The sequence below is a fragment of the Edaphobacter sp. HDX4 genome, assembly GCF_036877565.1.
Taxonomy (GTDB): domain Bacteria; phylum Acidobacteriota; class Terriglobia; order Terriglobales; family Acidobacteriaceae; genus Edaphobacter.
This window is the reverse complement of record NZ_JAEDXW010000016.1, coordinates 57,672-115,342: the sequence shown is the minus strand read 5'-3', so window position 1 is coordinate 115,342 and position 57,671 is coordinate 57,672. Positions and strand designations below refer to the sequence as shown.

45 protein-coding genes and 1 pseudogene (2 of these 46 cut by a window edge) are annotated in these 57,671 nt (G+C 56.4%); 23 read left to right on the top strand and 23 right to left on the bottom strand.

The genetic code is table 11. From position 1 onward, the window contains the following. A protein-coding gene (locus tag JAO29_RS15810; RefSeq protein WP_334269214.1) for a glucoamylase family protein crosses the window boundary here: on the top strand, positions 1-801 show its 3' portion. It extends 477 nt beyond the left edge of the window; only the last 801 of its 1,278 coding nucleotides appear in the window; its start codon lies beyond the left edge, outside the window; its stop codon occupies positions 799-801. A 33-nt stretch (positions 802-834) separates the two neighbouring features. Here the strand turns inward: JAO29_RS15810 and JAO29_RS15805 are convergent, their stop codons facing one another. The 3 genes from JAO29_RS15805 to JAO29_RS15795 form a co-directional block, all read right to left on the bottom strand. Continuing rightward, positions 835-5,223, bottom strand: coding sequence for a glucoamylase family protein (locus JAO29_RS15805; protein WP_334269213.1), 4,389 nt, complete (start codon positions 5,221-5,223; stop codon positions 835-837). Positions 5,224-5,293: 70 nt separating this feature from the next. Next, complete coding sequence (locus JAO29_RS15800; protein ID WP_334269212.1) at positions 5,294-7,120, bottom strand: ABC transporter ATP-binding protein; 1,827 nt, start codon at positions 7,118-7,120, stop codon at positions 5,294-5,296. A gap of 156 nt (positions 7,121-7,276) precedes the next feature. Next, positions 7,277-9,427, bottom strand: coding sequence for an elongation factor G (locus tag JAO29_RS15795; RefSeq protein ID WP_334269211.1), 2,151 nt, complete (start codon positions 9,425-9,427; stop codon positions 7,277-7,279). Positions 9,428-9,889: 462 nt separating this feature from the next. Here JAO29_RS15795 and JAO29_RS15790 point away from each other — a divergent pair, with 462 nt between their 5' ends. Further along, positions 9,890-10,816 (top strand): LysR substrate-binding domain-containing protein, encoded by a 927-nt coding sequence (locus tag JAO29_RS15790; RefSeq protein WP_334269210.1) that lies wholly within the window; start codon positions 9,890-9,892, stop codon positions 10,814-10,816. Positions 10,817-10,909: 93 nt separating this feature from the next. Next, a complete protein-coding gene (locus JAO29_RS15785; RefSeq protein ID WP_334269209.1) occupies positions 10,910-11,842 on the top strand; it encodes a YeiH family protein in 933 nt (310 codons plus the stop codon). Between the two features lie 83 nt (positions 11,843-11,925). Here the strand turns inward: JAO29_RS15785 and JAO29_RS15780 are convergent, their stop codons facing one another. Then, positions 11,926-12,432 carry a MerR family transcriptional regulator gene (locus JAO29_RS15780; RefSeq protein ID WP_334269208.1) on the bottom strand — a complete coding sequence of 169 codons (507 nt, stop codon included), beginning with the start codon at positions 12,430-12,432 and terminating at the stop codon, positions 11,926-11,928. Positions 12,433-12,744: 312 nt separating this feature from the next. On the opposite strand from JAO29_RS15780, the gene JAO29_RS15775 reads away from it, so the two are divergent. The 5 genes from JAO29_RS15775 (at position 12,745) to JAO29_RS15755 (ending at position 16,976) form a co-directional block, all read left to right on the top strand. Further along, positions 12,745-13,314: a hypothetical protein gene (locus tag JAO29_RS15775; protein WP_334269207.1), complete on the top strand. Its 570-nt coding sequence runs from the start codon at positions 12,745-12,747 to the stop codon at positions 13,312-13,314. Between the two features lie 255 nt (positions 13,315-13,569). Continuing rightward, positions 13,570-14,028, top strand: a complete 459-nt coding sequence (locus tag JAO29_RS15770) for a hypothetical protein (protein ID WP_334269206.1) — start codon at positions 13,570-13,572, stop codon at positions 14,026-14,028. A gap of 58 nt (positions 14,029-14,086) precedes the next feature. After that, on the top strand, positions 14,087-14,662 hold the full coding sequence (gene pyrR, locus JAO29_RS15765) for a bifunctional pyr operon transcriptional regulator/uracil phosphoribosyltransferase PyrR (protein ID WP_334269205.1): 576 nt from the start codon (positions 14,087-14,089) through the stop codon (positions 14,660-14,662). Positions 14,663-14,670: 8 nt separating this feature from the next. Further along, positions 14,671-15,675 (top strand): aspartate carbamoyltransferase catalytic subunit, encoded by a 1,005-nt coding sequence (locus JAO29_RS15760; protein ID WP_334269204.1) that lies wholly within the window; start codon positions 14,671-14,673, stop codon positions 15,673-15,675. After that, a complete protein-coding gene (locus JAO29_RS15755) occupies positions 15,672-16,976 on the top strand; it encodes a dihydroorotase (protein WP_334269203.1) in 1,305 nt (434 codons plus the stop codon). Before JAO29_RS15760 ends, JAO29_RS15755 begins: the two co-directional genes overlap by 4 nt. Before the next feature lie 6 nt (positions 16,977-16,982). Here the strand turns inward: JAO29_RS15755 and JAO29_RS15750 are convergent, their stop codons facing one another. After that, complete coding sequence (locus tag JAO29_RS15750) at positions 16,983-17,372, bottom strand: TOBE domain-containing protein (protein WP_334269202.1); 390 nt, start codon at positions 17,370-17,372, stop codon at positions 16,983-16,985. Between the two features lie 166 nt (positions 17,373-17,538). On the opposite strand from JAO29_RS15750, the gene JAO29_RS15745 reads away from it, so the two are divergent. Next, positions 17,539-20,916, top strand: coding sequence for a TonB-dependent receptor (locus JAO29_RS15745; RefSeq protein WP_334269201.1), 3,378 nt, complete (start codon positions 17,539-17,541; stop codon positions 20,914-20,916). 20 nt (positions 20,917-20,936) lie between these two features. Here JAO29_RS15745 and JAO29_RS15740 read toward each other — a convergent pair whose 3' ends face one another. Beyond that, positions 20,937-21,494, bottom strand: a complete 558-nt coding sequence (locus JAO29_RS15740) for a hypothetical protein (protein WP_334269200.1) — start codon at positions 21,492-21,494, stop codon at positions 20,937-20,939. Between the two features lie 289 nt (positions 21,495-21,783). Next, positions 21,784-23,007, bottom strand: coding sequence for a glycine C-acetyltransferase (locus JAO29_RS15735; protein ID WP_334269199.1), 1,224 nt, complete (start codon positions 23,005-23,007; stop codon positions 21,784-21,786). 135 nt (positions 23,008-23,142) lie between these two features. Between JAO29_RS15735 and JAO29_RS15730 the strand changes: the two genes are divergently transcribed. Continuing rightward, positions 23,143-24,084 carry a hypothetical protein gene (locus JAO29_RS15730; RefSeq protein WP_334269198.1) on the top strand — a complete coding sequence of 314 codons (942 nt, stop codon included), beginning with the start codon at positions 23,143-23,145 and terminating at the stop codon, positions 24,082-24,084. Between the two features lie 65 nt (positions 24,085-24,149). On the opposite strand, the gene JAO29_RS15725 is transcribed toward JAO29_RS15730, so the two are convergent. From JAO29_RS15725 to JAO29_RS15705, 5 genes are all read right to left on the bottom strand, one after another. Further along, a complete protein-coding gene (locus JAO29_RS15725) occupies positions 24,150-26,741 on the bottom strand; it encodes a glycoside hydrolase family 31 protein (RefSeq protein WP_334269197.1) in 2,592 nt (863 codons plus the stop codon). 24 nt (positions 26,742-26,765) lie between these two features. Beyond that, positions 26,766-26,981 carry a Fe-S cluster assembly protein IscX gene (gene iscX, locus JAO29_RS15720; protein WP_334269196.1) on the bottom strand — a complete coding sequence of 72 codons (216 nt, stop codon included), beginning with the start codon at positions 26,979-26,981 and terminating at the stop codon, positions 26,766-26,768. 12 nt (positions 26,982-26,993) lie between these two features. Next, positions 26,994-27,425, bottom strand: coding sequence for a 2Fe-2S iron-sulfur cluster-binding protein (locus tag JAO29_RS15715; protein ID WP_334269195.1), 432 nt, complete (start codon positions 27,423-27,425; stop codon positions 26,994-26,996). 2 nt (positions 27,426-27,427) lie between these two features. Beyond that, positions 27,428-29,425 (bottom strand): Fe-S protein assembly chaperone HscA, encoded by a 1,998-nt coding sequence (gene hscA, locus JAO29_RS15710; protein WP_334269194.1) that lies wholly within the window; start codon positions 29,423-29,425, stop codon positions 27,428-27,430. Between the two features lie 187 nt (positions 29,426-29,612). After that, the gene (locus JAO29_RS15705) at positions 29,613-30,308 is read right to left on the bottom strand and encodes a TetR/AcrR family transcriptional regulator (RefSeq protein ID WP_334269193.1); all 696 of its coding nucleotides are present in this window, start codon (positions 30,306-30,308) and stop codon (positions 29,613-29,615) included. Between the two features lie 142 nt (positions 30,309-30,450). Between JAO29_RS15705 and JAO29_RS15700 the strand changes: the two genes are divergently transcribed. The 4 genes and pseudogenes from JAO29_RS15700 to JAO29_RS15690 all read left to right on the top strand — a co-directional run bounded on the left by JAO29_RS15700 (position 30,451) and on the right by JAO29_RS15690 (position 32,244). Beyond that, entirely contained in the window at positions 30,451-30,885 is a 435-nt protein-coding gene (locus tag JAO29_RS15700) for an ester cyclase (protein WP_334269192.1), read from the top strand. A 24-nt stretch (positions 30,886-30,909) separates the two neighbouring features. Then, positions 30,910-31,053 (top strand): annotated as a pseudogene (locus JAO29_RS23575) (NAD(P)H-binding protein); the annotation flags it as partial. Then, a complete protein-coding gene (locus JAO29_RS15695; RefSeq protein WP_334269191.1) occupies positions 30,998-31,540 on the top strand; it encodes an NAD(P)-dependent oxidoreductase in 543 nt (180 codons plus the stop codon). The pseudogene JAO29_RS23575 and the gene JAO29_RS15695, both read left to right, overlap by 56 nt. Positions 31,541-31,761: 221 nt before the next feature. Then, positions 31,762-32,244, top strand: coding sequence for a DinB family protein (locus JAO29_RS15690; protein ID WP_334269190.1), 483 nt, complete (start codon positions 31,762-31,764; stop codon positions 32,242-32,244). Between the two features lie 113 nt (positions 32,245-32,357). Here JAO29_RS15690 and JAO29_RS15685 read toward each other — a convergent pair whose 3' ends face one another. Further along, positions 32,358-32,948: a helix-hairpin-helix domain-containing protein gene (locus JAO29_RS15685; RefSeq protein WP_334269189.1), complete on the bottom strand. Its 591-nt coding sequence runs from the start codon at positions 32,946-32,948 to the stop codon at positions 32,358-32,360. A 421-nt stretch (positions 32,949-33,369) separates the two neighbouring features. Between JAO29_RS15685 and JAO29_RS15680 the strand changes: the two genes are divergently transcribed. The 4 genes from JAO29_RS15680 (at position 33,370) to JAO29_RS15665 (ending at position 38,970) form a co-directional block, all read left to right on the top strand. Beyond that, positions 33,370-34,455 (top strand): LacI family DNA-binding transcriptional regulator, encoded by a 1,086-nt coding sequence (locus JAO29_RS15680; RefSeq protein WP_334269188.1) that lies wholly within the window; start codon positions 33,370-33,372, stop codon positions 34,453-34,455. Between the two features lie 141 nt (positions 34,456-34,596). After that, positions 34,597-36,057, top strand: a complete 1,461-nt coding sequence (locus JAO29_RS15675) for a sugar ABC transporter ATP-binding protein (RefSeq protein ID WP_334269187.1) — start codon at positions 34,597-34,599, stop codon at positions 36,055-36,057. Next, complete coding sequence (locus tag JAO29_RS15670; RefSeq protein WP_334269186.1) at positions 36,054-37,004, top strand: ABC transporter permease; 951 nt, start codon at positions 36,054-36,056, stop codon at positions 37,002-37,004. Before JAO29_RS15675 ends, JAO29_RS15670 begins: the two co-directional genes overlap by 4 nt. Positions 37,005-37,035: 31 nt before the next feature. After that, on the top strand, positions 37,036-38,970 hold the full coding sequence (locus JAO29_RS15665) for an ABC transporter permease/substrate-binding protein (RefSeq protein WP_334269185.1): 1,935 nt from the start codon (positions 37,036-37,038) through the stop codon (positions 38,968-38,970). 6 nt (positions 38,971-38,976) lie between these two features. Here JAO29_RS15665 and JAO29_RS15660 read toward each other — a convergent pair whose 3' ends face one another. From JAO29_RS15660 to JAO29_RS15630, 7 genes are all read right to left on the bottom strand, one after another. Next, positions 38,977-40,047 (bottom strand): aldose 1-epimerase family protein, encoded by a 1,071-nt coding sequence (locus JAO29_RS15660; protein ID WP_334269184.1) that lies wholly within the window; start codon positions 40,045-40,047, stop codon positions 38,977-38,979. A gap of 100 nt (positions 40,048-40,147) precedes the next feature. Then, positions 40,148-41,032 carry a 3-keto-disaccharide hydrolase gene (locus JAO29_RS15655; protein WP_334269183.1) on the bottom strand — a complete coding sequence of 295 codons (885 nt, stop codon included), beginning with the start codon at positions 41,030-41,032 and terminating at the stop codon, positions 40,148-40,150. Positions 41,033-41,064: 32 nt separating this feature from the next. Next, positions 41,065-42,210: a Gfo/Idh/MocA family protein gene (locus JAO29_RS15650; RefSeq protein ID WP_334269182.1), complete on the bottom strand. Its 1,146-nt coding sequence runs from the start codon at positions 42,208-42,210 to the stop codon at positions 41,065-41,067. Positions 42,211-42,214: 4 nt separating this feature from the next. Further along, positions 42,215-43,255 carry a sugar phosphate isomerase/epimerase family protein gene (locus JAO29_RS15645; RefSeq protein WP_334269181.1) on the bottom strand — a complete coding sequence of 347 codons (1,041 nt, stop codon included), beginning with the start codon at positions 43,253-43,255 and terminating at the stop codon, positions 42,215-42,217. 21 nt (positions 43,256-43,276) lie between these two features. Continuing rightward, entirely contained in the window at positions 43,277-44,407 is a 1,131-nt protein-coding gene (locus JAO29_RS15640) for a hypothetical protein (protein ID WP_334269180.1), read from the bottom strand. Positions 44,408-44,566: 159 nt separating this feature from the next. Then, positions 44,567-46,117, bottom strand: coding sequence for a hypothetical protein (locus tag JAO29_RS15635; protein ID WP_334269179.1), 1,551 nt, complete (start codon positions 46,115-46,117; stop codon positions 44,567-44,569). A 35-nt stretch (positions 46,118-46,152) separates the two neighbouring features. Further along, on the bottom strand, positions 46,153-47,748 hold the full coding sequence (locus tag JAO29_RS15630; protein ID WP_334269178.1) for an outer membrane protein assembly factor BamB family protein: 1,596 nt from the start codon (positions 47,746-47,748) through the stop codon (positions 46,153-46,155). Between the two features lie 395 nt (positions 47,749-48,143). On the opposite strand from JAO29_RS15630, the gene JAO29_RS15625 reads away from it, so the two are divergent. The 3 genes from JAO29_RS15625 to JAO29_RS15615 are packed head-to-tail and all read left to right on the top strand — an operon-like array spanning position 48,144 to position 51,062. After that, positions 48,144-49,193, top strand: a complete 1,050-nt coding sequence (locus JAO29_RS15625) for a cytochrome-c peroxidase (RefSeq protein WP_334269177.1) — start codon at positions 48,144-48,146, stop codon at positions 49,191-49,193. 9 nt (positions 49,194-49,202) lie between these two features. After that, positions 49,203-49,988, top strand: a complete 786-nt coding sequence (locus JAO29_RS15620; RefSeq protein ID WP_334269176.1) for a beta-sandwich domain-containing protein — start codon at positions 49,203-49,205, stop codon at positions 49,986-49,988. A 3-nt stretch (positions 49,989-49,991) separates the two neighbouring features. Then, on the top strand, positions 49,992-51,062 hold the full coding sequence (locus tag JAO29_RS15615; RefSeq protein ID WP_334269175.1) for a beta-propeller fold lactonase family protein: 1,071 nt from the start codon (positions 49,992-49,994) through the stop codon (positions 51,060-51,062). A 17-nt stretch (positions 51,063-51,079) separates the two neighbouring features. On the opposite strand, the gene JAO29_RS15610 is transcribed toward JAO29_RS15615, so the two are convergent. Then, positions 51,080-51,856, bottom strand: coding sequence for an anti-sigma factor family protein (locus JAO29_RS15610; RefSeq protein ID WP_334269174.1), 777 nt, complete (start codon positions 51,854-51,856; stop codon positions 51,080-51,082). After that, positions 51,847-52,419 (bottom strand): RNA polymerase sigma factor, encoded by a 573-nt coding sequence (locus JAO29_RS15605; protein WP_334269173.1) that lies wholly within the window; start codon positions 52,417-52,419, stop codon positions 51,847-51,849. Before JAO29_RS15605 ends, JAO29_RS15610 begins: the two co-directional genes overlap by 10 nt. A 197-nt stretch (positions 52,420-52,616) precedes the next feature. Here JAO29_RS15605 and JAO29_RS15600 point away from each other — a divergent pair, with 197 nt between their 5' ends. Continuing rightward, the gene (locus JAO29_RS15600; RefSeq protein WP_334269172.1) at positions 52,617-55,373 is read left to right on the top strand and encodes a TonB-dependent receptor; all 2,757 of its coding nucleotides are present in this window, start codon (positions 52,617-52,619) and stop codon (positions 55,371-55,373) included. Positions 55,374-55,399: 26 nt separating this feature from the next. On the opposite strand, the gene dinB is transcribed toward JAO29_RS15600, so the two are convergent. Continuing rightward, entirely contained in the window at positions 55,400-56,503 is a 1,104-nt protein-coding gene (gene dinB, locus JAO29_RS15595) for a DNA polymerase IV (protein ID WP_334269171.1), read from the bottom strand. A gap of 59 nt (positions 56,504-56,562) precedes the next feature. Here dinB and JAO29_RS15590 point away from each other — a divergent pair, with 59 nt between their 5' ends. Continuing rightward, on the top strand, positions 56,563-57,671 hold the 5' portion of the coding sequence (locus JAO29_RS15590; protein WP_334269170.1) for a DUF763 domain-containing protein. The gene runs 112 nt beyond the window's last position; the window shows 1,109 of its 1,221 coding nt (coding positions 1-1,109); it begins with the start codon at positions 56,563-56,565; its stop codon lies beyond the right edge, outside the window.

The following is a 57,671-nucleotide window of genomic DNA, read 5'->3' as shown; positions in this document are numbered from 1 at the left end:
TGCCGGGCTTACTTCAGAGATCCCAAGATCACGGATCTCGCCACCCAGATCTACAACCGGGTCGACTGGCCCTGGATGCTCAATAATGGGAAAACTTTTGCGCTAGGATGGCTCCCAGCTACAGGATTTCTGACGCCCCGATGGGATCATTATGCAGAGATGATGATGATGTATCTGCTGGCGATTGGCTCTCCCACGCATCCCATTGATCCGTTGTTCTGGAAGAATTTCAGTCGGCCCCGCACCAGATTTGAAAAATTCCGATACATCAGTGGACCAGATCCTCTGTTCATTCACCTGTACTCCCACGCCTGGTTCGACTTCCGGCGCAAAAGAGACTCATATGCGGATTACTTCGTTAACTCGGTAACGGCTGTTCGAGCGCACAAAGCCTTCTGTATGAGTTTGAATCGAGGCTATACGGACGATTACTGGGGGGTCACAGCGTCTGATTGGATGCATGGTTACACCGCCTGGGGAGGCCCTCCACTCATGGGCCCGATCGATGGAACGGTGGTTCCGTGCGCGACCTCGGGATCTATGCCTTTTCTGCCCGAGGACTGCCTGCGCGTACTGCGCTCGTTGAAGGATAAGTTTGGCCAGTATGCGTGGGGAAGATACGGTCCCTGTGACGCATTTCATCCAGACCTTGCCTGGTACGACGCCGATGTGCTCGGAATCGACCAGGGAATCGGTCTACTTATGATGGAAAACTTCCGCTCTGGTTTTGTGTGGGACCACTTCATGGCGAATGGCGAGATGCCACGCGCCATGAAGTTGGCAGGATTCAGAAACTATTAACTAATCGGGCATGCACAGGGATTGCGAAGGACATTAGGCGACCTTGGCATGGCTGTTTGTGCTTGCTGCCTTCTCTTCCGGCTTGGCAACTACTGCCTCATCCAGAGCCTCGCGAGACTCTTTGCTGAGTGGCTTCTCGTGCAGCAACAGCTCCGTTGCACGAACGATCGGAGTAGCGTGGAACCATCGCTGGAAGGCTCCATCGTGCAGCAGATTGGTGATGGCGAGCAGGCTCATACCCTGATGATGTGCCATCCAGGAACGCACGATGCGGGGTTCTCTGCTCTCCGTGTAATCGGCAGCTTCGCAAAAGCCGTAATCTCCAACCCATCCCATCGATGCCATTCGACGGATGTTGGCCACGGCTTCATCGCGCAGGAGCGGAAGTGCAAGAAAACTGGAATACGGAGAGATGACGGGGCCGTCCTCCGCACCATACTTCAGCGCGATTTGAGGAATTCCCCAGGCCTGATATCCGTAGCGGCCTGAATCGTCAGTCTTTGCGAAGCCAGATTCCGAGATGCCCCAAGGTATGTTCCTGACGTGATTTCTCTGAATCCGAACCGCAGATTCCAAAGACTGTGTAATAAGGGTGTTGGCATAGGGACGCATCCACAGAGCGGGCATCATGTACTCGAACATAGTTCCCGTCCACGAGAGCAGGCAGGCTCGGCCCTTTACCAAAACGTGCGAACGATCCAGACGGAACCAGGACTCCTGGTCAATGTCGCCCTTTGCGACTGCGAGGAAGAAAGCCATCCTCGCCTCGGAAGCAAGCAAGTCATAACAAGCGCCGTATAGCTCCCCAGTTACGCCGTCGTAGCCGATGGAGAGCAGCTTCCTGGACTTGACCATCAAAAAGCCATACTCCATCGCCTCTGCATACCGGTTTGCTCTATCCGCAATCGACTCCAGGTCCGCACAAAGCTGGGAGATCCGCTCCCTGGCTGCAGGTAATAACTCCCGAAGTTCGGCAGCCAAACGTTGCACATCTGCACTGCCGGATACCGTCGCAAGCCTTGCCTCGAGATCGTTCGTGTAGCCGCCCGCCTTCGCAAGAGTCAGCGGGTCAGGTGGAGCTACCAATGTCGCTCCTTTGAAAAGACTTTCAAACCGGCTGGACTGCCAGGGAGCATAGCTTTCCACGAACTTCTCCCAACTTAGGCGGCATCGACGTCTCTCTTCTTCCACCCATTCCTGAGCTGCCCCCGCGCTAGACGTGCTGTTTTGTGAGGTCCACTGTTCCGGCAGCAGCGGTTTCTTCAACAGCTCCAGCGCACCGGAATGGAGTGAATAGAATGACGCCGCGAGGTTCCCGCTGTCGACCGCCGAGACAATCTTTGGAGAGATCGCTTGGAGCGTCTCTATGTCGTACCAGTTATAGATATGGCCCCGCTGCTTTTCGAGACGCTCGTAGGTCTCGAACGTACCGAGAGTAGCCTGGGCAAACCATTCCGGCGTGATAAAGCCGAACTCGCAGGCAGCCTGGCGCGCGTTCAACAACATTCCAAGATTTGTTGGAGAGAGCTTCCTTACTTGATGGGTATCTTTCTCCTCCACATTATCGGGAATAAGCCAGTGATTCTCTGGCCCTCCAAATTCGGCGAAGTATCGCCAGATCAAGAGTGCCTGACGCTCCAGGAACTCGCGGTCTGAGGTCTTGAGGGGTCCTTCCACAGCACGAGGAGGGGAGTTAACCCAGGTCGCTACCGCGGGGGCCAGCGCCCACAAGACAAGGACAGGTGCCGCTGCAAAGAGCGCTTCCGGGTGAGCCAGTGCAAGCCCGAGTGCAATCGTGAGAGAGATCAGCGGAGAAAGTTTGAGGTAGGTATCCAGCGAACCTCGCCCTGCGCTGGCCTCCGACTGGGCCGCCGTCTCCCAGTCCAACAAATTGTTCCCGGAGAGGAAGAGTCGCACCAACGAGCGCACGATAGCATCGAGCGATAGAAGCATGTGGTGCGGCAGAAAGATCAGGTTGAGCAGCGTGATAGAGAGCGAAGAGATGAACGTCAGGAGTCCATCGCGAAGGGCTGCAAAACTCCCTTTGAAGATAGCTCTGCTAACGTTGAAGCCAAGCTGTACCAGGCCCGGCAGAAGGACGAGCAGAAGGACGGCGACCGTCCAATAGAGCGCTCCACCCGGTAGAAAGAACCAGCCGAAGACGAACAGGAGAAACACGATCGGCTCAATCAAACTGCGCCGCAGGTTATCCAGGATCTTCCAGCGTGAGATCGTGCTAATGGGATTCAGTACGAGCTTTCCGTATTCATCAGGGACAACATTGAACAGCCAGCGAAGTATCTGCCAGTCACCTCGCACCCACCGATGCTTGCGCTTCATGTGCGCGGAGTAGTGAGACGGATAGTCGTCGATAACCTCGATATCGGAGACCAAGCCTGCGCGCGCATACGCTCCTTCAATTAGATCGTGCGAGAGAAGCGCATTGCGCGGAAAGCGATGATTCAAAACCTGATGGAAAGCGCTGACATCGTAGATGCCCTTTCCCGTGAAGATTCCCTCTCCGAACAGATCCTGGTAGGCGTCTGAAACCGCCCGCGCGTAGACGTCGAATCCTGTCTCCCCTGAGTAAAGCGCTGCCAGTCTCGATCGTGACGCCGACGAGACACTCACACCTACGCGAGGCTGCAGGATGCCGTAGCCCGCCGTCACGATGCGAAGCTTCGGATGAATGATCGCCCGGTTCAGCGGGTGTACGATCGTCCCGATCATTCTCGCGGCCGTCCCGTGAGGGAGCTGCGTATCCGAATCAAGAGTTATCACATAGCGGATGTGTTCCAGCACGCCGAGAGGACCGGCCTTGCGAGGGAAGCTGTCATGCTCTTCTTCTAGAAGCCGGTTCAGATCGAGAAGCTTACCTCGTTTCCGCTCCCACCCCATCCATACGCCCTGTCGTGCATTGAAGGCCCGATGGCGGTGAAGAAGCAAGAACGAGCCCGCCCCCCGTCCCGCATACTTCCTGTTCAGCTGATCGATCGCTCGGGCTGCCATATCGACTAGCGGCCCTTCATCGACCTGAGGAGGACGCGCAGCAGTATCGGGAAGGTCCGTCAGCAGGGCAAAGTGCAGGTTCTCGTCCTGATTGGAGAGATAGCGAGCCTCGAGTTCGTCCAGCAGGTCCTGAACCTGCTGCTCGTTCAACAACAATGTGGGAACGACAACGAGGGTTGCAGCTTCTTGGGGAATGCCTTTGGAGAAATCAAGCTTCGGCAGCGCTTCGGTCTTCATGAGGGTGGTGACAAGACCGTTTACCAGATCGACGGCTCCCTGCGTTGCAGGTAAGAGAGCCAGTAATAGCGCCGCCATCACCGGCCAGAAATCGTGATGCGGAACCAACGGCAGAATGATCGCCGTGATCAGTAGCAGCGCCAGGACGAAAGTTCCCAATATGTAGAACTCTTCGTTGTATGTTCCCACCCATTCCCGCAAACGTTCGGTCGGTGAAGGACGGAAACCGATACGAACCTTGAGCTCACGGATACCATCTGCAACCAGGTAGTAGCCGATGTGCGACTTCCTCTTTGCCATTCGCGGATCTGGAAACTCTGTTCGTTCGGCAGCCTGGGCTAACTCCAGGGCAATTTGAGCAGTCTGAACCTCATTGGTATCGGCATGTCGAGCAAGCTCAGCGACGCGCAGACGGTAAGCTGCACGCGTCTCTTCCTCCATCCGGCCAAACACGCCACCCGGGTCCAATCTAAGAACGGCATCGAATGGCACGAGAGGCTCAAGGATGTCTCTCCACTCAATCTGGTTCATCCGCCGCAAACTGTGAATCGGGGCAGAGAAGGGCGACTGCTCGATGGGCGGCATCTCTCCCGCTGCGAATACAGCATCCGCCAGATTCAAAAGGAACTCGAGCTGTGCGATCTTAAGCGCGTCCGGCAACAGCTCGATCTCCCGTAATTGGAGCGGATGGTGATGCTGCAGTTGTTCTACATAGATAGAAAGCGATCGCGGCGACCAGATTCCGTCCACTGCGGTCAGATAACTGCCTGCGAGGTGGATCACCTGTGGAAGCAGCCCGACTGGCGGTAAATCTGCAACGGGAACGTCCTTGAAAGTAGCGGCGGCTCCCTCTCCGCGCGGGATGACAGACTCGAACATACGCGCACTCTCAACCAGCTCAAGCTTAGGGGTCAGCTCAGTGGTCGATGTGCCCTGTTTCCAGACCGGGACACGCGCTGCCAGCCATTTACGCAGATGTTCGAGATAGCGGACCAGATCTTCCTGGCTCTTTCCCGGAAGCTGTCCTCTCAGCTTTTGCGAAAGTTCATCCGCATGTCGCCGCAGCTCGGATTCATCTATGGTCGGCTCCTCAGGGAGACCAGTTGCCGCAGTCTCCTGCACTGGTGCCGTAAGGGGTGCAACGTGCGCCGACGCTAAATCTTCAGACAATGCCATCGAACCCTCTAACTCTCTATCGTTAGATATCTCAAAAGGAGCTGCCTATCCCGTCGATAACTGATGTCGCTTATCGGTAACTGGCTGCCTGCATCTCGAACATGCCAGCATATACGCCGCCTGCTTCCATTAGCTGCTGATGATTTCCTTCTTCAATCAAGCGACCGCCAGAGAGGACCACGATACGGTCTGCCATTCGAACGGTGGAAAAGCGATGCGAAATCAACAAAGCCATCTTGCCCTCCGTCAACTCTGCAAACCGTTCGAAGACCTCGAGCTCACTGCGTGCATCCAGCGCGGCCGTAGGTTCGTCCAGAATGAGCAGCTGCGCATCGCGGAGATATGCGCGGGCGAGAGCAATCTTCTGCCACTCCCCGCCCGACAGCTCGACTCCGCCTTCAAATCTGCGACCGAGCATCTGGTCGTAGCCTCCAGCCAGTTTAGCAACCACGGTATCCGCAAGGCTTTTATGCGCAGCACTCTCTACTTCCGGCTGACTGTTAACGCTATCGATGCGCCCGATCGCGATATTTTCGCGCGCTGTCATTTCGAAGCGGACGAAATCCTGAAAGATGACACCGATATTCCGGTGCAGATCCTCAAGAGAGTACTCGCGCAAATCGATACCGTCCAACAGTATCTGGCCTTCTGTTGGATCGTAGAGACGTGTAATTAGTTTGACTACGGTAGTTTTACCTTGCCCATTCTCACCGATAAGCGCAATACGCTCACCGCGACGGAGCTTCATACTGAAGTTCTTCAATACATTGCGAGTAGTTCCTGGATAGGCGAACGAGACATTCTTGAATTCGAAACCCTGTGTAATGTGTTCGGGGACTCGCCGACCGTTGGGATTCGGGTCAACAATCGACTTCATCTCGAAGAACGCCAGAAGATCGGTAAGGAATAGAGCTTGATCGGCGATTCCTGAGGCTGTTGAGAAGACCTGCTGCAGGTTCGAGCTTGCCTGCTGAATGGCTGCGGTCAGAAACGAGAACTGGCCAATATCGTACCCGCCCCGAAGAGCTCGCCAGATGACATAGATATAGGCACCGTAATATCCGAGCGTGCCAATGATTCCGAGGAGGCCGCCGATCAACAGCTTGGATCGCGCCAGCTCAACGTCCTCCCGATAGATCTGGTTGGCAAGCGTCTTAAAGCGATCGGTGAAGAACCGATGGAGCCCAAAGAGCTTGACCTCTTTGGCTCCCTCGCGGCTGCCGGCAACCTGGCGCAGATAGTCCATCTGACGCTTGGCCGTCGTCTGGCGGAAGTTCTTCGCATATCCAAGAAACGCAAAGTGCGTCTCTCCGAGAAAAGAGGGGAGAACCCCGAGTCCCAATAGGAGCACCAGCCACGGCGAAGCCAAGGCCAGCGCGGCAGAGAAGACAAGAGTCGTAATTACCTGCTGAATTAACCGGCCGAGCTGCTGGATCAGAACGAGACGGTCAGTCGCCTGAACGCGGGCCCTCTCCAGTCTGTCGTAGAAGACGGGATTCTCGTAAGTGGTCAGGTCCAGCTTTGCCGCCTGATCCATCACACGCACGCTTACATGTTGCGTATAACGGTTCGCCAGCAACGCATCGGTATAGTCGATTGCGCGCATCAACAGCCCCATCCCGACATTCAACCCTACTTCAGTAGCGACCAGGGTCCAGAAGTTCGAGGGTAAGGCCTGTCCATGCAGAACATTGGCAATGTCCTGAAGAATGAATGCAGCAACTTTGGCTATACCAAAAGGGAGCACAGCCACGATGGCACGCAGAATCAAACCCCAGGTGACGACCCAGGGACCAGATTCCCACAAGATGTGCAGCACAGGGGGAACATTACGAAGCGCCCGCAGACGCTCGAGCCAGGGGCTTGGAGCTTTTGCAGGACGTAGGGGCTCGTTCATATCCAGATCTTTACAGACAATAGCCTTCCCGCTGAACTTTATGGGATGGATGCTCGAATTCTCTCTGGCGTTGGATTGCAGCGCTGCGGTCGCCGAATTTCGAAAGCTATAGTCAAGATTCCGCGTAATTTTTGATGGTAGCGGCTTCCTTGCATGCTAATTGTCCAGATCTGTTGGCCTGCGGCAGTTTGCCACAACCTTTTCAGTCATCTGCTGCGGAACAATATCGTAGTGATCCATATCCATTCGGAAGCTGCCCCGACCCTGGGTAATGGCGGTAAGAGCCGCGCCGTAGTTCAACATCTCAGACATCGGCACCTCAGCGCGGATTAAAGTTCCTGCACCTGCGCTCTCCATCCCCTGTACTCGGCCACGGCGACCATTGAGGTCGGCGATCAAGGCTCCGGCGAATTCGTCGGGTCCCTCGATCTCGGCTCGCACCACTGGTTCCAGAAGAGCCGGTTTAGCCTGCTCCATGCATTTTCGAAATGCAAGGTGGGCGGCTAGCTTGAACGACATCTCGCTTGAGTCTACGTCGTGATAGCTTCCATCGAACAACGTCACCCTAAAGTCCACCACCGGATAGCCTGCAAGGAAACCGCGCGCTGCAGACTCATAGATGCCCTTCTCTACCGCGGGGATGAACTGCCTGGGTATTGAGCCACCAAAGATACTGTTGACGAATACGATGCCGCTGCCGCGGGGCAAAGGCTCTATCCGTATGTGGCAATCGCCAAATTGCCCGTGGCCTCCTGTCTGTTTCTTGTGTCTTCCTTGCGCCTCGCTGTGACCACGGATCGTCTCGCGGTAAGGGATCTTTGGTGCCTTGAGAGTGACCTCTGTGTGATATCGCTTCTTTAGCTTCGAAACTATCGTCTCGATGTGTGTCTGCCCAGCCCCTGCTACCAGGAACTCTCCTGTAGCTGGGTCGCGGAAGAATCGGACCATCAGGTCCTCTTCCATGAGCTTGTGCAGCGCGGGAGCCAATTTATCTTCATCTCCCCTGGATTTTGGTTCGATCGCGTAAGTCATGATCGGCTCTGGCGTCGCGACCGGCTCGAAGAATATCTCGTGCGCCTTATCTCCAAGCGTGTCTCCGCTGAGCGTGGAACGCAGCTTGGGGACGGCGCCCAAATCGCCCGCGTGTAATTCCTGAATCTCGGTCGGGCGGCGCCCCTGCATCACCGATAGATGCAGCAACCGTTCCATCTCATGCCGCGTAAAGTTCTCGACTGCCGTGTCGTTCTTTGCTATCCCACTGACAACTTTGAAGAACGAGATACGCCCGGCAAAGGGGTCTGTCATTGTCTTGTACACATAAAGGGCCAGCGGCTCACTATCGGCAATGTGCCGCATCACGATCTCTTCCTGGGCGAAGCCGTGGTTCATCTCACCGTTTTCATGGATCCCGGATGCAAGACTGGTAGCACGCGCTGCGATCGGTTCACGTTCTACTGCTGCCGGAGCATATTGCTTCAGGAAATCCAGCAGATGATCCGTGCCGATATTTCTCAGACCGCTGGTGTATAGCACCGGGAAGATCCTGTCCTCCCGCATTGCCTCATGGAGCGCATTTGTCAGATGTTCTTCCGGGATCGTCCCCACCCGAAAGAACTCCTCCATTAATTCATCTTTCCCTTCGGCAACCAGTTCCACGAGCTCCTCATGGGCCTTCCGGGCATCCTCTTCCAGGGACGGCGGTATCGATCCCGGCTCGCCTCTCCCATTGCCTCCAGATTCGTACAGGTAAGACTGCATCGTGATTAGATCCACAACTCCGTGGAAACCCTTCTCGTCGAGGATAGGCAGCTCAACTGGAACTACCTGACGCCCCCATTTTGTCTGCATCGCCTCAACTAATTGCTTTCGACCCATTCTGCTATCGGCTTTTGGATGATCTACCTGATTTACAACAATGGCGCGCGGGAGTGCGACCTCCATCGCGTAATGCCACACACGGTCCGTCATGGTCTCAATGCCCGAGCATGCGTTGACGACGACAAGAGCAGATTCAGCCGGCATCATAGCTGCGCGTGCCTCGTGAACAAACATGTGAAATCCCGGCGTGTCGATCAGATTAACTTTGACACCGCTCCACTCAGCGAACGCCACTGCATTCGACATCGTTGTCTGCCTGGCCACTTCTTCTTCGTCATAGGCTGTAACAGCTGAACCGTCCTCGACACGTCCAAGCTCTGGGGTCATCTTTGCCACATGCAGCATCGCCGCAATCAATGATGTCTTCCCACAATGCGCATGCCCGACAACTGCAACGTTGCGAATCTCACTTCCCGCATACACCTTCATAGGAACCCCTTCGTATCCGGCTACGTTGTGCAAAAGATGTTGGAACCACCACCTCCACTGACAGGGCAGCCCGGGCGGGACTACACAGCACAGGAAACTTTAGTTGGCGGCAATGCTCAGCCTGCATCGGAGATTGAATTTTTACTGACATCGTCGGTCTGCCTTCCATATCCACCCCGGAGGCACCTACTTCTGCTCGTTCACATCGCGTTGCGCAAAGCCTTAGTGCATCTCGCCGGCAAAGACAACCACTCTCACACCGCCTGGACGGTTGTCGCCCCAGCGAAAGGGGGATGCTATCACAGTCCTCGCTTATGCCGTCAATGTCCTTCACCCTCAAAACGCGCTGTTTTTATGATGAGTTCATTCTCTGCTGGGCGCGATGCCCGCTAGTCCGCTACGGCAAGACGCCCTCCTACACTTATCCTTTAGAAACGAACTGTCTACACCTCTGGAGAATAGATGGAGAACTTCCGACTGAAGGTCTTTCGTACAGTGGCCGAAGTGATGAGCTTCCGCAAGGCGGCAGAAGTCCTCCACCTGAGCCAGCCTGCAGTAAGTCAGCAGATACGAACCCTCGAACAGGAAGCCGGAGTGCAGCTCTTCGACAGAGCTGGCGGAAATGCTCGCGGTACGCAGATAGCCCTGACTGAGGCTGGCCGCATTCTGCTGCAATATGCTCAGCGCGTGGCGGCACTGATGGCTGAGGCTGAAGGTGCAATTGCTGCTCTGAATCACGAGATCTCTGGAGAGCTCAAGCTGGGAGCCTCCACCACGATTGCACAGTACCTTCTGCCGCGAATCCTTGGAGCCTTTCTCAAGCAATATCCCCACGTGCGGCTTTCACTGATCAGTGGCAACACGGAACAAATAGCTGAAGCTGCAGCATCCGGACGAGTGGCGCTCGGAATGATTGAGGGTCCAGCCATGCGGCGCGATCTCAAGACCGAACTCATGGCGCCAGACGAGTTGGTTTTGGTCGTGAACCCTACACATGAGTGGGCGCAACGGAAAGCACCGATCCCTCCTGCAGAACTTGTTACCGTCCCCCTGCTCATGCGGGAACGCGGTTCAGGCTCCCGCAGGGTAGTCGAGCGGGCTCTCAAAGCTCTCGGGACATCACTCAAGACCCTGGAGATCGCCATGGAACTGGACTCGACCGAAGCAATTCTTTCAGCCGTCGAAGCAGGTCTTGGAGTTGGATTCGTGTCCCGCTGGGCTGTAAGGAGATCCGTACGTCTGGGAACGCTACGCGTCGTACAAGTCGCAGATCTCAAAATCATGCGAGAGTTTCGTTTTGCATGGGCTGCAGGGGTGGAGCTCACCGGGCCCGTAGCCGCCTTCCAACCGTTCGCAAAGGCGGCCGCGGCTCCACATAGTGGATCGTAAAGATCCTACGATTGGTAGCGATAGATTTTAATTATCACCAATAGAAAACGAAGTCTCGACCCGGCAATAGAAAAGACCGAGCCTAAAGAGGCAATGGTTAAGAACATCTTCTTTATCGGCATTATTCTGGCAGCCAGCGGTGTTGTGGGACCACCCTTCTCGCTCGCCTTGGGATTAGCTTTCGGGCTGACCGTCAAACACCCCTATCATTTCGAGAGCCAGCAACTCTCAAGGTTCCTCCTTCAGGCCGCGGTGGTCTGCCTCGGGTTTGGCATGAATCTGGGTGAAGTGGCTCATGCGGGTCGAGCAGGATTCACCTACACTGCAATCAGTATTACCTTCGCCCTTAGCCTTGGGCTCCTTCTCGGCAGATTGCTCGGGGTAGAAAAAACTCAGTCCTTGCTCATAAGTGCAGGAACTGCAATCTGCGGAGGAAGTGCCGTCGCCGCGCTGGGGCCGGTCCTCGATGCCAACGAGGAAGAGATGGCAGTCTCTCTGGGTACAGTCTTTGTTCTCAACTCCGTCGCTCTTTTGCTCTTTCCTCTTATCGGATGGAGTCTACACATGTCTCAGACGCAGTTCGGGCTGTGGGCTGCTCTTGCCATTCACGACACCAGTTCTGTCGTCGGTGCCGGAGCGAAGTACGGGCCGGTAGCTCTGGCGGTTGGAACGACGGTGAAGCTCGCCCGCGCATTGTGGATCGTGCCATTAGCCGTTGCAACAGCGGGTCTGCGGAAGAGCAGGGCACGCATACAGTTACCGTGGTTCATCTTTCTGTTTTGCGTGGCAGCGGTCGTAGCGACGTACCTACCTCAGCATCTGCCGTCAACTGCTGCTGCATTCCAGGACCTGAATCGCTTAGGCCGTTCCGGATTGACGGTCGTGCTATTCCTGATCGGGACGGGGATCTCACGCAGCACTTTGCGCCAGGTAGGTCTTCGGCCTATGCTTCAGGGCATCGCCCTCTGGGTTGTTGTTGCAAGCGCCTCTCTCTGGGCAATCCACGCCGGCTGGATCGCACTATGAGAACGCCACCCCTCCAGCGATCACTGAGATGGCGATCCTGGCGCAAATTCTGTCTCTATAGTTGCTTCCGCCTCACCGAGAGCCTACAGCTCTGTTTCGGGATGGAATAGGTCTTCGCTGGGACTCGCGTGACGCGAAGTAGAGATGCGGGGAGAGCGAATGCTCTGGACTGCAGGGCGGGCTGGAGACCGGGACAGAAACGCAAGCAGCTCCCGCATCTCTTTCTGCAGCCGGCGAAGCTGTTGCGTGGAGGCGTCGGCCCGTCCACCCTCTATGTCCAGTGCGAGTTGCGGAGCCCTTTGCTTCTGCTCAGTTTTAAGGAACTGGCGCGCGCCGGAGATCGTGTAACCCTCGTCATACAGCAGAGACTTGATGTGCAGCACGGTCTCAACGTCGCGTCGGCGGTACAGCCTCTGGCCGGTTCCCCCCTTATGTGGCTTCAACTGCGGGAACTCACTCTCCCAGAAACGAAGAACATAAGCAGGTACGTCACAGAGCCGGGAGACTTCCCCGATACGGAAGTACAACTTGTCCGGAATCTCGGCCCCGGAAGATGACGTTTTGCTTCGGATTGTCTGGTGCTGCGTCATGCTAGCGCTCCAGAAGACGAACTCCTGCCCGCTCTAAGTATAGGACAGCACAGGTATCTTAACCATAAGATTTCATTTCCTGATCCGCTTTCGAGGGCCCTTCCTGTATCCTCCCCTTGTCTCGAAGCACCGCAGATCTTCCAGATCGAACCCGAGATCATGTCTTCTCCATAATTGCGTTCCCGGCCATCGCGTCATGCAGATCGTGTGGGCTGAGGAACTTCGCAAAGCCACACAGCGTATGGTTCTTGAGGAAAGGCAGACAGACAAGCGATGAGCCCAAAACGAGTAAGTGTTGGAGGGGCGATTCTCATGACGGCCCTCATGTGCGGATGCCGTATAGCAACGGATGAGCATGGCGACAATAAGAACGTGAAAGTCGCCACGCCCTTCGGGGGGCTAGAGGTAAAGACCAGCGACAAGCAAGAGATCGCCGGAATGGGACTTCCGATCTATCCAGGCGCCCAGCTTGTGAAGAAGGACAAGAATAACGGATCGGCTGACGTTAACCTCAGTTTTGGCAGGTTTCAGCTACGGGTAAAAGCGGCTAGCTACAGAACTCCTGATTCTCCTGAAAAAGTATCTGACTTCTATCGGAACGCCATGAAAAGGTACGGAACGGTAATCCAATGCAATCATGACAAAGCCGTAGGAGAGCCGACCGAAACGGATCAAGGATTGACCTGCTCGGACGGAGACAATAAACACGTTGAGACCGACACGGACGCAAGTGGCAAGACCGAGTTCAAAGTCGGATCGAAACAACATCAACGAATCGTCGCAATCGACTCTGAGAACTCCGGAACCAAGTTCGGCCTGGTCGTGCTGGACCTTCCAGGCAATCTTTCGGTCGGCGGCGCGGATCCCGATCAGCGTCAATAAGCTGGGTCGCGGCTTGCAGCAGGATTGTGGCTGGGATAGTTTGGACTTATGCAAGCGTTTTGCCATCGATGCGAGGAAGAGCTAGCTTCTGGCGAAGACGCCTCCCCATTTTGTCCCCATTGCGGAGCTCCCCAGATCTACCTGTCTGAGGGAGCGGAAGCCGAGGGAGGAGTTCCGGAAAACTCTACAGGCGCCCTCCCTCCACCCCATCCCCAGCAAATTGACTGGAAGACAGCGGTTCTGTGTGCCCTCCTGGTGGCACTTGTCGCGGGCGCTCTCAGCGTGGCGTCGACCCGGATTCCGGGCTTCTCCTTCGTCAGTTGGCTCTGGACCGTCAGCGCCTCTGTGGTCGCCCTCAGCATCTATCAACGCAGACGTCCCCAGGCACGCATGGACGCCGGCGTTGGTGCCAGGATTGGGGTTCTGGTGGGACTTACTCTGATCGCCTCCATCGGAGTCTCCATGGCGATTGCCGGGTTGGTCGCTCGTTTTGGCCTGCACAATATGGGAGCCTTCGACGCCGAGCTTCATGCCCAGATAGAAAAAGCCGCTGCCGCCAATCCGCAATCGGCCGAGATCATGCGGTACATCAACTCTCCTGAATTCAAAGCGGGCATCATGCTGGCAGGCTTCTCCATGCTGGCAGGACTGGTTGTATTTATGTCTACCATCGGGGGAGCAATCGGCGGCTTGCTGCGAACCCGCAGGAGCTAGGTCAACGGTCGGCGATCGAACAGGAGCCGGGCTCCCTGATATCATCAGCGGGAAGCCTATGAGTGCAGATCTGGAAATCGGCAAACCGAAGATTCGAGAAAAAGGCCGCTTGATGTCGGCCTCGGAGATTGAGCGAACCCTGGTGCGCCTGGCGCACGAGATCGTCGAAAAGAACAATGGCGGCGACAATCTGGGGCTCGTAGGGATCAAACGTCGCGGCGTTCCGCTGGCTCAGCGTCTGGCGGCGATGATTGAAAAGATTGAAAAGCATGCCATCGACAGCGGCGTCCTCGATATCAGTTTCTATCGTGACGATCTGTCCACCAGTGGACCGCGGCCTACCGTCGCGCCGGGATCCATCGGCTTCGACGTAACCGGTCGCGACATTGTTCTGGTAGATGATGTTCTCTACACCGGCCGCACGATCCGCGCCGCACTCGATGCACTTTTTGACCACGGTCGCCCTAAGAGCGTGCAATTGCTCACGCTTATCGACCGGGGTCACCGGGAACTTCCCATCGAAGCGACCTACACCGGTCGTTCCATCCCAACCTCGAGCCGCGAGATCATCGAAGTTAAGCTGAATGAGGTTGACGGACAGGAACAGGTGCTTCTCGTTGAGCGGGTGGACTGATCCAACCAATGCCAAGAGCAACACAGACGACCGCACTTCAATCGAAATATGCTCGAGGCTCCCTGCTGAGTGTGAATCATCTCTCAGTAGCGGAAGTATCAGCAATTCTTTCAGAGACTGCAAGAGTCGCCGCCCTTAGTTCCGCCGAGCGCACCTGTATCCTGCGGGGTCGTACAATTGCACTTCTCTTCTACGAATCGAGCACGAGAACTCGCACCTCATTTGAACTGGCTGCGAAATCCCTTGGCGCGACGACTACCCTCGTCAGCGACAAATCCTCGTCCATCGAGAAGGGTGAGAGCCTCAAAGATACCGGCCTCACCTTACGTGCCTTGGGAGCCGAGTCCATTATCCTTCGGCACTCAGCCTCCGGTGCTCCATTTGTATTGGCGCGCGAGACGGGTCTACCCGTCCTGAACGCCGGTGATGGGATGCACGAGCATCCCTCTCAGGCTTTACTCGACCTTCGCACCATCCTTACTCGTCTCCATGGCGCTAATCGCGCCGAATCGGTTACAGAGCATTCTCTCGCTGGAATCACCGTCACGATAACTGGAGATATCTTCCACAGCAGGGTAGCGCGATCGAACGCCATGCTCCTGCCAAGACTCGGAGCACGTGTTTTGCTCTGTGGCCCTCCAGGGCTTCTCCCCGAGGAGGCACGCGATCTTGGGCCCGGAATCGAGATTGAACGCGACTTCGATCGAGCGTTGGCAGAGTCTCAGGTCGTAATGATGCTTCGGATTCAGAAGGAACGCCTCGCAGGCATGGAACTTGATCTCAGCCACTACATTCAGAGTTATCAATTGAACAGTGGAAGGCTTACAACCGCTGCACCTTCCGCTGTGGTCCTCCATCCCGGTCCCATGATTCGGGGCCTGGAGATCTCAGACGAAGTGGCGGACGGGCGTAACTCTGCCATTGAAGAACAGGTAGCGCACGGCTTCGCCGTCCGTTCAGCATTACTCATCCGAGCCCTGGGGGCAGGGAGCTTCGAAGGTGTGACTGCATGAGCGATATTCTTATCCTCAACGGGCGCCTGATCGACCCCTCCAACCAGATCGATGCTCCTCGGGATCTTCTCCTCCGGAATGGCAGAGTCGTTGCCATCGAAACGCCAGGAGCGCTTGGTAGCGTCGAGGTCGCCCAGACCATTGATGCCAGTGGATTAATTGTTGCCCCCGGTCTGGTTGATATTCACGTACACCTGCGCGAGCCGGGGCAAACCTACAAAGAAACCATCGCGACAGGCACAGCGGCGGCGGCTGCCGGTGGTTACACCTCCGTCGTAGCTATGCCCAACACCCTTCCAGTAAACGACACGGTTGCAAAGCTGGAGTGGATGCTCGACGCTCAGCGAGGTTCGCTTGTAAAGCTCTTCGCAATGCCTGCGGCGACGGTAGGCAGTATGGGTGAGAAGCTTACGGACTTCGAAGCCCTCCGCCAAGCAGGTGCCGTCGGCTTCACCGATGACGGTAAACCGATACTCGAAGATGAGATGATGCACGCCGCGCTCATCGCTGCGGCGCGAGCCGAGGTCCCGGTCTCGCAGCATGCGGAGGATACCCGGCTGACGGGCGGCTGCAGCATGAATGCCGGGTCGATGGCATTCCGCCTCGGTCTTCGCGGTATGCCGGTCGAGGCCGAAGCACGCATCGTCGAGCGCGACATACAGCTTCTGCGTGACATAGAGCGGACAGAGGGTCTACGGCCGCACCTTCACGTACAACATGTGTCAACCGCACGTGCCATTCACGCGATTCGACTTGCTAAGCGCGAAGACCTTCACGTCACCTGCGAAATCGCACCGCATCACTTCGCTCTCAATGAAGAGGCCGTCGGCGACTACGATACCCATACCAAGATGAATCCACCTCTACGCTCTGAACTTGATCGAATTAAGATGATCGAGGCGTTACTGGATGGAACCGCCGACTGCATCGCCACAGATCATGCTCCGCACGCGGCTTTCGAGAAAAAGCAGGAGTTTGAGCGCGCACCCAATGGCATCACAGGACTGGAGACGGCTCTTGGCCTCGCGCTGCGTGTCCTCCACCGGGAGAACAGCCTTCCTCTGCCGCGCATTGTCGATCTGATGAGCACTGCTCCTGCCCGAATCGTCTCGCTGGCTGGACGCGGAACACTGGGTCCAGATCACTTCGCCGACATCGTGATCTTCGACGCTGGCACAGAGTGGACGTTCACCGCGGAAGCTTCCCGATCGAAGTCTCGAAACACTCCGTTCGATGGCTCCCCGATGCTCGGCCAGGTTCGCTACACCATCTGCGAAGGCAAGATCGTCTATCAGGCATAAGTAAAGCTAGACCCGAGTAATCATCACCTCGGTCGACTTCATAAGAGCCGCTGCCGTCTCTCCCTTGCGAAGCTTCATCTCGCGAACAGCATCGGCAGTAATGATGGAGGTTATCTGCTGATCTCCTATCGCAAGCACCACCTTCGCCAGCAGGCCTTCGACCTTTACCTCGATAATCGTTCCCACCAGTTGATTCCGGCCGCTCACCTTTTGAAAGCGATCGCGCTTCTCTTTCGCCTCCGGACGGCTCTTCAGAAAAGCAGCCAGGGCGGTGCGTGGGATCAGGTGATGTCCGCCGGGGGTCTTGACGCTGGTCAGCTTTCCCGTAAGAATCCACTGTTTGATAGTTGGATAGCTCAGGCCAAGCTCCACTGCGGCTTCACGAGGCTTCAGCAATGAGTCCGGGTTAGGAATATGACACCTCGAATCGTACAGATCGGCTACGCCACTTAGAAGTGTAGCGTGGCAGACCGAGAACAGCAGCCTTTATCTCCATCTCCATCTCCATCTCCATCTCCCGCAATCGCATATTTTCGTATAACAATTATCGTATATTTTCGTTATGCGACTTTTTCCCCGATGTCTCCTTTCGCTCGGCCTGCTCTTGCCCCTGATCGCTACCAGCCTTCTGGCGCAAAGTGGCAGCGGTGACATCGCGGGTTCCATTACGGATAAAAGTGGAGCTGTCGTAAGCAATGCCAGTATCGCTATCTCCTCGCAGGCCGCCGCCGGAGTGAGCGTAACGACCGAAAGCACCTCCTCTGGAAACTACGCAGTCGCATCGCTGCGTCCAGGAGTCTACACCGTACGAGTAACCGCTCCCGGATTTGTAACCCTTGTCCGCTCCGGGGTGGAGATCCAGACCGGCCAGCGAGAACGCCTTGACCTGACCCTGCAGCCAGGCGCTAGCGACGAAGTCGTAAACGTCAATGCCGATGCGTCGCTTCTGACGACAGAATCAGGTGCTCTGACGACGGTTATCGGAAGCACAAGCATCACCGCACTTCCGCTCAATGGGCGCAATGTCATCTCGCTGACAACTCTTATTCCTGGAGTGTCGCTCCCTCCCGGCACCCTTCTCCCTCGTATCAACGGCGGCCGCCCTCGCACGAACGAGTATCTCTACGATGGTGTCTCTGCACTCCAGCCGGAACCGGGCCAGGTTGCATTCTTTCCCATCATCGACGACATAGACGAGTTCGCAATCATGTCCAGTGGTATCTCGGCGGAGTTTGGCCGCTTCAACGGAGGCGTCGTCAACCTGACCACCAAAGCTGGCACCAGTGCCTTGCATGGAGAAATCTACGACTTTCTCCGCAACGAGGTACTGAACGCAAGGAACTACTTCACTCCCGCGACATCGCGCAAACCTCTCTTCCGCCGCAACCAGTACGGCGCCGCCCTTGGGGGCCCGTTACTTCCGCGCCACCTCTTCTTCTTCACCGATTACCAGGGAACCAATCAGGCCGTAGGAGTGGTCCGCACCAGCACCGTACCTACACTTGCCCAACGAGGACATCCAGACGCAAACGGCAATCCTACAGCCGGCTTCAACTTCGGACCTACGCACATCTACGACCCCTCCTCTACGGTATCCAGCGGATCGAGCTTTTCTCGCACCGAATTTCCGAACGACACCATCCCCATCAACCGTGCCGACTCCGCCGCTCTCGCTCTACTCGCCCGCTACCCCTTACCTACCAGCTCCGCCGCTACGAACAACTACGTTCGTATCGGCAACGACGTCGACCATCAGAATCAGTTCGACATCCGGCTCGATGCAGAGCTGACTGCAAACGACCACGCCTTCGCCCGCTACACCTACTTCCACGACGTGGAGCAGCCAGTCACGCCCTTACCGGATGGCAGCGGAGTCATCAGCGGAACCATCCTGTCGACGGGCAATGTCACAGGCTTATCCCGAACTCTCGGCCAGCAGTATGTCGCAAACGAGATTCACAGCTTCAACCCCCGTACCTTCAATGAAGCCCGGTTTGGCTATACACGTCGTGCCCTAAGCCGCGCAGGTGCATCCGTTGCAGGAACGGCTTCCGAAGCGCTCGGCATCCCGGGCCTGCCTTCCAACGCGGCCTTCAATAATGCACTGCCGATCTTTGCAATCGCAGGCATCACCCAACTTGGTTCTTCCTCCAGCACCTTCTCCAACTTCTCCACCAATGTCACGCAGGTCTTCGACATGGTGTCGCGGGTTCAGGGAAAACACGCCCTCAAAGCCGGAATCGATCTGCGCTGGGAACATCTGGATGCCGTACAGCCCCCCAATCCGACTGGAAACTTCGGGTTCTCAACACTGTTCACGAATCAGGCAGGAGTGACGAATTCCGGCAGTTCTCTCGCCAGCTTTCTGCTCGGACAGGTGAATAATTTTTCTATCGATCTACAGAACAGTACGATTCGGCCGCGAGCGCACATCGCGGAATTTTTCATCCAGGATGATTGGAAGGCAACTCCCGGTCTTACCGTTAACGCCGGTTTGCGATGGACCCTGAACTTTCCTTCGACCGAGGCACACGACCAGGGTGCCGTCTTCAATCTGGCGACGCAGCAGTACCAGTACCTCGGCAAGGCCGGTTTTCCGCGTTCTGCACGTGAGCTGCACTACGGCAACTTCGGTCCGCGGTTGGGCTTCAGCTACATGGTCACTCCAAAGACCGTCGTGCGGTCGAGCTACGGTTTGACGTTTATCGAGCAGACAGGCATCACAACGCCCTTCACAAACCCGCAGTTTCCGTTCCTTCAAACTGTCCAGCAAGCCACGCTTGACAGCATCCATCCAGCATTTGTGCTCTCGAGCGGTCCGTCGGTCGCACCCATTGCGCTCGATGCAAACGCAGGTCTCGGCCAAGGTGTATTCACGGTCAACCGGAAGCTTGGCTCCGGCTATGTGCAGCAATGGAACCTCGCGATCCAGCATGAGCTCACTCCCGACCTGACCGTTGAAATTGCATATACCGGCTCCGTCATCACTCGGGTCGGTATTCCCGACACGAACCTGAATCAGCTGACTGCAGACCAGCTTGCTCAGGGCTCCGCGTTGACGGAGACGACGGATAACCCCTTCTATGAGAAGATTCCCGCATCGTCTTCTATTGGAGGCAGAACTATCTCCGTAGCGCAGCTTATGAAGCCCTACCCGCGCTTCCTCACCGTATCTGCCTTCCGCAACAACACCGGACGGACTAACTACAACGCGGCCGAACTGAAGGTTCAAAAGCGCACAAGCTACGGTCTGACGGCGACGCTAAGCTACACACACTCGAAGCTTATGGACGATGCGTCTTCCGTATTCGACTCTTCCATCCTCACCGGGCCGGTCGCAAACTACCCTGTGGCGGACAGCTTCAATCCATCTCTCGAGCGCGACGTGTCGCTCGGCGATATGCCGAACGTCACGGTGGGATCCGCCGTCTACGCTATTCCCCTCGGCCAGGGTCACCGCTACGCATCTACCGGAGTTCTGTCCAGAGTATTGGGAGGATGGAATGTCAACGGTCTGGTTACCTTGCAGAGCGGAATGCCGTTCGCAATCATTCAGGCTACAAACTTCAACGCGTTTGCCGGCTTTGGAACCCAGCGACCGACCATCCAGGGCCCCGCCAACCTTCCCGCCGGCAAGAGAACCGTTGCTCACTTTATCAACACCGCAGCGTTCTCGATCACGCCACAGTTCAGACTGGGTAACGCATCTCGCGATCCTGCACGCGGACCAGCTTATCGAGATCTCGATCTCGGGCTTGTCAAAAACACCCACATCAGCGAGAGCGTAGTCCTCGAGCTGCGCGGCGAAGTCTTCAACGTGACCAACACGCCTGCCTTTGCCGAGCCCGCTGCGTCCGTGGGAACTGCGAACTTCGGCTCCATCACGGCTACAGCGGCAGACCCGCGTGTCGTTCAGGTGGCAGGCAAGTTACACTTTTGACGACTGCCGAACGACTCTTTCTATTGAGTATGGAAGATTTTACGATTGATATCGGGCCAGAACTCTTTGAAAGTAAAGTTCGCTGAGTCGATAATGCAGCTCGTCAGCCATCGCTGACCAACCTTCGTCCACGTCTGATATTTATCCGGGTAATAGAGAGTGGAGATTCCGGCGGCCGACCCTGTGCCGATGATCTCTGACGCGTTGAAGGTGTTGTTGCCGGCGTCGCTTCTCGTCACCAGAACGCGCGTTGCCGCGTAGAAAGCGCGCTTGCTGAGGCTACCATGACCTAGCGTGTAGAAGCGGTTGTCTTGCCGGAAGACCACAGGCCATACCCCGCTAACCATGAAGTTAGCATCTGCTGTATCCAGCAGCGTGTGATAGTAGTACCGTCCGTATCCCTCAGCTCCCTGATGGAATTCGGGATACGAGTTCGAAGCCATCGAGACTCCGGACTGAACGGCAGCGATCAGAAAGGAGGAATAGTCAAAGCTATTCTTCGCGGCGATGATGAACTTCTGCTTTGAAGTCTGTGGAGGAAGTTTGGTATCCGCTGAAACCGCGCTGAAGTTCGGCATGATCCCTAGAATGCGCGAAGTCTGTTTCGGCGCATCCGATGGTGGTGTACCGGACGTCGAGCTTTGTGCGGAGGTGGCCTGCGGAACTGATGCCGTAGGGGCATCTGGCAGAAGAGCGATATCGACCTGTTGGTTATCACTCTGTTTTATCTGTGCCAGCCCCCTTTGTTCACAACACGCGGGTAAGATCAGCGCAAATGCATAGGAAACAAGGAACACGTGGTTCGGGCGGAGAGAAAGGTGCATGATCATATAAGGCGCCCCAATTGGTTTAGTTTCGCTAATTTCCTTAGGAACCTAAATCTAGTCCCATCCTTCTGGCTACACTCGTCAGAATCTCCAGCGACTGATCAATCTGCTCGCGGGTATGCTCACTCGTCATGATGGTACGGATTCGAGCTTTTCCTTCTGGCACTGTGGGGAACGCAATTCCGGTTGCCATGAGACCGGCATCGAAGAGAGCACGCGAAAAATCCATGGCTGCCCTTCCATCACCGATGATGATAGGCGTAATCGGTGTCTCACTTGCCGGAGTCGTTCTCCCGCCTATATCGAAACCCGCTTTCCCAAGCTGCTCCTTGAAGTAGCGGGTATTCGACCACAGCCGTTCTATGCGTTCGGGCTCACTCTGGAGAATATCGAAGGCGGCGATGCAGGTCGCTGCAACCGACGGCGGGTGCGATGTGGAGAAGAGAAACGGTCGCGCGCGATGGTAGAGATATTCGATGAGATCTCTCGATCCGCATACGTATCCTCCCAAAGCTCCGATCGCCTTCGACAATGTTCCTACCTGCACGTCCACTCTGTCGGTGCAGTGAAAATGATCTACTGAGCCTCGCCCGTTCCGTCCCAGCACCCCCGATGCATGCGCATCATCCACCATCATCATGGCGCCATATCTGTCGGCCAGATCACACAGCTTGTCGACGGGACCAATGTCTCCGTCCATCGAAAACACGCCATCGGTAATGATTAGTTTGCGTCCAGGTTCACTCTGGACTTCTTTCAGCTTCTCTTCGCAATGGTCCACATCCTTATGCCGAAAGACCTTGATCTTCGCACGCGAAAGCCGTGCACCATCGATGATGCTGGCATGGTTCAATTCGTCGGAGATGATGAAATCCTCTTTACCGAGGAGGCTCGAAACGGTACCCGCATTCGCCGTAAACCCCGACTGGAAGACAACACAAGCCTCGACGCCTTTGAAAGCGGCGATCTTTTCTTCCAGTTCCAGGTGGATTCGCATTGTTCCCGCGATCGTGCGCACCGCTCCCGAACCGACGCCGTATCTCCGAATAGCATCGATGGCAGCTTCGCGAAGCTTCGGATGCTCGCAGAGGCCCAGGTAGTTATTGGACGCAAGATTGATGACGCGTCTCCCGTCATAGGTGCAGACCGGCCCCTGCTCATCGTCAAGAACCCGCAGCTTGAAGTAGGTTCCATGCTGCTTCAGCTCATTAAGTTGCTCGGTCAGATAGGCAAGTTGCGGTCTCATGGGTGCACCAGTGCTCATGGAGCTAATCCTAAACCTAACCCCTCAGGCAACCATCATTCTGGAAAATCACCCCCAAAGGGTCGTCGTTGTCTATCCTAGAAGTAGCTGGATCTCCCGATCTGGCGTCAGTATCAGATAGCGACTCTGAACGAAATGAGGCCCCGCAGCACGATGAACGGCAAGAAGCCCTCCCTTCAAGCACGCAGATTCCTCGCAGCAACTATTCTTTCCGCCGCAATTCTCACCGGATGTAAGTCCAAACAGGAAGAGGCTATCCAACAGGCAAGGAAACAAGCCGCGGCTACCGGCCAGGCGCAGCAGGTCGTATGGGTAGATAAGAACGGCAGCACAGTCACCACCACTGTCCAGCCGCCGCTGCCCGGCCAAACAGGTCAGCAGATCACGACGGTCGTTACCCCTGCTTCTCCCACACCGGCAAATACGCCTGCTATCGCTGGCGGACAGCCCGCGGTTACGCAGAGCCCCCAGAATGAAGCCGCGACTGCGGCCAATCAGCCTGAGAGTCTTTCCCAACCGGCTGCGGCCTCCGCTCCGGGCAATCTCGCGATCGTTCCGGCAGACGCACATATTCCTGCAGGAACGACGCTCGCCATCCGCATCAATCAGCACCTCAGCGCCAAAAGTAACCGGGCGGGGGATCACTTCGACGGCGAGTTGGCCGAAGCTGTCGCCGGTGATGACGGGCGCATCCTCCTTCCTCGAGGAACTCTCGTCGGAGGCATCGTGACTGCCGCACATAAACGCGGGCACTTCAAAGGTGCATCCATCCTGCAGCTTCGCCTCACCTCCATGACCCTCAATGGTGCTCGCTATTCTCTTGAAACAAATAGCCTGACCCGCACCAAAAAAGGGAAAGGCAAGCGCACAGCTGCATTTATCGGTGGAGGCAGCGGCCTCGGAATGCTCATCGGCGGTGTAGCAAGTGGCGGAACGGGTCTTCTGATCGGAGGTCTGGCCGGCGCAGGAGCTGGCACAGCGGCGGCCGGCCTAACAGGAAACCGCGACATCGATATTCCCTCTGAGTCTCTGATCCACTTCAAGCTCGCTGACACACTCGTCATTCGCCCATCCTGAGACAGCATCAACACACAAAAGCCCGGCCATCTCCCGGCTGGGCTTTCTCTTCCACTCAGCAGAGACTATTTCACAACCAGCTCGACACCTGTACCCGGATCAGGAAACGTGAAAGCAAACCGGCTGTCTCCTGAGGAGCTCTCCGCAACCGGCTTGTTGTTAGCCGTGGCCAGAGAGGCAGAAGATCGCCAGCCATATATCTCAACCCGAAGATCGTGCCACCATGGCTGGAAGCTCCCCTCATGACGACCAATATGGACATGCAGCTCGTTCCCGACCACCTCACAGGTCGAGCTCATGCGAAGAAACTGTCCGCTTCGAAATGCGAAAGATATCCCATCGTCAAGATAGACCTCTCCTCCGCACTTAGAAGCGGAGCCGTCTTCCGGGACATACACTCGCAGAGATAGTGGCCCCTCAGGTCTATCCTCCGTGCTCTGCACCAGGGGCTGGATCGGAAGGATGGCTCCCCCGCGCACATAGACGGGAAGCGTTTCAAGCGTGGGCGTCACCATCAGGGGTTTCGCCTCCGGTGGAGGTACCGTGATCTCTCTTGCCGCCTGTGTACGTTGCGTATCCGGCGGCGTCACCAGCTGTGGCTGCTCTGCATCACGACTCGACGTGCTCTTCACTCGAGCTGCCAGTTGGCCCGTCCAGTAGTCGTACCAGTCGCCCGGAGGAAGTTTTACCTCGTAGGGATCCAACTCATCCGGATAAGGAGATGGCGCCACCAGCAGATCAGGCCCGAAGAGGAACTCGCCTCCCGCATCCAGGTCCAGCGGATGCCCGTCTGGCGTCGCATTCGGGAAATCCAGAAACAGCGCTCTCACAATCGGCATTCCAGTCCGCGACATCTCTTCGGCAGCCGTATACAGATAAGGCATCAGACGGTAGCGTTCTTCGATGTAGTGCCGCCGTATCGACTCCTGCGAAATCCCGTGCGCCCAAGGCTCCTGATCTCCGCTCCCCTTCACCGTGTGGTCGCGGTCGATCGGCTGGAACGCCGCCAACTGAATCCACTTTGTCAGAAGGTCGGGCTGCGGAGTTCCCGCGAACCCGCCCACATCCGCTCCGCTCATCCCAAACCCCGACAGGCCAAGATTCTCAAGCATCGGTGTCGTCATTCGAAGATGATTCCAGGTCGACGAGTTATCGCCCGTCCACGTTGCTGAATATCGTTGTCCCCCTGCATAACTCGCTCTCGTCAACACAAACGGTCTCTCGTTTGGCTTCAGCTTTAGAAGCCCTTCATAGGTTGCGCGCGTATTCTCCATTCCAAAGACGTTGTGAATCTCGAGGTGCGTCGCGGTCCGTGACTTGAATCCAGGTTCGTCAATGCGGTGTTGAACCGTATCCGGCATCGTCTTCGTGGGAGTTTTGAAGACCGCAGGTTCGTTCATGTCATTCCAAAACCCCGCAATCCCATCCTTGTAGAAACCTTCATACAAGGTTCCCCACCACGCACGTGTCTGTGCTTGCGTGAAGTCTGGAAACACTGCCGGCCCCGGCCACACCGGTGCAACGTAAGTCGAGCCATCGGGATTCTTCACAAAGTGGTCGCCCGCCGCACCCGTATCGTAGGGCGCGTACCCTGCACCCGGAGGATGAGCGATATGCAGATCCGTGATCGCCACAACGTGAAAGTGTTCCTTTGCCAACTGCTGAATCATCGCTGCGAAATGCGGGAATCTGACCTCATCGACCGTGAAGGGCCGGTTCTCCCTTTGGTAATCGATATCCAGGTACAGCGCATCTGCCGGTATCGCATCCTCTCGCAGCCGAGCTGCGACAGCCAAAACCCGCGACTCAGGGTAGTAGCTATACCGCGACTGCTGGAATCCCAGGGTCCACAACGGCGGCAGCGGCGTCGGTCCAGTCAGCCACGCATACGTCTCGATAACCTTCCTTGGGGTTGGCCCATAGAAGAGGTAGTAATCGAGAGGGCCATCCGGTGCTCCAAAGGAGTATGCATTCGCCGACTCCTTTCCAAAATCGAAGCTCGACCGGAAGGTGTTATCGAACAACACACCCAGCGCGCGTCCTTCATTGAAGCTGATAAAGAATGGAATGCTCTTGTAGATCGGATCCGTCGACTCCTGGAATCCAAACGAATCCGTGTTCCAGTCCGTAAACGCCTGATTCCTTCGGTCCAGCGGTCCCGTCTTGTCGCCCAATCCAAAGAAATGCTCATCCGGCTGCATGCTCTTGTACAACCGGAAGCTCGAGCCGTGATACTCCACCGGGCGCACATCCTGTTGCAGCAGATGTCCCGCCAGGTCGGTCACACGCAGCATCCCGCTGCGGCGATCAAGCAAAACGCGCAGAACCGCCGTGTGGAAGCCGACAGCTTCGCGAGTTGAATCCTGTTCGACCTCGCTCCTGGCCGCGCGTGCGGTCGGCAATACTGCCCAGGAGGCATCCTCGGGCAGCATGTGGTTGCGCCCAGTCCGTATGCGAATCACATCTGGGCGCAGCGCAGTAATCTCAACCGCAGCACCGCTTATAGTCGCACTCACGCCATTTGCGAGCGCGCCCACTTTTTCTACATGGTTGAGAACAAGAGCATTGGAGTCCCGAGCACCGGTCTGCTGTGCTATTCCCGGGACACCCGTCAGCAGCGCAAGGCAGAGGATCGTCCTAAGCATGGCAAATACCATAGACCCTTTCGATCTTGGCTGTCCCTACTTCGCGTCTTCGTACTCCTCGTGCCAGGCCGTCTGAATCGCCTCGAGAATCCCCTCATTCGACTTCGAGGGGTCTCCAACAAATCCCGGCAATTCCGTCACATACTTGTGAAGATCCGTGAACCTCACCGTATATGGATCCGTCTCCGGGTACTTCTCCTGTAGTTGAATCCCAATCTCTTCCGAATCTGTCCAGTCAATCTCTCGCGGCATCCCTGTCTCCTGTCAGTCCTGTTTCACCGCTGCCGGCTTACCTTCCTGCACATAGTTCCGATTCCACTTGGGAATCTCAACGACATAGGTCCCCGGCTTTTCGATGACCGCCTGGCAGCCCAGGCGCGAGTTCAATTGCACATCGGCTGCTGTCTCCATGCGGTCCAGCTCTTTATCCTCAGGCTCACTGACTCCGTTCGCGCCTTCCTTCACCCACAGATGACACGTTGTGCACGCACAAACGCCGCCACATGCATGATCAAGAAAGATGCCGAAGTTTTCCGCCACGTCGAGAAATGACATCGGCTCGCCGTGTCCGTCATAGGGCAGCGAATCGAATGGAAACTCAACCGTTCTACCCTCCGGCTCAAACGTCACGCGAACCATTCCCTCACCCGCAGGCTTTGAAAGATCCACAACCTGGTCTTTATTGATCTCAATCATTCTTAGTCTTCCGTCGACTCTCCGGCCGTAGCCTCTTCCTTCACCGAGGCCTCAATCGCCTCTGCTTCCTGTTTCGCCTCAACTACCTGCGCCTTTGCAAACGGATGCGGCGCCGTCGGGCCCTGTCCCATGCTCTCACCTGCGGCTTCCATCGTCTTGCCTCCCAGAGCACCAGTTACGGCAGAATCCATCATCAGCTCCGCGAACCTTCGTGTCGCCTGATCGAGCCTTTCAATCGCGTTGCGAATGATCTTGTAGTCGCCGCCCGCGATGGAGGCCTTCAACTCGTCTTCGCCTTCTCGAATCTTGGTAATCTCATCTGCCGTCAGCTGCTGCCAGGCCTCGTGCTTCCGACCCTTCTCTACGGCGGCAAGAATCGTCTCAGCCTCATTCTTGGCCTCGATCCCTTGCCGGGCGCGAATGTCTTCTTCGGCATTGTCAAACGAAGAGAGGATCATCTCCTCCACCTGCTCGTCCGTCAGGCCGTAGGTAGGCTTCACTTCAACCTCAGCCTCTTTGCCGCTCCTCTGTTCGCGCGCACTCACATGCAGAATTCCGTTGGCGTCGATCAGAAACTTAACCTCGATACGCGGAAGTCCAGCCGTCATCGGAGGAATTCCCTTCAAATCGAAACGCGCGAGGGAACGGCAATCCTTTGCCAGCTCGCGCTCCCCCTGCACCACGTGGATTGCGACATTCGCCTGTCCATCGACGCCCGTCGTGAAGTGCTCGGTCGCACTTGCGGGAATCGTGGAGTTCCGTTGGATGATCTTCGCCACGACACCGCCGAGCGCCTCAATTCCAAGCGACAGAGGCGTCACATCCAGCAGCAGCAGATCCTCAGTGGCCTTTGATCCGCTTCCGCTCAGGATGTCGGCCTGCACCGCTGCGCCAAGCGCCACAACCTCATCCGGATTCAACTCCGTGTGCGGCTTCTTCCCTCGCCCACTCAGTCCGAAGACGTCGTCCACGAGCTTCCGCACTGCGGGAATTCGGGTCGAACCGCCCACAAGAACGATCTCGTCGATGGCAGAGGCTTCGAGTCCAGCATCCTTTAACGCCTGTCTGCAGGGGCCGGCCGTGCGAGCAATCACTCCTGCGATCAATCCTTCGAACTGCTCTCTCGTAATCTCGCGCAGATACTGCTTTCCACCCGGCAGCATAACGTTAAGCTGCGCCTTCTCAGCCTCCGACAGCTGGATCTTGGCTTCAATCACGGCCTTGCGGATCGCCTGGACGGCCTCGCCGTTGTTCCGAACATCCTCGCCAAGATCTCCCGCTATATCGTCGAGTGCAATCGCAATCAGCAGATTGTCGATGTCATCTCCCCCCAGATGAGTATCACCGCCCGTGGCGACCACCTCGAAGATCCCCTCGTGCAGCTTGAGGATGGAGATGTCGAAGGTTCCTCCTCCGAAGTCGTAAACGGCAATCAATCCGTCCTTATTCTTCTGCAATCCATAAGCGAGAGCGGCCGCGGTCGGCTCGTTGACCAGTCGCAAAACCTCCAGCCCCGCGATCCTGCCTGCATCCTTTGTGGCCTGCCGCTGTGCATCGTTGAAGTATGCCGGGACGGTGATCACGGCTTTTGTTACAGGAGCCTGAAAGAAACGCTCTGCGTTCTTCTTCAGCTGAGTCAGCACATAAGCCGAGATCTCGGGTGGAGTAACGACCCTGTTGCCGACCTTCAGCTTCAAGACCTCATCTGCCTTCAGATCGTCTGCCAGACGAAACGGGAACAGCTTAAGCTCGTCCTGGACGTCTTCAACTCCGCGCCCCATCAGCCGCTTGGCCGAATACACCACGCTGCTGGCATCGTTCAAAAGCGAAGTCCGTGCAGCGTTTCCAACCACCACTCCATCAGCTGTCATCGCGACGACCGAGGGAACCAGACGAGCTCCGTCCTCCCCGGGAATCACAGCCGGCAAGTCGCCCTGCATGTAGGCCACGAGAGAGTTGGTCGTACCCAGGTCGATTCCTACTACGCGCTCATCTGCCATCAACAATCCTTACCTTTGCATGCTCTTTATCGGCGCTCTCCCGCGGGGAAAGCCACGGATCACGTCAGTTTCGATCGCGGAAATGAACGACCGGGAGAGATCTATTCGACCGTGCAGCTTGAACTCTGCTCCGCTATCTCTTCTATTCTCCTACAAGTATCAGCCCTTGCTCTTCGGAGACCGCCCGTCAGTTGGATGCCCTATCACTTGGGGCCGATGCCAGCTTTGGCTCTTCACCGACCAACTCTCTCCGCAAGGCTTCGGTCAGCCACGCCTCGTATTCGTCCGCCGTCCAGCCACGTTCCCGGACGAGCATCCGAAAGATCTCCCGGCTCGTCATCGCCCACATCACACCCCGGGCAGCCTCCGGGCTCAGGCCTTCTCGCAACAGGTTCTCGCGCTCCAATGCCTGAACAACCATCAATTGAGAGTCATACCTCTGGCAATTGCGCTCATCCTCCACCGCTGCCAGCTCTGGTGCCACCATTCCTGCCCCCCGCAGTAAATTCTCCACCGGAAGCTCTGCCTCATAGATCCGCCGCGCGAACCGGGGTGGAAACGCAAGTAGCTCCATCGGATCCGTCACCTGCCGAGCATTGGTAAGCAAGGCCTGAAATCCATCCCCGAAGCGAGCCTCATCCAGAAGCTCCGAAACAATCCCCTTCTTGGATCCGAAGATGGCATAGACCGTTGGGACGGCTACCCCGGCCGCTTTCGCCACCGCCGGAATGGTCATGCCCGCGTACCCAGTCTCCTCGAGCAGCCGCCGGGCAGCCGTTGCAATCCTCTTTCGCGTCTCGTCTGCCTGGCGCTGCCGGGCCGGTGAATCATAGACACGCTTCTCGGTTGCAGTCCGTCTTCCGGAACCATTCTTTGTGGCCATCTTCAATAATCCTGCCCTTTTGACAGTATAGATTTATATTAGATATATGTTATTATATTGAATACTCGAGGCTATATCGTTTCGCCTTTCAACTGGCTAGTACTTGCAAATCCAGTCGAACGCCTCACCCAAAGGAGCTTTCATGTCATCAACAGGGAACCAGTTAGCTATGATCCATCGCTTTTATGAGGAATGCCTGAATCAGCACAACTCTGGCATTCTCCCGGAACTCTTCACTCCCGATGCGATCCTGCATGCTCCCAACGGCGATGCGAACGGTCTGGCTGCGATTCAGCAGACGGTCGAGCGCGTCCATGCCATGTTCCCGGACCACCATTTCGTCGTCGAGGACGCCCTCGTCTGCGGCGACAAGGGGGCGGCACGCTGGTCCATGACCGCCATCAATACAGCTCCCCTCGGCGGAATCCCTCCCACAGGCAAACAGATCACCCAGAATGCCATCGTCTTTTGCTGCTTCAAGGACGAAAAGATTGCCGAATACTGGGTTCAGCTGGACCAGCTGGGAGTGTTTCGACAGTTAGGCGTGCCGGTGCCCCGCGCCGCCGCAAACCGCTAACCATCAAAATCGCGTTTACCGGTTATGGAGGAAATAGACATGCGACTCACGATTTTGGGAGCAACCGGCGGAATAGGCCGCCTTCTCCTCCCACTCGCTCTCGAACACGGACATGAAATCACGGCATTTGCGCGCAGCCCTGAGAAGATTCGCCAGAGCAGCCCGCGTCTTCGCGTCCTTGGAGGCAGCCTGTTCGACCGGAACGAGCTGGCGGAGGCGATCCGGGGGGGCCGACGCCGTGCTCTCGGCCTTCGGTCCGACGACGCTTCGTCGTACCCACCTGAGGCGGGACTTCGGCAGGACCCTGGTTCAGGCGATGCGCTCCTCCGGTGTCGATCGCCTCATCCACGTCTCGACCGCCTTCCTCTTCGGGGAGGGCGGGCTAGTCTTCGCCCTGATGTCGAACACTCTCTTCCGGAACGTGACCAAGGATCACAGCGACGGAGAACAGGAGATGAGGCAGCCGGACCTGGCCTGGACGATGCTTCGGCCACCGCGCCTGCTCGACGGACCCGCAACCGGCAAGGCGCGTGTCCTCGCTGGTCATCTGCCGAAGGGGGCATTCACCATCTCGCGAGCCGACGTTGCCTCCTTCATGCTGCAGGAGGCTGAGAGTCCCCGTTACGTACGGCAAGTAGTGGGATTAAGCAACTGAATACGGTTACTGAGAGCTCCGGCAGGCGAGTTTTCTCTCGAGGATCGGAGCAGTCGGGGGGATAAAGTTCGCTGGAGAGGAGGGAGGGGATCAGGACGGACCCCCTCTTCAACGGACTATAGCAATAGCTGTAAACGCCGGTCGTCATGCAGCGACAGAAAGCTTACGATCTTATGACACATGGCCGGGGACAGCGCTCCTGCCCCGTGGTACCGTCTAGCATGGAGCTTAATCCATACGCGAAATTCCTCGGAAACCAGGACCCTATCCCGGTGATTACCGTCACCGTGGAACGGATTCGTGGGTTGATCGACGCACTTTCTCCGGCACAAACCGATCGCAATGTGGCCCCCGGCAAATGGAGTATCCGAGAGATTATTGCCCACCTTGCAGACTGTGAACTGGTCTTTGCCGTTCGCCTGCGCCAGACTCTCGCCGAAGCACATTACATAATCCAGCCCTTCGATCAGAACACGTGGGCCCAGCGTTACGGCGCTTATGATCTGCCCTCTGCGCTGACGCTCTTCGCAGCAGTTCGAAACTGGAATCTGAAGTTCCTCACCACAGTCACGGCTGACGATCGTCATCATCCCACGACTCATCCCGAACGGGGAACAATGACGCTATGGACGATCGTCGAGACGATGGCAGGTCACGACATTAATCACCTTCAACAGATCGAGCGACTGGCAGGTGAGGTCTAAAGGCGTCCCACGTGCCGACCGAGCACGAAAGCCAACAGTCAAAGGTGCCGCCAGCGATGCGATGGGCTCCATCTCTGGAGCCCATCGTCATGCAGTTCGATTTGGAGTTCTGACTATTCGAAGGTCATGCGATTCTTTCTTGATGCGACATCCATGCCATTGAGATCCGGAACCTTCTGGAGATCTTCTATCGATTTGAAATTCCCATTCTTTGTACGATAGGCGACGATATCTGCCGCCTGCTTGGTGGAGAAGCCAAGCTGCTTTTCGAGATCGTCTGCCGTCGCCTTGTTCATGTTTACCTTCGACGTCACCTGAGGGAAGTTTTTCACCAGGTATTCGAGAATGTCGGTGTACTCCTCATCTGATGCCGTGGCGCCCAGGCCTGCCATCTTGGTGATGGTATCTTCCCATCCCTGACGGCTCTGTCCGTTTGCGATGACATTGGTTGGGGAGTGGCACTTACCACAGACCCTGACGACGGTCTGTTTCCCCTGTCCCTCGGGGAGCTGAGGATACTGGTCCGCCTTGCCCTGCGACTGGGCTGCGGGAGCCGACTGTGCGGGAGCCCCGAGAAAGGGAGGGGAGGCCAATGCAGCTGATGATGCCAGGATCAGTCCGCCGCCAACTATGAGGGTCCCGATCCAGACCGCACGTGAAGAGTGCCATGCCGATTTGTTCTGTTTGACCATGTCTTTATTCAACTGCACCTGCTATCAGATTTGATCATGCTCTTGGTTATGACGTGGCTGGAGCAGTTCTGATCCTCCTCTCCAGCGGGTTTCTTAGTTCTTAGACGCGTTTCCACGTCGAAGCGAAACGGTACATGCTTCAGGTGGATCATTCTATCGAAGCCACTAAGGGTTCGCCTTGACCGACTGCCTGTTGGTCCAGCGTCCAAGCTCCCTCAGACAGCCAAATTCGCGAGTGGCCCATGAGACAAATTCAACGCATGAGACGTCTCATTTTCAGAAGGATGCTACGGAAGCCGTGGAAGACCTGTCAAGAGGTGGGCTGGCGAGGTGCAAAGATGGAACTTCTGCGGATTGGGAGACAGGGGCCGCTAACGTCTTCCCGCAGACAAGAACGAAAGCCTAATTAACCCTTCATGTAGGATTTGTCATTATGCCGCCAACCCAAAAGGAATTAGCCAAGTTAGCTGGCGTTTCTGCAGGCACTGTTTCCAACGTCATCAGTGGGTCCACAAAGGTCAGTGAACGATCGAGGCAAAAGGTGCTGGAGGCGATTCGAGTCCTCAACTACCAGCCGAACCTGATTGCCCGCAGCCTGAAGACGAATCGTACGCGAACGCTGGGAATCGTAGTTCCAGACATCACAATTCCCTTCTTCCCGAAGATCATCCGAGGCGCCGAGTGCGCTGCGCGGGAACACGGCTACTTTCTCATCGTTCTTGACTCGGAAGGAAGCCCGGAGCGCGAGGCTGAGATGATTGCGCTGCTGCGCGCACAGAGAATCGAAGGCATGCTGTTGGTGACGGCCAGCGGGGGAGAACTGACTCCCGAGACCTGGAATGCGATCAGTTCGGCTTTTCCGGTGGTCTGCCTGGATCGGCTGCCCGTCGATCTCGATGTGGATTCAGTATGTGTCGACGACTGTGGTGCAGCAGAGATGGCCATCTCCCACCTGATGAGCCGAGGACACCGCGAGATTGCAATCATCACAGGTCCCTTGAACCTTCGGAACGAGCAGGAGCGGGTGCGTGGCTACCGACAGGCCTTGCAGAAGAATGGCCTCGCCGTACAACGATCGTTGATCTGGAATGGGAGCTTCGAACAGGATGAGGTCGCGCGGCTGTGCCAGAACGGTATGCTTCGCCCTACAGGGAAACCTACAGCGCTGTTTGCGACCAACGGGGTTACGGGGCTGGCTGCACTTAGGAGTCTTTACAGCGTGGGGCTGAGCACACCGGATGATTTCGCATTCGTCACGTTCGATGAGGTTACGGCGGAAGACTTCTTCCAGCCGGGCATTACTTCGGTGGTGCAACCTACCTTCGACATGGGATATAGGGCGGTCGAAATGCTGCTGGAGCGAATTGAGGAGACGGAGAAGAATGGCAAGCGGAAGAGAGTGCATCTGCCGGCGACGCTTACGGTCCGCAATTCGTCGAGTTCAGCGTCGCGTCTCGCGGAGAGTGAAGCAGATAGCGTTCGCAAATCCTCGCGTGGACGAGTCAGTGCAACTCGTTGACAGTCAGAATGATTTGTCGATAGTGTGAGACGTCTCAGGCGGACACATAAGCCTGACAAGGAATCCTTCTCCGCGCCAATGACCATGAATTGCCTTCTTCGCGCGACCGCAATCACCAAAAGCTTTGCCGGAGTGCGGGCTTTGAAGAACGTCTCTTTCGAACTGGCTGAGGGCGAGGTTCATGCTCTTGTCGGTGAAAATGGCGCCGGAAAGTCTACCCTCACCAGGATTGTTACCGGCGCACTGGAACCGGACGCGGGCGAACTTGTGATCTGTGGAAACAGGATTACAAACCACACGCCACGACAGGCACGCGAGCTGGGAGTGGCCGCGATTCACCAGCAGCCGCTTCTTTTTCCCCATCTGAGCGTAGCGGAGAACATCGCGCTGGCGCTTGAGAACGACACCGCGGGATGGAGAGTTGATTGGAAGAAGCGGTATTCGCAGGCGAAGGAGCTTCTGCATCAGGTTGGAACTGAGCTCGACCCGAGACGGCTGGCGGGTTCACTCAGTATGGCCGAACAGCAGATTGTAGAGATTGCCAAGGCGATTGGTGCAAGGGCCAGGATACTGCTGATGGACGAGCCCACGGCGCTGCTGACGGACCGAGAGGTCGACCACCTGTTCCAGCTCATCCGGCAATTTCGACAGGGAGGTGCAGGGGTCGTTTACATCTCGCATCGACTGGAAGAGATTCAGTCGATCGCTGACCGCATCACCGTGCTGCGGGATGGCAGCACAATCGCCTGTAAAGATGCGGCAGGGGTCGAACGTGGAGAGCTTATCGAGCTGATGGTAGGCCGCTCCCTGGCTTCGATCTTTCCGAAGCGTACGGTTCAAAAAGGTCAGAATGCACTCGAGGTCCGTAAGCTTGCGAACCGGTCGCTGGAGCTGCATGACGTGTCATTCGCCGTCAGGCGAGGAGAGATTCTGGGCATGGCAGGTCTGGTGGGATCGGGACGGACAGAGCTTGCGAGGACGCTGTTTGGACTGTCCCCTATCGCTTCGGATATCTATCTGAACGGTGAACCGGTGCAGATCGATTCGCCGGCAAAGGCAATCCGGCTCGGCATCGGCTACCTGCCGGAAGATCGCAGGCAGCATGGCCTGGTTCTGGATATGGGACTGGCAGAGAACATCAGCATGGCCAGCCTGGACCAGGTATCTCGTTGGGGATTGATCGAGAGACGCAAGGAGATCGGGCAAGGTGTGAGCTATGTTCGCGACCTACGCATCAAGGCTGCTGACGTGTCGGTGGCGGCGAGAACTTTGTCAGGCGGCAACCAGCAGAAGGTTGCTCTGGCGCGCTGGCTGGCGATCAAGCCCGGGATCATGATCCTGGATGAGCCTACCCAAGGCGTTGATGTCGGTTCGAAATCAGAGATCCATGAACTGATCGTGCAGATGGCGGAGCGAGGTGTAGCCATTATCCTGATTTCGTCTGAGCTTCCGGAGATTCTCGGCATGTGTGACCGGGTTGCGGTCTTCCGCGAAAAGACAATTGTCGGAACACTGTCGCGGGAGGAGGCTACCCAGGCGAAGATTATGGCTTTGGCCTTCGGCCACGAAGTTTCCCTCTCTCACCAGAGAGGAGAGGCATGAGCAACCGAGTAAGAGAGATAGGGCTTCTATTCACCATCGGCGCGCTGATGCTGCTGCTTGCCTGGAAGACGACAGGATTCTTCACGGCTGCGAACCTGACGGATCTCTTTCTTGCAAACATGCCGGTGATGATCATTGCGGTGGGAATGATGATGATCATTCTGACCGGAGAGATCGACATCTCAGTGGGCTCGATCTTTGCAATCTCCAGTGTGGTAATGGGTCAGTGCGCTAAGAGCGGACTTCCGGTTTTCATCAGCGCTCTCATCGCGTGCGCTGTGGGAGCGACCTGGGGTGCATTAAACGGAGGACTGATCGCATACATCCGGATTCCGTCCATCGTTGCCACCCTGGCAACCATGGTTGCGCTTCGTGATGGTCTGCGATGGTATACGCAGGGAGCCTGGATCCAGGGGCTCCCGATGCGGTTTCAGTGGTTCGGACTTCCACAGCAGGCTTTTACTGGCCTGTGCCTGGTTGCTGTGATCGTGCTGGTGTGCGCGACAGCTTTGGGACTGAGATATGTGCGTACAGGAAGGGCTATCATCGCGACCGGATCGAGTAAAGCGGCCGCTCGTGCTGCGGGTATCGATACGCAGCTGGTTATCTTCGGTGTATTCGTGGCGACAGGCGCGCTTTCCGGGCTGGCAGCCGTCTTGAACTCTGTGCGCTTCAATCAAATCCCCAGCAATTCCGGCCTTGGCCTAGAACTGAAGGTAATTGCGGCCGTCGCTGTCGGAGGAGCCACAATAACCGGCGGTTCCGCAACTATGACGGGTACGGTTCTGGGCGTCACCTTGCTGAGTTGTATCGGCCCCGCCCTCACCTTTCTCGGAATCAATGCCTACTGGGAGAAGGCAATTCAGGGAGCGATCATTCTGATTGCGGTCGCAGTAGACACCCTCCACATCTACCGTAAAGACAATGCACAGACACTTGCGGCTTAGGCCAAGACTCTCGGGAATTCAGTGGGCTCTCGTGGCTGCACTTCTGCTGGAAGGCGTTCTCTTCAGCATCCTGTCGCCTGCATTTCTTACTTGGGCGAACCTGATGGAGATTCTTCGCTTCAGTGTCGAGTTGGGGCTGCTGGCAGTCGCTCTTACGCCTGTGCTGATTACCGGAGGCATCGATCTTTCGGTGGGATCAACCATTGGCCTGGTGGCAGTCACATTTGGAATGACGTGGCAGAATCTGCACCTTCCGCTTCCAGCCGCGCTCGCGCTCGCACTGGCCGTTGGATGTTTGTGCGGTTTGATAAACGCGGCTCTGATCGCATACCTGAATCTTCCCTCACTGATCATCACGCTGGGAACGTACTCGCTCTATCGAGGAGCCGCTGAAGGTTTCACCCGGGCGTCTGTAAGTGTCACCGGATTCCCGGCGAGATTCCTATTCCTGGGGCAGGGATACATCTGGAGCATCCCTGTTCAGGTCTTCCTCTTCCTGTTTTTTATCCTCTTCTATGCCGTGCTTCTGCACTGCTCGAAGATCGGTCGAGCGCTCTACGCCATCGGTTTGAATGCCGAGGGCGCACGGTATGCAGGGATTCCGGTCAAACGCTATCTTGCGTTGGTCTACCTGCTATCCGGGGCCGTCTCCGGCATCGCGGCCATTATTTATGTCTCGCATCTCGGCCTCGCCAAGTCGGACCTTGGGACCGGCTTTGAGTTGCAGGCGATAACGGCGATCGTCATCGGCGGGACATCCGTCTTCGGGGGCCGAGGCGACCTCTTTGGAAGCGTACTCGGTCTCCTCTTTTTGTGCGTGCTGCAGAATGGGCTGCACCTGTTGGCGGCTCCTTCGGAGGCTACTGGCGTCCTGACAGGGCTGCTGCTGATTGGAGTGGTGGCGGTCGATCTACTCAACGATAGATTCCAGCGATTTTCTCAGTACTGGTCGATGAGAAAACGCCCTCTGGCCGTGGCGGTCGGGGCGGCCGTTGCTGTCATGGTTGTCGTTGTGGCTGGCTTGCTACATTCGTCGAGACGGAAAACTGACGCGGGAGCAGATCATCGAGCCGTAATCGCTGTTATGCCCAAGGCGAAAGGGGATCCATACTTCATCAGTGCTCGTGCGGGGGCGGAGGAAGCAGCGCGGCAGCTGGGCGTTGACCTGATATGGGATGGACCGACAAGCCTGGATGCATCAATGCAGAACGAGCTTGTTGAGAGCTGGATTACGCGTGGCGTCAATGCCATCGTGGTCGCCGTCGAGAACAAAGGCAGCATCTCCACCGTTCTGCGAAAAGCAAGAGAGCACCACATCGCTGTGCTTACCTGGGATGCCGATGCCGAGCGCAATGCGCGCGACTACTTCCTGAACCAGGCCACTCCAGAGGACATTGCGAACACGCTGGCGGATGAAGGAGCGCGTTTGTTGCACAATCGAGGAGAATTCGCGATCATCACCGGAGCGCTGAGCGCAGAGAACCAGAACGAATGGATTCGATTCATCAAAGCCAGGATGGCCGAAAAATATCCTGAGATGACACTGGCCACAGTGTTGCCAAGCGATGACGATCGCGATAAGGCGTTCTCTCAGACACAAAACATCATGAAGGTATATCCCGAGGTGAAACTGGTCATCGCCATCTCTGCTCCGGCCGTACCGGGTGCTGCCGAGGCTGTACAACAGTCGGGAGGCGGAGTGGACGTGATTGGGCTTTCACTGCCCAGCATATGCAGGCCCTACATCCACAATGGCGTAGTCCAGAGCATTGTGCTGTGGAACACAAGAGATCTGGGGTATCTCACAGTCTATGCGGGGTGGCTTGATTCACAGAAAGAGATAGCTCCGGACGCAACCGCAATCTCTGCAGGGAGGCTGGGAAAACTGGATGTTCGTGGAAGTCAGATTATTCTTGGCAAACCCATGATCATCAACAAGAGCAATATCGATCGTCTCAACTTCTAACACAGCTCAGGAGTGCTTTGGTGAAGTTGCCTGAATGGCTTCCTTGACTCTTTTTTCGTTATCGAGCACCTGCAACTGCACACTGAACTCCTTACTTTCTCCCGGCTCGAGGCTCTGAAGAGAGCCCTGGCTGCGCTCATGCTGCCTTCCACGCGTGTTGCAGTTTGCCGGTTCCAGTCCAAGAACGAAATGGTTGGCTGCCGTCATCTTCCAGTGATTGAATTTTGGCAGCGTACGCGAATCATAGGTCATCGCGACTCCGTAATCGGGCTCTTCCTGATCACTCACCAGAACTACCGTAGTTTTGCCGGAGCTTCCTCCGTCCATCTCGTGGAAGTAGACCTTTTCTCCAAGTCCCATCTCAGGAGAGTCGAAGAGGTTCCATTGATCCACAGTCGCTTGTGAAAAATCATCAATCGGCTCAACCTTCACAGAAGGTGCATAGATCTTTGACCGCGGGGTCAGTAAGGGAAAGCCGAAATTGAAGTGATAGAGAATCATCAGAGGTGTAGTGCGAACGCCTTGATTCTCCACCACATCATGGATCGCGATAGAAGCTGTGTTCAGCGAAGTTGTGATCGTACGATGTAGGACCAGATTGGGCCCATGCACGGAAGCTTCGCGGATCTTCCCTGAGATGCGGAAGGAGCAATCGTCCTGCTGCCAATCTTCGGTCCAGGACACACCTTCTGCCGGGGTATTGGAGATTGAACCATGCAGACCAAGCGCCTCGCCCTGATCGTTCGAAGGCGCGCCAGCCGTGGACAGGCCGCACGTTGTCAGAAGCCCTCCCGCAAATCCTTTGAGCCACTCAAGACTTCGATTCGAATAGTAGGCGGGGTGGACCATTCCCGTTGGAGAGTGCCAGCACAGAGAGCGGCCGCGAAAGCTGGCCTCATAGATATCCATGCCTTTATCCGGAACGACCCAGAACTCCAACCCTCGAGCGGTGCGAACACGGAGTGTGCCGGTGCCCTTTGCCTTTCCATCTGCATGGACAAAGTGAGAGATGCCCCCGATCTGTGACAGACGTCCGATGTGACTCAGCAGATCTTCACGGAACTTACCTTGGCGCATCTTGTCACTCTCCTCGCCGGCATTCTGGCAGACGGCACGCTCTTCGGGTACGTCAGCCCCGGACAACTCTATCCGATTCCGCGCCGCAGCGGTGCAGAGATCAAGGCAGTTTCTTCAACCAGATGTTGCGATGAGAGATCTTTACGTCGCCGCCCCCTTCGATCTCAAAAGCAAGAAGGCCCTTCGCCTTATAAAATTTCGGGTCGGTATCGACCAGAACTGCCATCACGTGACCATTCACGATGTGCGTCAGGGTGTGACCGTCAGCGATAATTTCAACCTGGTTCCACTCGCCCGGTTTGATGAATGCCTTCAGTTCATCTGAAGTTCCCAGTGTCGCCAGCAACTGAGGTTTCCTGTTGGGTTCGGTGGCGACCACCTGACCGCGCCACGCAATAATCCCGCGGGGACTGTCCTGCTCATACAACTGACCGGTGTAGCGGTTGTTGTAGTCGAAGTCCCCCTGATAGCCCGTCAAATTCCACTTGGCGTGCTTTTGCAGCAGTGCCTGATTGTTCTCAAATCTCTCTTTCTGTTGTGGAGTCATCTGGGCGAGCCGATCAGGTGGAATCTGATGCTGCTGTGGAGGCACACTTTCGCTGCGATACTGAATGCCTCCGTTTGCACCTGACCCTTCGAGCTTCATCTCCACCTTGAGCATGAAGTTGCCTACCTCTCCACCTCTCCAGATGACATTGGTGGTTCCAGAGGGATGGGCATCGCTTGAGACGCCGACGATGGAACCATCTTCTACATGCCACACATCAGAGGGACCGTCCCAGTTGTTGAGGGTCTGCCCGTCAAAGATCTGCGTCCACCCCTGGTGATCGTTGAAGTCGATCGGCTCGGGCTGCACAAAGCGGCTGCCACCCGCCGGAGGGGTAGCAGGCTTTTGAGCTGCTGCCGTTGAAAGGCCCGAAATCCCGAGGCAGGCGAGGGCCAGTATGGCAGGTGTGATGGAGCGCGATCCGGTGCTATTCGACATATGCTTCTCCTTGAAGGACGAGGTGGAGGTCATCAGGCGAGGGGAATCGACTCCCACTGTTTCGTCTTTGCTGACCTGAGAACAGCATCCGTGACGTAATCCACGGCGAGACCGTCCTTGAACGTTGGCGCTGCCTCGCGATTTTCGCCGACCGCAGTGAGGAAGTCCGCCACCTGGTGAATGAATGTATGTTCGTAACCGATCTGCAGTCCGGGAACCCACCAGTGCTTCATGTAAGGGTGGTCGCCGTCGGTGATGTGGATGCTCTTCCATCCTCGTAGACGGCTTTCATCGCGGTGGTCAAAGTATTCCAGACGGTGAAGATCGTGCAGGTCCCAGCGTGCCGAAGCTTGTTCCCCGTTAATTTCGAGCGTGAACAGCGCCTTGTGTCCGCGGGCATAACGGGTGGCTTCAAACATGGCCGTAGATCCATTCTGAAAGCGACCGATAAAGGAGCTTGCATCGTCGATCGTGACCGGCTGCATCGTATTCGTCAGGCTGTGTTTGCGCTCTTTGATGAAGGTCTCAGTCATGGCTGCGACCTCGGTGAGGGAGCCGTTCAGCCAGAGAGCCATATCGATATTGTGCGCTAAGAGATCTCCGGTAACGCCGCTGCCAGCCACCGATGAGTCCAGACGCCACAGGCCCTCTCCTCCTTGCGGAAGATCCTGAGAGATTGTCCAGTCCTGAAGAAACTGCGAGCGGTAATGGAAGATCCGGCCAAATCGTCCTTCAGCCAGGAGATCCTTCAGCAGCATGAGAGCCGGAACACGGCGGTAGTTATACCAGACCATGTTCGGACTCTTCGACGCTGCAACTGCGTCCGCCATCGCCTTGCCTTCCTCGGCTGTCCGTCCCAGAGGTTTCTCGCACAGGATCATCTTCCCAGCTTGGGAGGCAGCGATCGCGATCTCAGCATGCGTATCGTTGGGGCTTGCGATATCGATCAGGTCGATGTCACTTCGCTGCACGAGGGCACGCCAGTCCGTCTCAATGGACTGATAGCCCCAGTTTTCGGCGAAGCCCTTTGCGCGATCCGCATTCCGTGCGCAGACGGCTTTAAGTACAGGCTGATAGGGAAGGTCGAAGAATCTCGGAGCCTGAAGATAAGCGTTCGAATGAGTTCGGCCCATGAAACCATATCCAACGAGGCCTACATTAAGGGTCTTCTTTGCCATGAAATTAGTCCCACCCGTGCGCATTACGAACAGCGATCAACGTCTTCAACACTTCGCGCCAGGTGTCGGGAGACGTCATCGTCTTGTTGGAGAACATGCAACCGTCCCAACAGATATGCTGAAAGGCACGCGTTGGGTTCCCGTTCTTATCTCGCATCCAGAGGCCAGCCACTTTGACGATGTCCATCTTGCCGTTCGGATCGTTGGCTGGACAATGGCGGCCAGTCTTGTCATGCGAACCGCTGCCGTGAACCGTGCCATCGTTCTGGGCAACGTGGAAATCGATCGTCCAGGGGCGAAGAGCGTCAGTCAGTTTCGTCAGGGCTGCCATGAGAACATCCTGATTAGACCAGTCGAAGTTTTCGGGCAGGAGGCGATCTTCCGGCGCGTTATAGCCCAGCGTGTAGAGCAGGGAGTGGGCCATGTCGGCCTGAAACCCAACCGTCTGCGGGCGATCGACCGTCTCAAGAAGCTCGACCATATGCTTCCAGCCATGCATTCCGCCCCAGCAGATCTCGCCTTCGGCCGCTAGACGCTCGCCGTATCCTTCAGCCACATTTGCAGCTTCGCGGAAGGTTTCGGCGATCTTTTTGGTGTTTCCTTTAGGATCTTTCGCCCACTCCACAGGGCTCGTCGCGGAATCGATCCGGATGACGCCGTAGTGGCGAACGCCAAGATCACGGAAGGTCTTCGCCATCTCGCAGGTCTTTCGTACCTGCGTGATGAAGCTATCTCGTTCCGACTGCGATCCCATAGCGGAGCCGCCTCCCGTAGGAGGCCAGACGGGAGCCACCAGAGAACCAACGACGAGATTACGCGCCGCGATGCGATCTGCGGTTCGCTGCAGATCCTCCTTCGTGGAGTCGATGTCGATGTGAGGGAGAGAGGCGAAGAGATCGACACCATCGAACCTCAGTCCATCGACCTCGGCAGAGGCCGTCAGATCGAGCATGGTCTCAAGGTCGATGGGCGGTTCGGAGTCGGGCCCCTTGCCCACAAGACCGGGCCACATCGCATTATGAATTGCAGGCTTTGTGTTCTGCATGCTGGTATCCATAGAGATTCCTTACTTCTTCACCAGGGATGCGGCATCAGGATTTGCCGGTCCAAAGTGCTTGAGCATGACCAGAGGATCGGAGGAGCTGTGATTTTCGATCACGATTCCCTCTCGGGCCACAGCGGCTGTTACGAAGAACTCATCTTCTGTCATCTGACCAAAGCGGATCATCGATGGCGTCGATGCGGTCTGATTACCCAGGCGCCCGTGGCCCTGGGTGACGATAACGCCGTAAGCTTCACTGTCCTTGATCGTAACCGCCTGTCGCGGCAGAACCGTCAACTCCTTGGCAGAGTAGAAGGGTGTCCCATAGGTGACCCAGACCTCGCGATATCCCTGCTCCTTCATCTCTTCCTCAGACCTGACTGCCTTGGGGAAGGTCTTATTGGACTTCGCGAATTCGGGATTAACGTTGGCATCCCAATCCAGCATGCTGATCAGGTAATCGATGTCCTTGTTGAACTCCGATTTCACATCCTTGGTCAACAGCTCCCAATCCACGATGCGGCCTTCCACCTCCGACTGGAACATGGCGAAGACGTCGCTGTTTACCTGAGGCTCGTAAGTCACGAGCGAACCCGGGGCGTGGAGGATTCCAGGATTGATCTGCCAGCCTTCGCCGGGTATAAGCCGATAGGCCCGAGCGTAGGCAAGGATGCCATTGTCACCCTGGTGCCACTTCTCCAGGCATCGACGAATGTCGTCCTTGGTTGTTCCAGGCTCCAACCCCATGTAGGTATGGGGGAAGTTGTTGTGAATCTGATTGTACTGAGGTGGGAAGTAGTAGGCCTCAGGCTTGCCCTTCTGGCCTACGAGGCTGGCAAACTCTTCGGTCTGATGCATGTGATGGGGGATCGGCCCCATGTTGTCGAAGAACTTGCACAACAGATTCCACCCGCCTTCACGTTCCATTACATCGGCGCCGAGCAGGAGGTCTCCTGCCGCTTCAACCGCCTCCTTAAGAAGGAACTTCTCCCCTTGCTCAGGATTGACGTAGCTCAGGCCCTCGTCCGGAAGCGTGTGTGGTCCATTGGAAGCCTTCGTTGTCGAGGAGAACCAACGCTCGTTGATTCCGCCTCGATGACCCCCAAAGGCGTAGAGGTCGTCGGGATGAAGCTTCAAACGGCGACCTGGAATCATAAAGGATCGGGGTACCCAACATGGAGCCAGCTTTAAAACTCCACCAGATGCATTGACTACTTCTTCTACGCGGGCTCGATTTACCATCTCAGACGCTTCCTTATCTTTAAACTTTTGCCTGTCATGCGGACATGAGTGGGGCCATACCGCAGCTTCGATCTAGTGCTCCATCCCAATTCCAAAGGAGTAGAGCGTGTTGTCGTGAGTGACAAAGAACGCATGGCCGTCTCCCACCGCCACACCGGCCATATGAGCATAGGTTTTCACATCGTCACCGCTCGAATAAAGCTCTTTACCCGTGGCTGCGTCGAGCACATACAAGACAGCATGATTGGAGGCGTCGCCCTGCGAAAGCGCGATGACGAGACCGTTGGCAACGACCGGAGGCGCAGGATTGACGAGATCCCGCGATGACCACGCCGGCGCCAGAGTCATCTTGCCTGCAGTGCTCTCCAGCTTGAAAGCTACGATGCTTCCGTGGGGCGCTGCTCCGTTACCATCCGGAAACTTCGCGGAGGAACTGAGCGGGCCGGGGACGGAAGCCAGCACCCAGGTCACGCCGGAATCCTGCCAGCTCGCAAGCGCAGCGATGGTGTCTTCCTTCGCCTCAGATAAAGAAGACGTGGAGGCGAGAGGCGTCTTGTGATCAGAGCCGCCAAGTGAGGCTGCATCCAGCAGAACATAGCTTCCATCCTTGCCGGGAGCAACCAGAAGATTCTTGCCATCCTGCATGAAAGCAACAGGGGTGACATTCTGCAAACGATCTGCACCCTCCGGGGTGTACCAGTCTTTCACCTTCGCATCCGGGCCAAGCGCTACGACACTGTTGGCGTGAACATCTCCGCTCTGCCCCGATGCTCCGGGACCTGTGACGACGTAGGCAGTATTCTCAGCGATGGTCGGGCCCATCGCGACAAGGGGAGGAACCGACCCTGTCTTGTAACCTGCAACCGGATACTCCGCGTTGCTCATATCGACTGCCCAGACCGCATTTTCGGCACCCGCGCATCCGGACCGGGTCGCCGTATACATCGTCTTCCCGTCGAGAGCGAGACCCAGGGGGATACCTGCAGCTCCGGGAAGAAACTTCACGGGCGGCGCAAAATCAGCCCCTGTAGCGATCACCTGCTCATGAAGATATCCATCACTGGTGAGAACGAAGATACCTTTGAGACCGAAGCCTCCTCCTCCAGGAGAGATACCGACTCGTCGTTCGGACACCTTCATGGGAGGCTGCGGTTTAGGTGGCGGAGAACCTGCCGGCCGCCGGGCACGAAAGTTGATTACCAGCGGCGCTTCGGCAACGGCGCTCAGATTGGAAGGACCGCAGGGAGAAGAAGCACTATCGTAATGCTTCGTCCAGAGCACAGTTCCCAGTTCCGAATCGACAGCATACAGATTCTCGCTGTCCGCCCAAAGGGCAAAATCCTTGAAGCCTTTTGCATTGATCAGGCGCGGAACTAGTAACGGTTCGCTATAGGCAGGCGAATCCTTTGTCGGCGCAGTTCCAAGCTGAATCTTCCAAAGGAACTTGAACTTTCCCGAAAGGTTCTCTTTGGACATGATGGTCTCGGCTTTTTGCCAGCCATTGTGTTCCATATTATTTCGTGGAGAAGTCCAGTTTCCGATCGCCTGCCCTGTAACGGGCGTCAAACAGACGAATGCCGCGGCGAACGAAAATCCAATTGTGAGACCAAACCATTTCTTCATCTGAAGACGTCCTCGATTCGTTTCCTGTGTCCACGTTATTTAATGCCGAAGCAGTAGACGGTTCCATCGAAGGTTCCGAACAGAATGCGGCCTCCAGCGACCGAAAGACCGGCCTGATGAAGAAATGACGCTATCTGATCTCCGCTGGAGTAGAGCTGTTTGCCGGTCTTCGCATCGAGCACATACAGCTTTGCGGGTATGGACCGCTTGATCCGATCTTCTGCCGAGTAGAGACCGCCCTCAACTTCGTTGGTCTGGCCCGTGTACTCCCCGCCAGCCAGTACAAATACCAGGCCATTGGCGACGACCGGAGGCTCCGCAGTCATCATGTCCGCCGACTGCCATGCATTCGACAGCACGGTCTTTCCATCCTTGTCTTCTACCTTGAAGGCGAGGATTCCGCCATTGGGCGTATCTCCGTAGTTGATCGGAAACTTAACGGTCGTAGGACCTCCATTGGGAGCCAGGACCCACTGCGTCCCTTCGTTGTCCTTCCATGCGGCGAAGCTTCCCCAGGTCCCTTCCGTTTGGAAGTTGACGTCCGCGTTAGCAATCAACTCAGATCGAAACAACGGGGTCTGGTGATCCGCGCCTCCGATCGATCTGCTGTCCAGCATGTAGAAGCGTCCCTCTTTACCTCCCCCTACAAGCAGGTCGCGGCCCTTGTAAGGAAAGACCACCGGAGTGGTATTCATGTCGAGATCGCGCTTGCTCAGCCATTCATAGTTCGATGGGGTGAAGTAGTCCTTGAGCTTGAGTGTGTCGTTGGAAAAGGTGTACGCCTGAAAACTGGTCGAGAGCAGCCCCGCCTTGGCGTCATAGGGATGATCACCCGATTCGAAGTAGATAGTCCCGTCGGTGCCGATGGCCGGTCCTGCCGTCCCCCAGAGTCCACCCTGTGGGGGCGACGACAGAGTTACTTTCTTGGTGACGGTGTTGTAGGCGTAAAGCACGTTAGGAACACCACCGCAGCCCTGGCCAGTGATGGTATAAACCACCCCATTCACCAGATTGAGACCATAAGGCTTGCCATAGACGTTCGGCAGCATCTGTACCGGCGCTTCTTTTTCGTCACCGGTCGCTGGATCCATGAGGTGCAGATAGCCATCAGTGGTGATGACGTACAGGACGCGTTCCTTCGCTCCGGCAGGCGTAATCACCGGTGTGGCACTGAGTGCATTAGTGCAGATAAAGCCGCGGCCTTCCCCAGCTTCCTGCGGCTGACTCGAAAGCCACTTCAGTTTCTTCTGCCATACCGGCGTCCCAGTATCTGCATCGATGACGTAAACGTCGTCCGAACTACCGGCGAAGATCGCTATCGTCTTTGTCCCTTTGTCGGTCTTCACGCCTGAGGCGATGAGCGGCTCACGGAAAGACTGCATACCCATGGTCTTGTTGTCGGTCTTGTACTTCCAGAGCAGTTGAATCTTTCCAGCGTTCTGAGCCGTAATCCTGTTCTCATGCCGCTGCCAGGCATCCCGCTGCGGGTTATAGCTGCTTGTCGTCCACTCCGGTGAACTCTTGGACTGGCCCAAGGCAGACCCGGTAAGTCCAAGGCCGAGAGCCCCTGCGAAGAATAGAACGGCCATACGCGTCGGGAGAGAAGATCCTGACAGTTTCCGTACCTTCATGAATGTCATCCTCGTGGAATCGGGCGTCGCAGTCTCCATAGAGCCGTTCCCGCGAAGTATAGGAAGATGTTGATCTTTGCGGGTACAAGAAGAATTTATGAGACGTCTCATTTCGCAAGCATCCTATCCATGCCGCTGTAAAGCTGTCAACCTTTAATGCCATCGCAGTTAAGAATATTGGCGTGCGAGGTCTTACCTCCCGGTCGTCTGGGGAGTCAATTTAAACAATGCAGTCTCCCGGCCCATGCCAAAGTCGAAGTTACCGGGGTCGCCTGCAAACTCGAGTCATACCAGCTAATCTGAAAAGGTCTATGACTCTGCAGGCCGCGTTGACTCGAATCAGGATCTCGACTCGGTGTACATCCATTCTTCCTGCATCGCGACTGAGACGCTGCTTGCTGTATGTAGCTCTCGTCATTCCATCCCTGTGGATGGCGGGTTGCAACTCGGTCATACCGGATAAGCCAATCGGTATTCCTGTTCACATCAAACCGCTGCTTGGGCTTCCCCCGGTCCCGATCCCTAAAGACAATCCTCCGACGGCTGAGACAATAGCGCTGGGACGGCGTTTGTTCTATGACCAGCGGCTCTCGAAAGACAACACTCTTGCGTGTGCAAGCTGCCACAATCCTCAGTTCGACTTCACCGATGGTCTGCAGTTCTCAAAGGGAGTCGCAGGACATCTCGGAGTGCGGAATGCACCGACGATACTGAATGTGGCCTATCAGCCATTTCAGTTCTGGGATGGCCGAGCCCTAAACCTGGAAGATCAGGCGGCCAGCCCGATGATCAATCCGATCGAGATGAACCAGGCACATGACGTATCGGTATCCAAACTGCGCAAGGATCGGGTATATAACGCCATGTTCCGGGCTGCCTACGGGAGCGAAGACGTCACTCTCAGACGTATCGAGAAGGCGCTGGCCAGCTTCGAACGAACAGTTCTCACCGGCAACTCAGCGTTCGACCGATTCCAGTATGGTGGAGATAAGCAGGCACTCACACCCCAGCAGGTGAGAGGATTTGCGCTGTTCATCAACCCGGTTAAGGGCAACTGCGCGGCCTGCCACACCATCAACGCTCAGTATGCCCTGTTTACCGATGGCAAGTTCCATAATCTGGGAGAGGGCGTCGGAGAGGATGGAGCGACCTTCAAGGACACCGGGCGTTACCATGAGACAAAGGTCGAATCTGACCGCGGAGCATTCAAGACTCCGACCCTGCGGAACATCGCAAAGACTGCTCCCTACATGCATGATGGTAGCCTTCGAACACTGAAAGAAGTTGTCGATTTCTACGCTGGCGGCGGCAACTCCAACCCGAATCTCGATAAAGAGATCAAATCGATCCACCTTACTGGGGAGGATCGTGCAGATCTGGTAGCGTTTCTCAACTCGCTTACGGGAGATATCTCCCCCAACGTTGGGCCTCCCGGCGGTCAGTAGGTAAGGACTATGACATCAAACTTTCGAAGGCTCTCGACGCTCTTCCTTGGAACGGCAGTTCTGATGACGGGCTGCTCCCGAAAGCAGGAGCAGGCACCGGCAGCAGCTGCCCCAAAGCCAGCGACTCCGGTCTTCTTCAAAGTAGACTCTGCGACCGCCGGTTCGATCAGCGGAACGGTTCGCTATAAAGGGAAGCTTCCACCACGGAAACTGATCGACATGAGCGAAGACCCGGCCTGCGTCGCGGCGCACCATGCAAAGGCCTATGACGAATCTATCCTGGTGGAACACGGGGGAGGCCTCGCAAACGCCTTTGTATATATCAGCAAGGGTCTTGAAGGAAAAAACTTTGCTCCGCCCGCTGAAGTTGCGGTCATCGATCAAAAGGGATGCTGGTTCCATCCTCGCGTGCTGGGGGTTCAGGTAGATCAGCCTGTCGAAGTAACCAATTCTGATCCAGTCACACACAATATTCACCCGATGGCAGAGGTGAATCGCGCCTGGAATCACAGTCAGGGCCCCGGTGATCCACCGTTGCATCGCAAATTCACCAAGCCAGAGATCATGATCCCTGTGAAGTGTAATATCCATGGGTGGATGCATGCGTACATCGGCGTACTGGATCATCCCTACTTCGCCGTCACCAAAGAGGATGGCAGCTTCAGCATTCCCAATCTTCCTCCGGGAACCTACACCCTCACGGTGTGGCAGGAGAAGCTTGGTACCCAGCAGCAACAGATCACCGTCAGCCCACAGCAAAAAGCTGCCGCAGATTTTACCTACAAGGGGAAGTAAGTAATGCGCAAAAAATTGAGCTTTGCACTTCTGCTGGGCTGTACGCTTTCACTGGTCGCCTGCAAGTCCCAGAGCGGAGAGAAAACAGTCGCCCAAAAACAGGCTGCACCGCCTGAATCCGGAGCTCCCAAGATCTATGTCACAGACGAGGTCTCCGGCGATCTGAGCGTGATCGACAGCGGGAATGGAAATCTCCTTGCGACCATTCACCTGGGTAAGCGTCCTCGCGGCATTCACGCGAGTCCTGACGGCAAGATGCTCTACGTGGCGCTGAGCGGGACCCCGATCGCAGGACCCGACGTTGATGAGAGCACATTGCCTCCCCCCGATAAAAGCGCCGACGGAATCGGCATCTTCGACGTAGCCCAGCGGAAGCTGGTGAAGATAATTCCGGGAGGATCTGATCCGGAAAATTTCGACATCAGCAAAGATGGGAAGCAGCTTTATATCTCCAATGAAGATATCTCGGCGGTGAGTATCATCGATATCGCCTCAGGTGCTGTGGCCAAGACGCTCAAAATCGGAGCTCAGCCGGAAGGCGTCAAGACAACACCCGATGGAAAGCAGGTCTACGTAACCTCAGAGGAGACCAGCGAGATCTCAGTGCTGGATCCTGCGGCAGGAAAGATTGTCGCCACATTCAAGGTGGGTCATCGGCCACGCTCTGTCGCGTTTATGCCAGACGGGAAGCACGCCTACATCAATGCAGAGAACGATGGAACTGTCGTACTGGTCGATACAAAGCTCCATAAGGTCGTAAAAACAATCCAGCTTGGCAAACCGGGCATCATCAAACCGATGGGAGTGCTGCTCTCTCCTGACGGGAAACGGCTTTACGTAAGTACCGGCCGCGGTCGCATGGTCTTCTCCGTCGATACGGAGACGAATAAGGTTCTAGGATCTGTCGAGGTAGGGCGCCGCCCATGGGGAATCGCGCTCTCTCCGGATGGGAAGACCCTCTATTCTGCCAATGGGCCCTCGAACGACGTGTCTGCGGTGGACGTAGCTACCAATATTGTCACAAAGAAGTTCAAGGCCGGCGAAGGACCATGGGGGATCATCGTTCTACCGTAGTGACACGGTTCAACGGCTTAGAAATATTTCTGGTAAGCGGCGATCCAGTCGGTTGCGATGTCGCTCTGTGCTTCTGTGAGGCTCACCTTTCCTTCGCATACCAAGCGGGAGAGGTGACGCTCCAGAGCATCTTTTGCTTCGGCATTCCAGACAGCATCTTTGTAGGATTGGGGCCAGAGGTTTCTGACATCGTCGGTACCTCCGAGCTGAGGACTGATCAGGTAGTCGACCTGGAAGTCTTTGGCCGCGCGCCGGTGAGAGATGCCATACTCGCGGAAGACGGCTTCCTGTAGCTGCGGAGAGACTGCGGGATCGGGGTCGCTGTCGGCTGAGGCGCAGATCTCCTCCAGATTCACCGGACGAGTCATTCCCGGAGTCAGGGCGCGAATCGGTAGTGACGGCGCAGGCTTCACATCAGAGCGATCCGCGTAGGGAAAGATAAAGAATAAGGCTGCGACCGTCAGAAAGCCCAAAGCTCCATAGGCATAAGCTGGATTGAATTTCTCCGTGGTCCATGAGGAGAACCGACTGCGCAAAGACTTATTGTCAGAACTCGCCTGATCCAGCTTCATGCGGAGCGAACGATGAGATTCCGTCGACCGGACTGTGGCGTGAGAGGTTGAAACCACCCCCTTCACCTCTTCGGCCACTGCTGCGATCTCTGCCATCTCTGTACGGCACAGTTCACATGCTTCTAGATGTGCGCCGGTTATGGCGGTCTCCTCGGCACTCATCTCCTCGTCCAGAAAACGGATGAGATCTACTTCCGACAGATGACTGGCGATCACGCGCACGGTCCACCTCCTCCGCTCCTTTGCAGCCGATGGAACGATCGCGCGAGGGTGTTGGCGACTCCGCCCAGGGAGATGCCGAGAATCCGCGCGATCTCGCGGTACTTCAGACCCTCGGCCCGAAGTTGGACGCACAGGCGATCGACTTCGGGCAACGCCTGGAAGGTCCGGCGAAGGGTTCGCTGTCTCTCGTTGAAGATCAACTCTTCCTCCGGGTTCAGCTCTCCCGTCCAGCGTTCCGACGCGCCCTCCTCGATGCAGTCCTCAAGTCGGTATCGAATCCTCTTCTTCAGTGCGAGATTATGCGTCACTCGAAAGACCCAGCCGGGAAGGTTGACACGCGATCGCTCAGCCTGAAGATGACGGAAGAGCGCGAGGAATACCTCCTGAATAACATCTTCTGCATCGTGCGCCTTCAGTCCCATCGAAACGGCATAGCGGAGAAGACGAGGTCGAAACTGGTCGTGGAGATGAAGAACCTCCTCTTCAAGGGAGGGTATCTCCGCAGCACATTCCACCCTGCGCAGGAGAGGAGATTCGACGCTTTCGCTAGAGCTTATCGACATTGCCAGACTCTGAAACACCCAACGGCCAAATGCTATGGAGACGCCCCGATGGCTGTCAAACCGGTGGTTGTGTGGAGCATCCGTGATTTTTATGAAGAAAGTCTGAACAAAAGGACTGCACCGGGAATATTCGCTTTAGAGGGCTGCCGCTATGTTTGGGTGATGCAGGCTCATCAAACACGACTCCTGAAGGTGATATGGTTCTGCGTTCACTGATCTGCCTGATTCTGCTGCTTGACCTCTCTGCCTATGGGCAGGGCACCTCGAACTCCACAACACGGCAGGATCACGGTGAGCTACGAGCCCAGATTACCGATCCCTCCGGAGTGGCCCTGAGGGCACGGTGCGTTCTCGCCGGCCTGACAAACTCGGTGAACATCTCCACTCAGACAAATGCACAGGGAGTGTGGATCGCCCACGATCTTCCCTTCGGCAGATATCGGCTGGAGGTTTCGCGCAATGGATTTGATACGCATAAGACGGAACTGGAGATCAACAGCTCTACACCGGTGGTGCGGGAGATTTCATTGCAGCTGCAAAGTGTCTCCACTGCTGTCTCCGTAGTCACTCCTACCCCTATCGGCAGTGAGGGCATCTCCATCGAATTGGCCCCGGTGCCGGTGCAGGCCCTTAGCTCTGACGATCTTCGAAACTCGAATGCCATCGATGTAACCGATGCCATGAATAAGCGGCTCAATGGGGTTTATGTAAACGAGAATGCGAGCAATCCCTTCGAGCCCGACATCAACTATCGCGGCTACACTGCATCTCCTCTTCTTGGCACGCCACAGGGCTTATCAATCTACCTGGACGGCGTAAGGCAGAATCAGCCGTTCGGTGATGTGGTTTCGTGGGATCTAATTCCGAAGGCAGCCATTCAGGATATGGAACTGATTCCCGGTTCCAACCCATTGTTCGGCCTGAACACGCTGGGAGGCGCCATCGCCATCAGAACCAAGGATGGATCCAGCAACCGGGGCTTGACGGTGCAGTCGATCGGAGGGAACTTCGGCCGACGATCCGTAGAAGGAGAGTACGGCGGATCGAACGGCAGATCTCTCGACTGGTTTGCCGCGGGAAACTACTTTCGTGAAGACGGGTGGCGGCGGGCTTCTCCATCCGAAGTGCGGCAATCGTTTGCAAAGCTACGCTGGAATCGCGAAAAGACCAGCATCAGTCTCGCCGGGGCCTACGCTATCAACTGGCTCACCGGGAACGGACTCCAGGACTTCCGCTTTCTCGAAAAGGATTACTCCGGCGTCTACTCGATCCCCGACACCACGTGGGATCATTCTCCGACACTCACTCTCAACGCAAATCACCAGATCAGCGATCACTGGTCCACCTCCGGAAATCTGTACTTTCGCCATGTCCGCACGGACACCACTAACGGTGACATCAACGACGACACCTTTGATCAGTCGCTTTATAACCTCAGCAGCGCTGATGTCGCTGCACTTCAGGCGGCCGGATACAGCGGCTTCCCCATCTCGGGCAATTCCACGACAGAGCCTTTCCCCTACTGGAAGTGCATCGCCCGGGCTCTGAGAAAAGACGAACCGTCCGAAAGCTGCACAGGCATCTTCACCAATACACGCACCCAGCAGAATAACTACGGCCTGTCCGGGCTTGTCTCGTGGCGGACGACACACAATCTGTTTTCCGCCGGCGCCGGATGGGACCATAGCGGCCTGAGCTATCAACAGGCTTCGCAGTTCGGGTATCTCAATTTGGATGGCATCAGCATCACCCCCGTGGACGCTTTTGCCGATGGCTCGACGGACGCAGATGGTGATCCTGTCGATACGAGGGTGCAACTCCACGGAACCATCAACACGCCCAGCTTCTATCTGACCAACACCTACCAGAGGGGGCGATGGTCTCTTACGGCCTCAGGCCGCTATAACCGCACGACCGTCGACAACCTCGACCGCCTTCCTGCCGATACACCCGCACGCGGATCTCTTACTGGCACACATGTCTTCCAGCGCTTCAATCCCGCTGTAGGAGGCACGTGGCGCGCCTCATCGCGGCTCAGCATCTATGCCGACTACAGCGAAGCCAGCCGCGCTCCGACCTCTATTGAGCTCGGTTGTGCGAACCCTGACTTTCCCTGCAATCTACCAAACGCTCTCGTTGACGACCCACCACTCGAGCAGGTCGTCAGCCGAACTGTTGAGGTTGGGGTTCGCAGTCCCGCCCAGGACAGGCTCTCCTGGAGCGCCGGTTATTTCTTCGGCCAGAACTCGAATGACCTGCTGTTCGCTGCATCCGAACAGACAGGTTTTGGGTATTTCCTGAATTTCGGCAAAACAAGAAGACAGGGTATAGAACTCGACTTACGTGGGCAGCTTTCCCACCTGACGATCGGCAGCGGATACACCTTTCTGGATGCAACCTACCAATCTCCGCAGACGGTAAACGGCGGAAGTAACAGCTCCAACGAAAGCAGCCAGCGGGGCGTCCCAGGTATTAATGGAGACATCTCCATCTCCCCCGGAGATCGCATTCCCCAGACACCACGACATATCCTCAAGGTATTTGCCGACTACAAGCCGACCTCGAAACTGTTGGTGGATTTCAACGTGATCGCGTCTTCCGGCTCGTTCGCGCGCGGCAATGAAGACAATCAACACCGTCCAGATGGAGTCTATTATCTTGGCGCGGGAAGCACGTCTCCTTACGGGGTCGCAAACCTCGGAGCACACTACACCCTCAGCTCGCACTTCGAAGCTCTTCTTCAGATTAACAATCTGCTCGATACGCACTACTCTACAGCTGCGCAACTCGGGACGACGCCCTATGACAACAACGGACATTTCATCCCTCGCCCTTTCCCTCCGGTTCAACAGGATGGCGACACCAGTTACCCCCTCCGCAATTCGACCTTTCTGGCTCCGGGAGCGCCCTTCACTGTCTTCGGTGGAATTCGCGTGACCCTGTCAAAGAAATAGTCCGCATTGGACGATTCATAACCGCCTCAGTCAAAGAGCGAGGACCTGCTTTGCGTCTCAGCGTCCTGGAAGTTGCTCAGTCCGACTCCCACTAGGCGAAACTTCTGACTGGCACGAATCTCCACGCGGTTACGAAGAGCGAGAGCAGTGGCCGCAAGTTCCTCAGCAGAGGCTAGTGGCACCGCAGGCGTGTGGCTACGCGTTAGGATGTTGAACTCACTCGTCTTCAGCTTCAACACCACCGTTCGTGCAACGCGCCCATCCCGGCGCGAAGCATTCCAAACCTTCTCCGCAAGCCGCCGAATTATGTCCTCCGTGCCATCCAACGTCAGGTCGGTTTCGAAGGTATCTTCTGCGGAGATCGACTTGGTGGGTCTGTCCGGAACGACTCTGCTGTGGTCGATGCCGCGAGCAAGCTCGTACAGGCGCATTCCATACCGACCGAACAGGCCATGGAGATCAGGCTGGCTGAGGTTCCGCAGATCGCCGACAGCCGAAATTCCAAGCTGCTTCAGGCGATCTTCCATCACCTTCCCTACCCCGGGAATCCTCCCCACCGGTAGCGGTAGCAGAAATGCCTCTACCTCGTGAGGCTGGATCACAAACAGCCCATCTGGTTTGCGCCAGTCCGATGCGATCTTCGCGAGGAACTTATTAGGGGCGACCCCGGCTGAGGCAGTCAAATTAAGCTCTTCTCGGATCTGCTGACGAATGATCCTGGCAACCCGAGTCGCCGTCGGCAATCCCATCTTGTTGCTGGTCACATCGAGATAGGCTTCGTCGAGGGAGAGCGGCTCGATCAGGTCGGTATGGCGCCGAAAGATCTCTCGTACCGATTGCGAGACAGCCTTATATCGGGGAAAGTCAGGAGGAATAAAGATGGCATGCGGGCAAAGGCGTTCGGCATGGACCGCAGCCATCGCGGAACGCACTCCGAAGCGCCGAGCCTCGTAGGACGCCGCGCACACCACGGAGCGTTTGCCACGCCAGGCGACGACCACGGGCTTACCGCGTAGCGACGCATCATCGCGCTGCTCTACCGAAGCATAAAAGGCGTCCATGTCGACGTGAACGATCTTGCGGGGTCCCGGTAATCCCGTACTCGTCGGATCGAGACCGTCAGTCATCATCAGTATGTAGTCTAGGACCCTTTTGATTTTAAGCGAATAAAGGGCGAAAATATAGTGCAATGAAGCGATCAGGCACCGCCGACCTTCCCCTGCATGGTGGCCGAGTTCCTGCCTGGCTCGCAGCACGCATGACGGAGCTTGGCGGAGCGATCACGGAGAGCATCGTTCTCGACTACGGTCCGGCGGAGTTCCTGATTCGTCTCAGCGACCCATTCTGGTTTCAAGCCTTCGGTTCAGTCATGGGGATGGACTGGCACTCCTCCGGAATTACTACTTCCGTCATGGGAGCACTGAAACGCAGTCTGAATACTCGCTTTAATGATCTGGGCCTTTTCGTCTGCGGGGGGCGAGGACGGCACTCCACCCGCACTCCTGAAGAGCTTCGGAGCCTCTCCCTGAACACGGGGCTGGATGGTGACTCCCTCGCCCGCACCAGCCGGCTGACCGCACGGGTCGACAACAACGCCATCAAGGATGGCTTTCAGCTTTACCTCCACAGCTTCGTAGTCACACGAACCGGCGATTGGGCGGTGATCCAGCAGGGGATGAATTCCGACAACAGGACAGCACGCCGTTATCACTGGCATTCCGCATCGGTCCGCGACTTTGTCTCCGACCCTCATACCGCCATCGTTGGAAGATCGCAGGGAACGATTCTGAATCTGGCCGACAGCCGCGCTACTCGCGCACGCGAAGCCATTCTCTCCGTCTCCAGGGAGCCGGTGGATAGATCGTTACAAGAGGCACGCAAGCTGGTTATGCCGGCGCATCACGATGTTCGAGCAGAAAACATCGATCTGAAGCGGCTGGGCGCTGTTCTGGCAGTCGCGCATGAGCAGGAACTCCGGGATTTCGTCTCTCTCCTTCTCGTGGAGGGTCTCGGACCGAGAACACTGCAGTCTCTTGCCCTCATTGCCGAGGTGGTACACGGCGCGCCTAGCCGATTCTCCGATCCTGCTCGCTTTTCGTTCGCACACGGAGGCAAAGACGGGCACCCGTTCCCGGTCCCGCTAAAGACCTACGACGAATCCCTGGGTATTCTGCGACGATCTTTGACCGCCGCTCGCGTGGGAGACACAACGAAACTGGACGCCTTCAAACGCCTTGACCGCCTGACGCGACAGGTCGAACAAGATCGTGAGCCTCTGGCTGACTTCACTGAGGCTCT

Excerpts from the sequence above, each read along its gene's own strand:
- JAO29_RS15745 (WP_334269201.1), top strand. The coding sequence starts at position 17,539 with ATGCGACTTTTTCCCCGATGTCTCCTTTCGCTCGGCCTGCTCTTGCCC.
- JAO29_RS15755 (WP_334269203.1), top strand. The coding sequence starts at position 15,672 with ATGAGCGATATTCTTATCCTCAACGGGCGCCTGATCGACCCCTCCAAC.
- JAO29_RS15695 (WP_334269191.1), top strand. The coding sequence starts at position 30,998 with ATGAAATCACGGCATTTGCGCGCAGCCCTGAGAAGATTCGCCAGAGCA.
- iscX (WP_334269196.1), bottom strand. The coding sequence starts at position 26,981 with ATGCCGCGAGAGATTGACTGGACAGATTCGGAAGAGATTGGGATTCAA.
- JAO29_RS15700 (WP_334269192.1), top strand. The coding sequence starts at position 30,451 with ATGTCATCAACAGGGAACCAGTTAGCTATGATCCATCGCTTTTATGAG.
- JAO29_RS15615 (WP_334269175.1), top strand. The coding sequence starts at position 49,992 with ATGCGCAAAAAATTGAGCTTTGCACTTCTGCTGGGCTGTACGCTTTCA.
- JAO29_RS15730 (WP_334269198.1), top strand. The coding sequence starts at position 23,143 with ATGAGGCCCCGCAGCACGATGAACGGCAAGAAGCCCTCCCTTCAAGCA.
- JAO29_RS15650 (WP_334269182.1), bottom strand. The coding sequence starts at position 42,210 with ATGGCAAAGAAGACCCTTAATGTAGGCCTCGTTGGATATGGTTTCATG.
- JAO29_RS15640 (WP_334269180.1), bottom strand. The coding sequence starts at position 44,407 with ATGATTCCAGGTCGCCGTTTGAAGCTTCATCCCGACGACCTCTACGCC.
- JAO29_RS15740 (WP_334269200.1), bottom strand. The coding sequence starts at position 21,494 with ATGCCGAACTTCAGCGCGGTTTCAGCGGATACCAAACTTCCTCCACAG.
- JAO29_RS15785 (WP_334269209.1), top strand. The coding sequence starts at position 10,910 with ATGGTTAAGAACATCTTCTTTATCGGCATTATTCTGGCAGCCAGCGGT.
- JAO29_RS15735 (WP_334269199.1), bottom strand. The coding sequence starts at position 23,007 with ATGAGCACTGGTGCACCCATGAGACCGCAACTTGCCTATCTGACCGAG.
- JAO29_RS15790 (WP_334269210.1), top strand. The coding sequence starts at position 9,890 with ATGGAGAACTTCCGACTGAAGGTCTTTCGTACAGTGGCCGAAGTGATG.
- JAO29_RS15725 (WP_334269197.1), bottom strand. The coding sequence starts at position 26,741 with ATGGTATTTGCCATGCTTAGGACGATCCTCTGCCTTGCGCTGCTGACG.
- JAO29_RS15705 (WP_334269193.1), bottom strand. The coding sequence starts at position 30,308 with ATGGCCACAAAGAATGGTTCCGGAAGACGGACTGCAACCGAGAAGCGT.
- JAO29_RS15655 (WP_334269183.1), bottom strand. The coding sequence starts at position 41,032 with ATGTCGAATAGCACCGGATCGCGCTCCATCACACCTGCCATACTGGCC.
- dinB (WP_334269171.1), bottom strand. The coding sequence starts at position 56,503 with ATGATGACTGACGGTCTCGATCCGACGAGTACGGGATTACCGGGACCC.
- JAO29_RS15600 (WP_334269172.1), top strand. The coding sequence starts at position 52,617 with ATGGTTCTGCGTTCACTGATCTGCCTGATTCTGCTGCTTGACCTCTCT.
- JAO29_RS15605 (WP_334269173.1), bottom strand. The coding sequence starts at position 52,419 with ATGTCGATAAGCTCTAGCGAAAGCGTCGAATCTCCTCTCCTGCGCAGG.
- JAO29_RS15775 (WP_334269207.1), top strand. The coding sequence starts at position 12,745 with ATGACGGCCCTCATGTGCGGATGCCGTATAGCAACGGATGAGCATGGC.
- JAO29_RS15780 (WP_334269208.1), bottom strand. The coding sequence starts at position 12,432 with ATGACGCAGCACCAGACAATCCGAAGCAAAACGTCATCTTCCGGGGCC.
- JAO29_RS15620 (WP_334269176.1), top strand. The coding sequence starts at position 49,203 with ATGACATCAAACTTTCGAAGGCTCTCGACGCTCTTCCTTGGAACGGCA.
- pyrR (WP_334269205.1), top strand. The coding sequence starts at position 14,087 with ATGAGTGCAGATCTGGAAATCGGCAAACCGAAGATTCGAGAAAAAGGC.
- JAO29_RS15800 (WP_334269212.1), bottom strand. The coding sequence starts at position 7,120 with ATGAACGAGCCCCTACGTCCTGCAAAAGCTCCAAGCCCCTGGCTCGAG.
- JAO29_RS15670 (WP_334269186.1), top strand. The coding sequence starts at position 36,054 with ATGAGCAACCGAGTAAGAGAGATAGGGCTTCTATTCACCATCGGCGCG.
- JAO29_RS15805 (WP_334269213.1), bottom strand. The coding sequence starts at position 5,223 with ATGGCATTGTCTGAAGATTTAGCGTCGGCGCACGTTGCACCCCTTACG.
- JAO29_RS15630 (WP_334269178.1), bottom strand. The coding sequence starts at position 47,748 with ATGAAGGTACGGAAACTGTCAGGATCTTCTCTCCCGACGCGTATGGCC.
- JAO29_RS15715 (WP_334269195.1), bottom strand. The coding sequence starts at position 27,425 with ATGATTGAGATCAATAAAGACCAGGTTGTGGATCTTTCAAAGCCTGCG.
- JAO29_RS15635 (WP_334269179.1), bottom strand. The coding sequence starts at position 46,117 with ATGAAGAAATGGTTTGGTCTCACAATTGGATTTTCGTTCGCCGCGGCA.
- JAO29_RS15680 (WP_334269188.1), top strand. The coding sequence starts at position 33,370 with ATGCCGCCAACCCAAAAGGAATTAGCCAAGTTAGCTGGCGTTTCTGCA.
- JAO29_RS15690 (WP_334269190.1), top strand. The coding sequence starts at position 31,762 with ATGGAGCTTAATCCATACGCGAAATTCCTCGGAAACCAGGACCCTATC.
- JAO29_RS15645 (WP_334269181.1), bottom strand. The coding sequence starts at position 43,255 with ATGCAGAACACAAAGCCTGCAATTCATAATGCGATGTGGCCCGGTCTT.
- JAO29_RS15795 (WP_334269211.1), bottom strand. The coding sequence starts at position 9,427 with ATGAAGGTGTATGCGGGAAGTGAGATTCGCAACGTTGCAGTTGTCGGG.
- hscA (WP_334269194.1), bottom strand. The coding sequence starts at position 29,425 with ATGGCAGATGAGCGCGTAGTAGGAATCGACCTGGGTACGACCAACTCT.
- JAO29_RS15760 (WP_334269204.1), top strand. The coding sequence starts at position 14,671 with ATGCCAAGAGCAACACAGACGACCGCACTTCAATCGAAATATGCTCGA.
- JAO29_RS15660 (WP_334269184.1), bottom strand. The coding sequence starts at position 40,047 with ATGCGCCAAGGTAAGTTCCGTGAAGATCTGCTGAGTCACATCGGACGT.